The following is a 46,547-nucleotide window of genomic DNA, read 5'->3' on the forward strand; positions in this document are numbered from 1 at the left end:
GACAGCGTTCTGCCTGTAGTCGAGGGCGACACGGGAGTAGAGCTTGCCGTCCTTCTTGATGCTGTCCCGGTAGCTCTGGCCGGCCTTCAACTGCCGGGCGTCCAGGCTGGTGGCGGCGCCCTTGATCGGTGTGGCCCCGCCGTCGAAGCCGTACGCTCCCCCGTCGGCCGCCCACGCCGTACCCGGCAGCGCCGCCGCCGTGAACACCGCCGCGGCCGTGAACACCGCCGCCGTCGCACCCGCCACACCCGTGGCCGTCGCGACCAGCGATCCGGCGGTCCGCTTCGACCCCCGCCGCCTCGTCCTCACGCGCTGCGTCCTCACGCGCCTCTCCTCGTGTCCGTCGCTGTCCCGCCCCGTACCCGCTTCGCGAGGAACACCGCCCCTGCGATCAGTACGACGGCTCCGCCGCCCGCCGGGGCGGCCCCGGTGACGGTCCATCCTGCCCCGCCCGTCCCTCCGCTGTCTGCGCGCACCGAGGCTTCGCCCCGCTTGTCCCGCTATTCCACCGGTCCCGCCCCGTGCTCCGGGCTCGCGCGTTCCTCGCCGAGGACGGTGACCCGCAGGACCACGGCGATCCGCGGGTTCTCGGCGGTCCCGGCCGTCCGCGGGCCGAGGGTGACGGCGATGGAGGAGCCGCCTTGGTGTGGACGGGCACGACGTCGGAGCTGCTCCCGTGCCGGTTGGTCCAGGCGACCGGGACGGTCCCCGTGCCCAGCGCCGCGGGCTGCCCGTCGTAGCGCGTAAGGGAGCTGAACTCGCCCGTGCCGCCGTCCACCGGGTGCCGGGCGGGGGTGTACACCTGCGTACCGCCGTACGAGGTCACCGTCGAAGTCCCCTCGACCGTCGGCTCGTTGGCGTACTCGACGCCGTAGCGCAGCTGCCGTCCCCAGCCGACCGGCACCTTGTCCAGAGGGTCTGGGAGGACAGCAGGCGGTCCCGCCAGGCACCACGCCCGAGCGTCCGCGCGCCGTCGAAGCCAGTCCCACCACGGACGTCCCGGGGATCGCCGGTGGGCAGGACGACGTCCCTCCCGCCGGAGCCGTACGCGGGCCCCGACCGTGCCGGGACCGTCCCGGCGGGCAGCGGTGTCTCGACGCCCAGGACCAGCTCCAGCGGCCAGCGCGCCGCGCCGGAGGCGTCCTTGCTCCCGCGCTCCTCCGGATCGGCCGCGTAGTACCGAGTCCAGCACCATCACCAGGCTCCCGGCTCCGGACGTCTCCCGGGACGTCTCCGCGGGCGTCTCCGCGGGCGGCTCCTGGGACGTCTTCCGGGACGTCTCCCCGGGCGTCCCCCTGAGACGTCCGGGACGCTCCCGGGACGTCTCCGAAGGCGACTCCTGGGCGTCTCCCCGGGCGTCTCCTTGGGACCTCTCCCCGTCCGCCGCGACCGCTCCCGGTACCGGCAGCGACAGCGACAGCGACAGCAGAGCGAGCGACGCCCCCGCCACCGCGCCGACCGCTGTCCGGCGCGCTCTCACCTCATCGCCCCTTGACCGCGATCACTCAGCTTTGCTCTCGCAACTCAGTGATTTGCCGAGGTGAACCCAAAGGGCGAGGCGTCACGGTCCAGAAACAGCGCGAAGCCCCGGCCGCGGGAACGCGGCCGGGGCTTCACCCTCAGACAATCTGCGACTCAGACACCCGAACCTGCGGGCACGGAGTCGGTCGCCTCCGTCCACAGATCCTGCTCGGCGCGATCCGCCTGGATCTGGCGGTACACGAGGAGCCCGCCGATGGCGGCCAGTGCGACCAGGAGAAGCTTCTTCACCGCGCGACCTCGTCTTTCGTTGACGTAGGAGACTTCTGACGCCCACTCTACACACCGACCGATACCGATCGGTGACCTAGGCAGGGCCGGTCGCGCGAAAAGCAATCGGCCCGAACGGGTGAACCGTCCGGGCCGATCAAACTGTGGGGCTAACAGGATTTGAACCTGTGGCCTCATCCTTATCAGGGATGCGCTCTAACCAACTGAGCTATAGCCCCGCCGCGCTCTGCGGAGTGTGTCCCGCGCGCTGACTCCTGAAGATTAGCGCACGTGGGGGCCAGTCCCAAAATCGCCCGGGGCGGAGCCCCTGATGAGCACGGCCGAGGCCCCCACGCGGCTCATTCGTCCTCGGCCAGCGTCAGCTCCACACCGCCCACGAAACCGGCCGACAGGTTGTAGATGAACGCGCCCAGCGTCGCGAGCGCGGTCATCAGGACCACGTCGATCACGGCGATCACCGAGGTGAACATCAGCACCCTCGGCAGCGACAGGAACGACTGCAGGTCGAAGCCGTTGGACTCGTTCGAGCCCGTCGCCTCACTGATCGTGCCGCCGACGGTCGAGAAGACGCCCATGGCGTCCATGACCATCCACAGCACCGAGGCGGCCACGACCGTGCAGACGCCCAGCGCGATGGAGAGCAGGAAGCTCACCTTCATCACCGACCACGGGTCGGCCTTGGCCACCCGCAGCCGCGCCTTGCGCGTACGGGGCGTGGTGCGGGCCCCCGTACGCGGGCGGCGCACCGCGCCGGTGTTCTGACCGCCGGCGGCCGGCGCCTGAGCGCCGTACGCCTGCGGCGGATGGTACGGCCCGCTCGGCTGCTGCGCGCCGGCGCGCTCGCCGGGCAGCGGCCCGTTGTACGTCTCGTACGAGGGCCCCTGCCCTCGGGTGTCCGTCACCGCAACCCCCTGGGAGTCCGTGGCGGAGCCACGGGCACCGTTCGCTCCGGCACCAGCAGAAGCTCCGGCAGCCGCCGAACCTGCGCCCGTGGCTCCACTCACGCTCTACTCCTCGTGCTCCCCGGCCGAGGGCTCGGTGCCCTCGGCTGCCTCGACCGCGGTCGCGGCCTCGACGCCTTCGCCGATCTCGGCGCCGGCCGCGTCGACCTCTTCGGCCTCGCTGCCCGCCTCGGCGTTCCGCGCGATGCCCACGACGGCATCCCGCTTGCCCAGGTTGATCAGCTGGACGCCCATGGTGTCACGGCCGGTCTCCCTGACTTCGTTGACTCGCGTACGAATCACACCGCCGGACAGCGTGATGGCGAGGATCTCATCCGTCTCCTCGACCACCAGCGCGCCCACCAGCGAACCACGGTCCTCCACGATCTTGGCGGCCTTGATACCGAGGCCACCGCGACCCTGGACGCGGTACTCGTCGACGTTGGTCCGCTTCGCGTACCCACCGTCGGTGGCGGTGAACACGAACGTACCGGGCCGGACGACATTCATCGAGAGCAGTTCGTCGCCCTCGCGGAAACTCATCCCCTTGACACCCGACGTGGCGCGTCCCATCGGACGCAGCGCGTCGTCCGTCGCGGTGAACCGGATCGACTGCGCCTTCTTGCTGATGAGCAGCAGATCGTCCTCCGCCGAGACCAGCTCGGCGCCGATCAGCTCGTCGGCAGTGCCTTCGGCGCCGTTGTCCGTCTCCCGGAGGTTGATCGCGATGACACCGCCCGCCCGCGGCGAGTCGTAGTCCTTCAGAGCGGTCTTCTTCACCAGACCGGCCTTCGTGGCGAGCACCAGGTAGGGCGCGGCCTCGTAGTCGCGGATCGCCAGGATCTCGGCGATCTGCTCGTCCGGCTGGAAGGCCAGCAGGTTGGCGACGTGCTGGCCGCGGGCGTCCCGGCCGGCGTCCGGGAGCTCGTACGCCTTGGCCCGGTAGACCCGGCCCTTGTTGGTGAAGAACAGCAGCCAGTGGTGGGTCGTGGAGACGAAGAAGTGGTCGACGATGTCGTCCTGCTTCAGCTTCGTCCCGCGCACGCCCTTGCCACCGCGCTTCTGCGAGCGGTAGTCCTCGGTCTTGGTCCGCTTCACATAGCCGCCACGCGTGATGGTGACGACGATGTCCTCCTCGGCGATCAGGTCCTCGATGGACATGTCACCGTCGAAGGGCACCAGCTTGGAGCGGCGGTCGTCGCCGAACTTCTCGACGAGCAGCGCCAGCTCCTCGCTGACGATCTGCCGCTGACGCTCCTCGGAGGCGAGGATCGCGTTGTACTCGTTGATCTTCGCCTGCAGCTCGTCGTGCTCGGCGACGATCTTCTGGCGCTCCAGCGCGGCGAGCCGGCGCAGCTGCATCTCGAGGATGGCGTTGGCCTGGATCTCGTCGATCTGCAGCAGGCCCATCAGGCCCTCGCGCGCGACCTCGACCGTGTCGCTGCGCCGGATGAGCGCGATGACCTCGTCGATCGCGTCCAGCGCCTTGAGCAGACCGCGCAGGATGTGGGCGCGCTCCTCGGCCTTGCGCAGCCGGAAGCGGGTCCGGCGCACGATGACCTCGATCTGGTGCGTCACCCAGTGACGGATGAACGCGTCCAGCGAGAGGGTGCGCGGCACGCCGTCGACGAGCGCCAGCATGTTCGCGCCGAAGTTCGTCTGCAGGTCGGTGTGCTTGTACAGGTTGTTGAGCACGACCTTGGCGACGGCGTCGCGCTTGAGCACGATGACGAGGCGCTGGCCGGTACGGGACGAGGTCTCGTCGCGGACGTCGGCGATGCCGCCGATCTTGCCGTCCTTCACCAGGTCGGCGATCTTCTGCGCGAGGTTGTCCGGGTTGGTCTGGTACGGAAGCTCCGTGACCACCAGGCACTGGCGGTTCTGGATCTCCTCGACCTCGACGACCGCACGCATCGTGATGGAGCCGCGACCGGTGCGGTACGCCTCCTCGATGCCCTTGCGGCCCACGACGAGCGCGCCGGTGGGGAAGTCGGGGCCCTTGATGCGCTCGATGAGCGCGTCGAGCAGCTCCTCGTGCGTGGCCTCCGGGTGCTCCAGCGCCCACTGGGCACCGGCCGCGACCTCGCGCAGGTTGTGCGGCGGGATGTTGGTCGCCATACCGACCGCGATGCCGGCCGAGCCGTTGACCAGCAGGTTCGGGAAGCGCGCCGGCAGGACCGTCGGCTCCTGGTTGCGGCCGTCGTAGTTGTCCTGGAAGTCGACGGTCTCCTCGTCGATGTCCCGGAGCATCTCCATGGCCAGCGGCATCATCTTGCACTCGGTGTACCGCATGGCGGCAGCCGGGTCGTTGCCCGGAGAACCGAAGTTGCCGTTGGAGTCCACCAGCGGCAGCCGCATCGACCAGGGCTGGGCGAGGCGGACGAGCGCGTCGTAGATGGAGGAGTCGCCGTGCGGGTGGTACGTGCCCATGACGTCGCCGACGACGCGGGCGCACTTGTAGAAGCCCTTCTCGGGCCGGTAGCCGCCGTCGTACATCGCGTACAGCACGCGCCGGTGGACGGGCTTGAGGCCGTCACGGACGTCGGGCAGCGCACGCGACACGATGACGGACATCGCGTAGTCGAGGTACGAGCGCTGCATCTCGGTCTCGAGCCCGACGGGCTCGATCCGCAGTACCGGCTCTTCTTCTTCGGTGGTCACGGGGGGGTTCTCGTCGGCCATTGCTGGTCGTCAGTCCTTTCGTACGGTCAGCTGAGACCGACTCAGATGTCGAGGAAGCGAACGTCCTTGGCGTTGCGCTGGATGAACGAACGCCGGGCCTCGACGTCCTCACCCATCAGCACCGAGAACAGGTCGTCCGCCTGGGCCGCGTCGTCCAGCGTCACCTGGCCGAGGACACGGTGGTCCACGTCCATCGTGGTGACCCGCAGCTCCTCGGCGTTCATCTCGCCCAGACCCTTGAAGCGCTGGATCGAGTCTTCCTTGATCCGCTTGCCGTTCCGCTTGCCCAGCTCGACCAGCGCGTCGCGCTCACGGTCCGAGTACGCGTACTCGAAGTCGTCCCGGCCCCACTTGATCTTGTAGAGCGGCGGGCGGGAGAGGTAGACGTGCCCGGCCTCGACCAGCGGACGCATGAAGCGGAAGAGGAAGGTCAGCAGCAGGGTGTTGATGTGCTGACCGTCGACGTCGGCGTCCGCCATCAGAATGATCTTGTGATAGCGGAGCTTCTCGATGTCGAAGTCCTCGTGGACTCCGGTGCCGAAGGCCGAGATCAGCGCCTGGACCTCGGTGTTCTGCAGGATCTTGTCGATCCGCGCCTTCTCGACGTTCAGGATCTTGCCGCGGATCGGCAGGATGGCCTGGTACATCGGGTTACGGCCGGACTTGGCCGAGCCGCCGGCGGAGTCACCCTCGACGATGAAGATCTCGCACTGGGTGGGGTCGTTCGACTGGCAGTCGCTCAGCTTGCCCGGGAGGGACGCCGACTCCAGCAGACCCTTACGGCGGGTCAGGTCGCGCGCCTTGCGGGCCGCCACGCGCGCGGTGGCCGCCTGGATCGACTTGCGGATGATGTCCGCGGCCTCGACCGGGTTGCGGTCGAACCAGTCGTTGAGGTGCTCGTGGACGATCTTCTGGACGAAGGTCTTGGCCTCCGTGTTGCCCAGCTTCGTCTTCGTCTGGCCCTCGAACTGCGGCTCGCCCAGCTTGACCGAGATGATCGCCGTCAGACCCTCGCGGATGTCCTCACCCGTGAGGTTGTCGTCCTTCTCCCGCAGCAGCTTCTTGTCCCGCGCGTAGCGGTTCACCAGACCCGTCAGCGCGGCCCGGAAGCCCTCCTCGTGCGTACCGCCCTCGTGCGTGTGGATCGTGTTCGCGAAGGAGTACACACCCTCGCTGTACTGCGAGTTCCACTGCATCGCGATCTCGACCGAGAGCGTGCGCTCCTTGTCCTCGGCCTCGACGTCGATGACGGTCGGGTGGATCAGCTCGCCCTTGCGCGAGTTGAGGTACTTCACGAAGTCGACGATGCCGCCCTCGTAGTGGTACTTCACCGTGCGCGCGGTGGGCTCGGCGGCCGCCTCGGCGTCCGGGTCGTCGGCGCCGACGGTCGCCTTCGCGGACTCGCGCTCGTCGGTGAGGGCGATGGTGAGGCCCTTGTTGAGGAAGGCCATCTCCTGGAAGCGGCGCGAGAGCGTCTCGAAGGAGTACTCGGTCGTCTCGAAGATGTCCGGGTCGGACCAGAACGTGACCGTGGTGCCGGTCTCGTCGGTCTCCTCGTGCTTCGCGAGGGGCGCGGTCGGGACGCCCATCTTGTAGTCCTGCGTCCAGCGGTGGCCGTCGGTCTTGATCTCCACCGAGACCTTGGTGGAGAGGGCGTTGACGACGGAGACGCCGACGCCGTGCAGACCGCCGGAGACCGCGTAGCCGCCGCCGCCGAACTTGCCGCCCGCGTGGAGGACCGTCAGCACGACCTCGACGGCCGGCTTGCCCTCGGAGGGGACGATGCCAACGGGGATACCGCGGCCGTTGTCGACGACGCGGACGCCGCCGTCGGCCAGGATCGTCACGTCGATGGTGTCCGCATGCCCGGCCAGGGCTTCGTCGACGGAGTTGTCGACGACCTCCTGCACCATGTGGTGCAGGCCGCGCTCACCGGTCGAGCCGATGTACATGCCGGGTCGCTTGCGGACCGCGTCCAGACCCTCGAGGACGGTGATCGCGCTGGCGTCGTACGACGCAGCGTTGGCGGACGGAATGTTCTCGTTGGGGTTGCCGGAATCGGCCACGAAGCGCCCTTTCTGGCACAGCACAGGCCGTTCTCCGGGCATACGGGAGCGGCTGCGTCGTTCGACTTGTTCCGCGGGGTGGCGGGATTGTCTACCAGTCTACCGGTAGCGCTGACACGAATGGGGGTTTGCCGGTACCTGAGTCCGCATGTGCCGCCCTGGGCGGGAGCGAGACGACTCCCCATATCCGGGGAGGGGCTCCAGAAGCCCCTGACGGCCACCCAGCGCTTCGAGTCGTAGCGCGTTGTGGGCACCGCCGCGACAGCCGCTGCGGGCATACGCTCCGCATGGGGGTCCCCCGCCGGAGGCAGGGGGAGGGCAAGGGTGGGCACGACGTCACGAACGCACTGCCCACGCCTGCCCCGCACCCCGGGACCCCGGGACCCCCGGCACCCGGGGTACCCCCGGGTGCCCCGCGTCTGGGCCTCGCGCCTGGGCCTGGGCCTCGTACCTGGGCCCCGCGTCCCGCGCCTGGACCCCGCGCCCCACGCCTGGGCCTCGTACCTGGACCCCGCGCCTGGACCCCGCGCCTCGCGCCTGGACCCCGCGTCCCGCGCCTGGGCCTCGTACCTGGGCCCCGCGTCCCGCGCCTGGACCCCGCGCCCAGGCGACGTCAGCCGTACGTGTCCCCCGGCCCCACGGACCCCGGCGCCCGCAACGGCCCGTACCCCTTGCGCGGAGCCCCCGGCCCCAGAACCCTGATCACCCGCACCGTCCCGTGCCCCAGGTCCTCGTTCAGCCGCGCCACCAGCCGCGGCGCCAGCAGCCGCAGCTGTGTCGCCCACGCCGTCGAGTCGCACTGCACGGTGAGCACCCGCTCCTCGGGATCCTCGTCGTACTTCAGCGGCACACAGTGCTTCGCCAGGTCCTCGCCCACGATCTGCGGCCAGCGCCCCATGACCCCGCCCACCGCCGCGGGCGTCTCCCAGCCTCGCTCGGTGATGAGCCGGTTGATCGCGGCTCCCAGACCGATCGGGTCCCGCCCGTCGGCGTGCGCGCCCGAGCGCAGCCCGCCGCCCCGCCGCGCCTGCTTCTTCTGCTGGGCCGCCGCGCCCCGCGCCTTCGCCTGCTCCTTGGCGGCGCGCAGCGCCACCCGGGCGAGGTCCACACCGGAGGGCTCGGGCGTCTTGGGAGCGGAATCGACCTGGCCGGCCTCGGGACTCCGGTTCTCGCTCACAGCCTCGCGCCCCTCACGTGCCTCACGTGCCTCACGTGCCTCACGTGCCTCACGTGCCTCACAGCCTCTCCACCGCCCCGCCCGCGACCCCGTACCGCGCCCCGGCGAGCACCCCCGGCACGTCGTCGTCCACCGCCGCCGTCACCAGCACCTGCTCGCCCGGGGCCACCAGCTCCGCGAGCCGCTCCCGGCGCCGGGCGTCCAGTTCGGCGAAGACGTCGTCGAGGACGAGCACCGGCTCGTTCCCCTCCGCCCGCAGCAGGTCGTACGAGGCGAGCCGGAGCGCCAGCGCGTACGACCAGGACTCGCCGTGACTCGCGTACCCCTTGGCCGGCAGGTCGCCCAGCTTGAGCGCCAGCTCGTCGCGGTGCGGGCCGACGAGCGTCACACCCCGCTCGATCTCCTGCTTGCGCACCTCCGCGAGCGCGGCGATCAGCTGCTCGTACAGCTCCTCCCGTGTGTGCCCGAACCCCGGCGCGGACGGCCGGTACTCCAGCAGGATCGGTCCGCCGCCGGGCGCCAGCTGCTCGTAGGCCTTGTCGGCCAGCGGCTGCAGCACACCGATCAGATCCAGCCGCTGCGTGAGCAGCTCGGCCCCCGCCCTCGCCAGATGCTGGTCCCACACGTCCAGCGTCGACAGGTCCATGCCGCGGCCGCCGTGCCGCCGCGCCATGGCCGCGGACTTCAGCAGGGTGTTGCGCTGCTTGAGGACCCGGTCGTAGTCGGAGCGCACGCCCGCCATGCGCGGCGCGCGCGCCGTGATCAGGTCGTCGAGGAAGCGCCGACGCTCGCCGGGGTCGCCCTTGACCAGGGCCAGGTCCTCCGGAGCGAACAGCACGGTCCTCACGATCCCCAGCACGTCACGGGGCTTGACCTGCGAGGACCTGTTGATACGGGCGCGGTTCGCCCGGCCCGGGTTCAGTTCGAGCTCGACCAGCTGGGAGCGCTCGCCCTGGGTGACCGCGGCGCGGATGATCGCCCGCTCCGCCCCCATCCGTACGAGCGGGGCGTCCGATGCGACGCGATGGCTGCCGAGGGTGGCGAGATAGCCGACGGCCTCGACCAGATTGGTCTTGCCCTGGCCGTTGGCGCCCACGAAAGCGGTGACGCCCGGGTCGAGCGGGACCTCGACCCGGGCGTAGGAGCGAAAGTCGGCCAGCGACAGATGCGTGACGTGCATGGTGTGCGCCGACCTTCCCCCGGCTGCTGTGCCCCGGGAGGTGCACAGCCTGTGGACTACTTCTTGGACTCGACCGCGTGGCCACCGAACTGGTTGCGCAGCGCGGCGATCATCTTCATCTGCGGGGAGTCGTCCTGCCGCGAGGCGAACCGCGCGAACAGCGAGGCGGTGATCGCCGGCAGCGGCACCGCGTTGTCGATGGCGGCCTCCACGGTCCAGCGGCCCTCGCCGGAGTCCTGTGCGTAACCGCGGAGCTGGTCCAGGTGCTCGTCCTCGTCCAGCGCGTTGACCGCCAGGTCGAGCAGCCAGGAACGGATGACCGTGCCCTCCTGCCAGGAGCGGAAGACCTCGCGCACGTCGGTGACGGAGTCGACCTTCTCCAGGAGCTCCCAGCCCTCGGCGTACGCCTGCATCATCGCGTACTCGATGCCGTTGTGGACCATCTTCGCGAAGTGGCCCGCACCGACCTTGCCCGCGTGGACCGAGCCGAACTCGCCGGCGGGCTTGAGCGCGTCGAAGACCGGCTGGACCCGCGCCACGTGCTCGGCGTCGCCGCCGTACATCAGCGCGTAGCCGTTCTCCAGGCCCCACACACCGCCGGAGACACCGCAGTCGACGAAGCCGATGCCCTTGGCGGCGAGCTCCTCGGCATGCTTCTCGTCGTCGGTCCAGCGGGAGTTCCCGCCGTCCACCACGATGTCGCCGGGGGAGAGCAGGTTCGCCAGCTCGTCGATGGTGGACTGGGTCGCGGCACCGGCGGGGACCATGACCCACACGACCCGCGGACCCTTCAGCTTGCCCACAAGCTCTTCCAGGCTGTGGACATCGGCGAGGTCCGGATTGCGGTCGTATCCGATGACGGTGTGGCCTGCGCGGCGGATGCGCTCACGCATGTTGCCGCCCATCTTGCCGAGACCGACGAGACCGAGCTCCATCAGAGATTCCTTAAGCGTCGTGTGCGGTGTACCCGGGTCCGAGCCTACGCCCGGACCCCCGTGCACACCTGTGGGGTCAGCCGCTCAGTCGACGGCCGCCCGAGCACACTCAGCCGCTGAGACGCACCGGCATGATCAGGTACTTGTAGGCCTCGTCGGCCTCCGCGTCCACGGCCGGCTTGCCGCTCAGCAGCGCCGGCTTGGTGGACGTCGTGAAGGAGAGCTGGGCGACCGGGGAGTCGATCGCGCTCAGGCCGTCCAGCAGGAACGTCGGGTTGAAGGCGATCGAGATGTCGTCGCCGTCCAGCTGCGCGTCCACACGCTCCACAGCCTGTGCGTCGTCGCTGGAGCCGGCCTCCAGGATCAGCACGCCCTGCTCGAAGCTGAGCCGGACCGGGGTGTTGCGCTCGGCCACCAGGGCCACACGCTTGACGGCCTCGACGAACGGCGCGGTCTCGATCACCGCGATCGAGTTGAACTCGGTGGGGAAGAGCGTCCGGTACTTCGGCAGGTCGCCTTCGAGCAGCCGGGTGGTGGTCCGGCGGCCGGCGCCCTCGAAACCGATCAGGCCCTCGCCCTTGCCGGAGCCCGAGAGCGCGAGGGTGACGGTGTCACCGCTGGTGAGCGCCTTGGCAGTGTCCAGGAGGGTCTTCGCGGGCACCAGGGCCACCGCGGAGGCGTCGGGGGCCTCCGGCTTCCACAGGAACTCGCGGACCGCGAAGCGGTAGCGGTCGGTGGAGGCCAGGGTGACCGTGTCGCCCTCGATCTCGATGCGCACACCGGTGAGCACCGGCAGCGTGTCGTCACGGCCGGCGGCGATGGCGACCTGGGCGGCGGCGGAGGCGAAGACCTCACCGGGCACGGTGCCGGTCGCGGTGGGCATCTCCGGCAGGGCCGGGTACTCCTCCACAGGCAGGGTGTGGAGGGTGAAGCGGGAGGAGCCACAGACCACGGTCGCCCGTACACCGTCTGTGGAAATCTCCACGGGGCGGTTGGGGAGGGCGCGGCAGATGTCGGCGAGCAGACGGCCGGAGACCAGGACGGTGCCGTCCTCCTCGATCTCCGCCTCGACGGAGACGCGGGCCGAGACCTCGTAGTCGAAGCTCGAGAAGCTCAGCGCGCCGTCCTCGGCCTTCAGCAGAAGGCCCGCGAGCACGGGCGCCGGCGGACGGGCCGGAAGGCTACGGGCCACCCAGGCCACCGCCTCCGCGAGTACATCGCGCTCCACCCGGATCTTCACCGGAACCGCCTCCTGCTGTTGCTGGCTCTTCGTCGACTGCGGGAACCAGTCTGACGTACGCCGCCGACACTCGGTGCGGCTCGGGGTCAAGTCGCGACAAGAGGTCGGGGAGGCTCCGGCGTCGAGTTGTGCACAGGTCCCACTTCGAAGCGGATTCCGGGCTAACTCTAGGTGGGAGTAGTAGTAGGGCCTGTGGAAACCGTGGATAACGTCGTATGCGCAGGTCAACCACGGTTTTTTGTCCACTGCCCCTGTGGGTGGCACCGGTGGACAACAGGGGTTCTCTGTGGACACCCGAAAGTTCTGCACACCCGGTACACAGGCCATGGGGACTTCTCCCCAGCGCTGTCCCCAGCTTTACCCACGTTCCCCACAGCCCAATCGTCTTCCTTGGTGTGACCGCTTTCACTCGACGCGGTGACCCCGGGCGTTTCGTTGCCGAACAGTGGACAGGGGTGTGGAGAACTTGTGGGCAACGGAGCCACCCCTGTGGGTTGCCAGTGGACAACCAACGGGACCCCCTGTGGGCGAAAGATTTGTCCACAGCCTGTGGATCAAGGTTGCCAACAAATCCACACCCTTCTGACCTGGGGTCTTGATCCCCAGCCCGCCCAGCCTGTGGAGAGGATCCGGATAACTCCGGAGTCCCCACCCTGTGGACGGAAGATCATCCCGCAATCTGTGGAGAACGCGCTACCGCCACGGAGAAATCGAACAGGCCGGCCTGTGCACAGACGTGTGGACCACGCCGGAGACCGCCCCAGGGCACGCGGAAGGGCGCCCCGGGAGGGTGTCTCCCGGAGCGCCCTGGAAGGTGCGGAGCGGCTCTCTCAGCCGTTCTTGATGCGGTTGGTGAGCTCGGTGACCTGGTTGTAGATGGAGCGTCGCTCGGCCATGAGCGCGCGGATCTTGCGGTCCGCGTGCATCACGGTCGTATGGTCGCGGCCGCCGAACTGCGCGCCGATCTTCGGCAGCGACAGATCGGTGAGCTCACGGCACAGGTACATGGCGATCTGCCGAGCCGTCACCAGGACGCGGCTGCGGGAGGATCCGCAGAGGTCCTCCACCGTCAGGCCGAAGTAGTCCGCCGTGGCCGCCATGATCGCCGGCGCGGTGATCTCCGGCGACGAGTCCTCGCCGCCGGGAATCAGGTCCTTGAGGACGATCTCGGTCAGCCCCAGGTCCACCGGCTGCCGGTTGAGGCTCGCGAAGGCCGTCACACGGATCAGTGCGCCCTCCAGCTCACGGATGTTCCGCGAGATGCGGGAGGCGATGAACTCCAGCACCTCCGGCGGGGCGTTGAGCTGGTCCTGGACCGCCTTCTTGCGGAGGATCGCGATACGCGTCTCCAGCTCCGGCGGCTGCACATCGGTGGTCAGGCCCCACTCGAAGCGGTTGCGGAGCCGGTCCTCCAGGGTCACCAGCTGCCTGGGCGGCCGGTCCGAGGAGAGCACGATCTGCTTGTTCGCGTTGTGGAGGGTGTTGAAGGTGTGGAAGAACTCCTCCTGAGTCGACTCCTTGCTCGCGAGGAACTGGATGTCGTCGACCAGCAGGATGTCCACGTCGCGGTAGCGCTTGCGGAAGGTGTCGCCCTTGCCGTCGCGGATCGAGTTGATGAACTCGTTGGTGAACTCCTCGGAGCTCACGTACCGCACGCGCGTGCCGGGGTACAGGCTGCGCGCGTAGTGCCCGATCGCGTGGAGCAGGTGGGTCTTGCCGAGGCCCGACTCCCCGTAGATGAAGAGCGGGTTGTACGCCTTCGCCGGCGCTTCGGCCACCGCGACGGCGGCGGCGTGCGCGAACCGGTTCGAGGAACCGATGACGAAGGTGTCGAAGAGGTACTTGGGGTTCAGACGCGCGTGCTGCTCGCCCGGTGCGCCGGACCCGGAACCCTGCCCGGATGCCATGCCGGTGCTTCCTCCGCCGTGACCCGACACAGGGCCGCCGTGTCCGCCGGGCCCACCGTGTCCGCCGGGACCACCAGGGCCGCCGGGCCCGCCGTGTCCGCCGGGACCACCAGGGCCGCCGGGGCGCGGGCCGGTTCCGGCGCGAGGCGGGTCGGGCAACTCGGCCCGCTCCGGCCGCTGCGGCTGGTCGTAGGCGGACGGCCGCTCGTCGTAGCGGGGCTGCTGGGACTGCTGCGGGCGCGGGCCGGTGTACGGGTCGCGCTCCTGGAAGGACCCGGGGCGCGGCTGCTGCCAGCCGAGGTCGTCCTGGCTGCGCGGCCAGGAGCCCGGCTCGGGCCGCTGCTGCTGGTAGTCCGGGTACGCGGGGCGCGCGGTGGGCAGGCCGTCGTCCGGCAGTGGCCGGTGGCCGTAGCCGTCGTACTTCTCGTACGTCTCCGCCGGCGGCCGCTCGTCGTACCGGGGCGGCTGCTGCTGGACCGGGGGCGCGAGCGGGGACGGCTCGCCGACGGAGTCGTCGACAGTGATCGCGATCCGGATCGGGCGGCCGCACTCATGGCTGAGGGTCTCGCTGATGAGCGGCGCGAGGCGTCCTTCGAGGACGCGCTTGCCCCATTCGTTCGGGACGGCGAGAAGCGCCGTGTCGGCCACGAGTGCGAGAGGCTGGCAGCGCTCGATCCACTGCTTGTCCTTGGGCTCGATGCCCTGCTGGCCTTCTCCGAGGAGCTGCTCCAGCACGCGTGGCCACACTGCGGCAAGATCGGCAGGTACGTCAGCCACAGGGCACGCTTCCTCGTTGGTCCCACGAACGTGTGGTTCTCGGGACGGTGGGTCGATGTCCGCCAGGACAGGAAGGACAGAACGGAAAAAAGATTGAGAAGGGTCCAGCCACGGTAGTCGCGGCGGATGACCTGGTTCAAGTTGTTGTCCACAGCCTGTGCACAATGGACCCCGGCGATCGGTCGGTTTGACCGGATGGCGTAGCCGCGCGTACCGTAACCAGGTCGAGTTGTCGATGGCTGCTGCCGCCTGCCTCCGATGGGCAAAGATCACGGTCTGTGATCGTGAAGCGGTGCACTCGGGCGTATTGCGAGCTACTCGTGGGCGCACGGTGACAGCCAGGCGATGTCCCGCCATCTACGAATCATTTCTGGAGCCCCCGAGTGAGCAAGCGCACCTTCCAGCCGAACAACCGTCGTCGCGCGAAGACCCACGGCTTCCGCCTGCGCATGCGTACGCGTGCCGGTCGCGCCATCCTGGCGAACCGCCGTTCCAAGGGTCGCGCGAGCCTGTCCGCCTGATCCGCTTAAACAGGTCATGACGTGCTGCCTACCGAGAATCGGCTGAGGCGGCGCGAGGACTTCGCAACCGCGGTACGCCGAGGGCGCCGGGCCGGTCGCCCGCTCCTCGTCGTCCACCTACGCAGCGGTGCAACGGACCCGCACGCGCCTGGGGAGAGCGCTCCCCCGACGCGTGCGGGTTTCGTCGTGAGCAAGGCCGTGGGCGGTGCCGTCGTACGCAACCAGGTGAAGCGACGCCTGCGCCATCTCGTCCGCGAACGACTGTCCGAGCTGCCCCCCGGTAGCCTGGTGGTCGTACGGGCGTTGCCCGGAGCCGGCGACGCCGATCACGCACAGCTGGCCCGAGACCTCGACGCCGCGCTTCAGCGGCTCCTCGGAGGGGGCGCGCGATGAAGTACCCGCTGCTGGCTCTCATCAAGCTGTACCAGTGGACGATCAGCCCCCTTCTGGGGCCCGTCTGCCGGTACTACCCGTCGTGTTCCCACTACGGATTCACGGCCATCGACCGGCATGGCGCGATCAAGGGCACTGCCCTGACCGCCTGGCGCATTCTGCGGTGCAACCCGTGGTCGCCCGGCGGCGTGGACCACGTACCCCCGCGCAAGCGTCCTCGCTGGCACGAACTGCTGCGGAACGCCCTGCGTGGCGACAAGGGCGGGTCCCCCGCCGAGACGAGCCCGGCCGCAGAGACTTCGCCCAATGCTCAAGGAGCCTGATTAGTGGACACGATTGCCAATTTTTTCAGCTTCATCACCACACCTGTCTCATGGGTGATCGTCCAGTTCCACAAGCTGTACGGGGCGATCTTCGGCCCTGACACGGGCTGGGCCTGGGGCCTGTCGATCGTGTCCCTCGTGGTGCTGATCCGTATCTGTCTGATCCCGCTCTTCGTGAAGCAGATCAAGTCGACGCGGAACATGCAGGCGCTCCAGCCGAAGATGAAGGCGATCCAGGAGCGCTACAAGAGCGACAAGCAGCGTCAGTCCGAAGAGATGATGAAGCTGTACAAGGAGACGGGCACCAACCCGCTCTCCTCGTGCCTTCCCATCCTGGCGCAGTCGCCGTTCTTCTTCGCCCTGTACGCGGTGCTCTCCCACATCGCCGACGGCAAGGAGATCGGTGTCATCAACCAGTCGCTGCTCGACAGCGCGCGGCAGGCACACATCTTCGGCGCTCCGCTGGCGTCCACCTTCACGGACAGCGCCGCCGAGGTCGCCGCTCTCGACGCGACGCTGACCTCGGTCCGCATCGTCACGGCGGTCATGATCGTCCTGATGTCGGCCTCGCAGTTCTACACGCAGCGCCAGCTGATGATGAAGAACGTCGACCTCTCCGTGAAGACCCCGTACATGCAGCAGCAGAAGATGCTCATGTACATCTTCCCGGTGATCTTCGCCGTCATGGGCATCAACTTCCCCGTCGGTGTCCTCGTCTACTGGCTGACCACGAACGTGTGGACCATGGGCCAGCAGATGTACGTGATCAACCAGAACCCGACGCCGGGCAGCAAGGCCCAGGACGCCTACCTCCAGCGCCTGCTCAAGAGCGTCACGGCGCACAGTGAGGTCCGCGGCCGTCGCCGGAAGAGCGTGGTCAAGGCGATCGTGGCCAAGGGCGCCGACCGCAACGAGAACGAGCGCCGCTTCTTCGCGGGCCTGGCCAGGGCCGGCTTCGCCGCCCAGGCCGACGGCACCGTGATCAAGGGCGACACTGTCACCGCCGAAGCCGAGGGTGGTGCCGCGGCCAAGCGTCAGCAGCCCAAGCGGCAGACCAAGGCGAAGCGGCAGGCCGCAGCGCAGCACGCCCCGGCCAAGGGCGTCGAGGAGACCGCCGAGTCCGGCGATGTCGCCAAGGAGCCCACCACCTCGCTGGAGAAGAAGCCGCAGGACGCGGCCGAGGGCTCGGCGCAGGGCGACAAGCCCGCGCGGCCGAGCCGGGCCAACTCCGGCGGCTCCCGCCAGGGCAAGTCCGGTCAGCGCAAGGGCCAGCAGCGCCCGAAGCACCCGTCGTCCAAGAAGTAGAAGGAGACCATCCGTGACGGAAGGCACCACCTCCGCCGCCGCCGAGGGTGGCGACACCCTGACCCGCCTGGAGCAGGAGGGTGAGATCGCGGCCGACTACCTCGAAGGTCTGCTCGACATCGCCGACCTGGACGGCGACATCGACATGGACGTCGAGGCGGACCGGGCCGCGGTCTCGATCATCAGTGACTCAAGCGGCCGTGACCTGCAGAAGCTCGTGGGCCGTGACGGCGAGGTGCTGGAGGCGCTCCAGGAGCTGACCCGCCTGGCCGTGCACCGGGAGACCGGTGACCGGAGCCGGCTGATGCTCGACATCGCCGGGTTCCGCGCCAAGAAGCGTGCCGAGCTCGCCGAGATCGGTGCCAAGGCCGCGTCCGAGGTGAAGTCGACCGGTGCGCCGGTCAAGCTGGACCCGATGACCCCGTTCGAGCGCAAGGTCGTGCACGACGCGGTCGCCGCCGCCGGTCTGCGCAGCGAGTCCGAGGGCGAGGAGCCGCAGCGCTTCGTCGTCGTACTCCCTGCCTGACCCCCCTCGCAGTGTCGGCCCCGTCTGCTCGCAGGCGGGGCCGATCTTGTCAGCCTGATAGTCAGCCACCACAGTGCGCTCGCACCCACGGGTGCGGTGCGGAAGGACGGTTCCCGTGACGGAGGCAGCGGAGCTCCCCCCTGCGCCCGAACAGGCGCGGACGGTATTCGGCGAGTACTTCCCGGAGGCCGTCCGGTACGCGGAGCTCCTCGCGGACGCGGGCGTCAAGCGGGGGCTGATCGGCCCACGTGAGGTTCCCCGTCTCTGGGAGCGGCACCTGTTGAACTGCGCCGTGCTCTCCGAGGTGGTGCCCGAGGGCGTCACCGTGTGCGATGTCGGCTCGGGGGCCGGGCTGCCGGGCATTCCGCTGGCGCTGGTGCGCCCGGACCTGAAGATCACGCTCCTGGAGCCGCTGCTCCGTCGGACGAACTTCCTCCAGGAGGTCGTCGAGCTGTTGGGTCTGGACCATGTGACGGTGATGAGGGGCCGTGCCGAGGAGGTACTCGGCGACTTCTCTCCGGTGCATGTCGTGACGGCGCGTGCCGTGGCGCCTCTGGACCGGCTGGCTGGCTGGGGCGTTCCGCTGCTGCGTCCGTACGGCGAGATGCTGGCCCTCAAGGGCGACACCGCGGAGGAGGAGATCGACGGTGCCAGAGCCGCGCTCTCCAAGCTCGGTGTGGTGGGTACCTCCGTGCTTCAGGTCGGCGAGGGGATTGTGGACCCGCTGTCGACCGTCGTACGGGTGGAGGTCGGCGAGAGCCCGGGCGGTGTGAGATTCGCCGCGAAGCGGGCCAAGGCCGCTCGCCCGAGCAGGACCCGGCGCCGCCGCTGAGCCGCCAACGCGACGCATATGAGCCGTCAGCACTGCGCAACTGGTCCGTACAAGCTGCCATACGTACGTATTTCGGAGTGTCGAACGGTCCTGGGTCGGCTGCGCGTGCATCGTGTTTCACGTGAAACGTCGCTCACTGCTGCAGGGGATCATCAGCCGCGGCCGCGCGGCTGCCACGCCCCGGGACCGGAAACCCCTCGCGAAACCACTCGCGAGGGGGACGGGATTGTCCACAGAGGTGGATTCATCCACAGAACCACGGGCCTCGCTGGTTCACGACCCCGAAAGCATGGCAGGCTCTGTTCATCGCGAGCCTGAAGCCGAGGAGAGTGAATCCTTGCGGTCCGACGCCAACATCGCGGGACCGATGACCGATCCGGTCCCCGGTCCCCGAACCGAATCGGCGGGGGAGGATGTTTCACGTGAAACACCGCCCCCGATGGACGACACCCCCATCGGTCGTGCTGCCCAACTGGCAGTAGAGGCACTGGGTCGTGCCGGCGAGGGTCTTCCCCGGCCTGCCCAGACCCGCGTGATGGTAGTGGCCAACCAGAAGGGCGGAGTGGGCAAGACGACCACGACGGTCAATCTTGCTGCTTCCCTGGCGCTGCACGGCGCCCGTGTGCTGGTCATCGACCTCGACCCCCAGGGCAATGCCTCTACGGCTCTCGGTATCGATCACCACGCCGAGGTTCCTTCGATCTACGACGTCCTCGTGGAGAGCAAGCCGCTCTCCGACGTGGTGCAGCCGGTGCGGGATGTCGAGGGCCTCTTCTGCGCCCCTGCCACCATCGATCTCGCCGGTGCGGAGATCGAGCTCGTGTCGCTGGTGGCACGGGAGAGCCGGCTGCAGCGGGCCATCCAGGCGTACGAGCAGCCACTGGACTACATCCTCATCGACTGCCCACCGTCGCTCGGTCTGCTCACGGTCAACGCCATGGTGGCCGGCGCCGAAGTGTTGATCCCGATCCAGTGCGAGTACTACGCACTGGAGGGCCTGGGCCAGCTCCTGCGGAACGTGGACCTGGTGCGTGGACACCTCAACCCCACGCTGCACGTCTCGACGATTCTTCTCACCATGTACGACGGCCGGACGAGGCTTGCCTCGCAGGTCGCCGACGAGGTGCGCAGCCACTTCGGCGAGGAGGTGCTGCGGACCAGTATCCCGAGGTCTGTCCGCATCTCGGAGGCGCCGAGCTACGGACAGACCGTCCTCACGTACGACCCGGGCTCCAGCGGCTCTCTGTCGTATCTCGAGGCGGCCCGTGAGATCGCGCTGCGAGGTGTCGGTATTCACTACGATCCGCAGCACGGCCACACGGGTCACCAGAACAGCCAGCACAGCATGTCGGAGGGGATCCAGTGAGTGAGCGACGTAGAGGGTTGGGGCGTGGGCTCGGTGCGCTGATCCCCGCTGCTCCCCAGGAGCGGCAGGTGCCGACAGCCGGTGGGGCGGCGGGATCCGCTTCTCCTGTGGCCGTTCCGGCGCTCTCCTCGGACCGAGGGGTGGCAGCCGCGAAGGTGGCGACCCTGCCGCAGAGCCCGCAGTCCCCGGACAGTGTGGTCCCGGCCGTCGAGGCGCCGGTGGTGGCGGAGCCGGAGTCTCCCGCCGGGGCACACTTCGCCGAGCTGCCGTTGGACTTCATCACGCCCAACCCGAAGCAGCCGCGTGAGGTGTTCGACGAGGACGCTCTCGCGGAGCTGGTCACCTCCATCAAGGAGGTCGGCCTGCTGCAGCCCGTCGTCGTACGGCAGCTGGGTTCCGAGCGCTATGAACTGATCATGGGTGAGCGCCGATGGAGGGCGTGCCGTGAGGCAGGCCTGGAGCGCATCCCCGCGATCGTCCGGGCGACGGAGGACGAGAAGCTTCTCCTGGACGCGCTCCTGGAGAACCTTCACCGGGCGCAGTTGAACCCGCTGGAAGAGGCCGCTGCCTACGACCAGCTGCTGAAGGACTTCAACTGCACCCATGATCAGCTGGCCGACCGGATCGGGCGTTCGCGTCCGCAGGTCTCCAACACGCTGCGTCTGCTGCGGCTTTCCCCTCCGGTCCAGCGACGTGTTGCTGCGGGTGTGCTCTCCGCGGGCCACGCGCGCGCTCTGCTCTCCGTGGAGGACCCGGAGACGCAGGACAAGCTGGCGTACCGGATCGTGGCCGAGGGGCTCTCGGTGCGTGCGGTCGAGGAGATCGTGACACTGATGGGCTCCGAGCCCACGGCCACGACCAAGCCCAAGGGGCCCCGGGCCGGGGCGCGTGTCTCTCCGGCGCTGACGGATCTGGCCTCGCGGCTCTCGGATCGCTTCGAGACCCGGGTGAAGGTCGATCTTGGCCAGAAGAAGGGCAAGATCGTCGTCGAGTTCGCCTCGATGGAGGATCTGGAGCGAATCCTCTCGACCCTGGCCCCCGGCGAGGGACGAGTCATGGATCAGGGGAACTCCGAGCAGAGCGACCAGGACGGAGAGGGCTGACCGCAGCGAACTCCTCCGCGACCCAGGGCGGGCCGTGATCCGGTGAGAGCCGGAACACGGCCCGCCCTTTGCCTGCGAGCGGTATCGCCCTGATCGCCCCATCGATACGATTCTGGGAGGGCGTATCCGTACTGCGAAGGCCGTGGGAAGCGAGGGAACAGCCGTGGGGCGTCGGCTCGTACCGCTCACTCTGGACAACCTCCCTGACCTCCCCAAGCGATGTCGCTCCTGTGTCTTCTGGGAGCTGGACCCGGTGAGCGGGGAAGCGGCGGTGAAGGCGGGCCGGCCGGAGCTGGAGAAGGAGGCCTGGATCTCGGCGGTGCTCCTGGAGTGGGGGTCCTGCGGTCGCGTGGTCTATGTCGACGAGGTGCCCGTCGGCTTCGTTCTGTACGCGCCTCCCGCGTACGTGCCGCGTTCCATGGCCTTCCCCACAAGCCCGGTCTCCGCAGATGCCGTCCAGTTGATGACTGCCTGGATCATGCCGGGGTATCAGGGGCAGGGGCTCGGCCGGATGATGGTGCAGACCGTCGCCAAGGATCTGCTGCGACGAGGCTTCAAGGCGATCGAGGCCTTCGGGGACGCGCGGTGGAAGGAGCCGGCCTGTGTGCTCCCGACCGACCACCTCACGGCGGTGGGCTTCAAGACCGTACGGCCCCACCCGACGTATCCGCGCCTGAGGCTGGAGCTGAGGACGACGCTGTCGTGGAAGGAAGACGTGGAGCTGGCGCTGGACCGGCTTCTGGGCGCCGTCCAGAAGGAACCGGCGCTACGGCCGCTCTGACCGTGCCCCTGCGACTCTCACGACGACGGCCCGCCTCCCTGAGGAGGCGGGCCGTCGGTGTTTCACGTGAAACAGGGGTGTCAGGCAGTGGCCTCGACGAAGCCCTCGAGGTCGCGGAGGAGCGCGGCCTTCGGCTTGGCGCCGACGATCGTCTTCACGACCTCGCCGCCCTGGTACACATTGAGCGTCGGGATGGACATGACGCCGTACTTGGCGGCCGTAGCCGGGTTCTGGTCGATGTTGAGCTTCACGATCTCGATCTCGCCGTGCTCAGCGGCGATGGCCTCCAGCGACGGGGCGATCTGGCGGCACGGGCCGCACCACTCGGCCCAGAAGTCCACCAGGACAGGCTTGTCGCTCTTGAGGACGACCTCGTCGAAGTCGGCGTCGGTCACGTTCTTCAGGGTGCCGGCCACGGCAACCTCCCTTAACTTTGCGGGGTGTGAGTGGTGAGGATGGGAGTCAGACCGCGGGGGTCTCGGCGAGCTTCTCGCTCTTCTCGCTGTCGGCGAGAGCGGCGAGGAAGCGCTCGGCGTCGAGTGCGGCGGAGCAGCCGGTGCCCGCAGCGGTGATCGCCTGGCGGTACGTGTGGTCGACGACGTCACCGGCTCCGAAGACACCGGCGAGGTTGGTCCGGGTCGAAGGGGCGTCGACCTTGAGGTAGCCCTCCTCGTCAAGCTCCAGCTGGCCCTTGAAGAGTTCGGTGCGCGGGTCGTGGCCCACGGCGATGAACAGACCGGTCGCCGCCAGCTCGGTGGTCTCGCCCGTCTTGGTGTTGCGGAGCGTCAGACCGGAGAGCTTCTGGTCTCCGTGGATCTCGGCGACCTCACTGTCCCAGGCGAACTTGATCTTCGGGTCGGCGAAGGCACGCTCCTGCATGGCCTTGGAGGCGCGCAGGGAGTCACGGCGGTGGACGATCGTCACGGACCTGGCGAAGCGCGAGAGGAAGGTGGCCTCCTCCATCGCGGTGTCACCGCCGCCGACGACGGCGATGTCCTGGTCCCTGAAGAAGAACCCGTCACAGGTGGCGCACCAGGAGACTCCGCGACCGGAGAGTTCGTCCTCCTTGGGAAGACCGAGCTTGCGGTGCTGGGAGCCAGTGGTGACGATGACGGCCTTGGCGCGGTGCACGGTGCCTGCGGTGTCCGTGACGGTCTTGATCTCGCCCGTCAGGTCCACGGCCACGATGTCGTCGGGCACCAGCTCGGCGCCGAAGCGCTCGGCCTGGGCGCGCATGTTGTCCATCAGGTCCGGGCCCATGATGCCGTCACGGAAGCCGGGGAAGTTCTCCACGTCGGTCGTGTTCATCAGAGCGCCACCAGCGGTGACAGCACCCTCGAAGACCAGCGGCTTCAGCGACGCACGCGCTGTGTAGAGCGCAGCGGTGTAACCCGCGGGCCCGGAGCCGATGATGATCACGTTACGGACGTCGCTCACGGGTTTCTTCCTCGTCTCTGCAGACTGCCTACTGCCTACGGGGCGGTCGTTTCGGTGACTCTCACCCCACCCAACGGATCCTACGGGGCCAGCATTCCCGAGAATGCCGCACGGCACGGCAGGAGTCAGGAACGGGGGTAGGTCTGCGTAAACAGAATCTCGGCCTTGGCCTGTCCCGCGCTATCGGCGCAGGAGGCATCCAGGACGTACGCCTGCACATGGGTGCCCGTGGCACCCTCGGGCAGGACGAGGAGATAGGCGGGTGTTCCCTGATAGTCGCCCCTCTGGAAGGCGAGCACGCTGTCGGTGCGGCCGGTGCCGGCCTTGACGCAGTCGGGCAGGGGCTCGGCCGTCCCCCGCTTGGGGGTGTTGCCGCCCTCGGCGCTGAGCGATTCCGGGCTGGTCTGGGGGGCCCTGAGGCTGTCCCCTTGAAGCAGCTCCTGGACCTGGGCTTCCACCGGCCGGTCGTTGAAACGCTCGTCGCCGACATCGCTCGCGGCGGTGTTGGTGTCGGCCGATTCACCGCCGGTCAGCGACTGCATGCCGCCCTGGGTGAGGAAGAGCGTCATGCCGAGCGCCGCTGCGCCGAAGACCGCCCCGAGAGCGGCGACGCGGCGGCGACGGGGCTTGGAGCGACCCGGACCGGTGGTGGCGCGAGAGTGGCCGGCCGGGCGGTCCGGGACGATGGCAGACGCCGTGGAGGGACGCACGCCGGGGTGATCGCTCGCTGTTTCACGTGAAACATGCGTGCCGACGTCGGGGGTGGTGGCGTTGAGCAGTGCTTCGGCGGCCAGGGCGGCGTCGATACGGCCGGCGATGTCGGCGGGCATGCGGGGCGGGCCGGGCAGGGTGCCGAGCAGACCTCGGATCTCCTCCAGGGAGGTCTGTACGTCCGCGCAGAGGGAGCAGCCCTCGATATGGCGACGTACGTCTGCCGCGCGGGACGGCGAGAGCAGCCCCTCGGTCAGGTCGGAGATCTCCGAGACGTCCGGGTGCTGCGCTGTGTCGGCCTTGCCGGTCGTGGAAGTCACGCGCGCCCACCTCCGCCCTTCACAGCAGCCGGCCCGCTCGGTCCGGTATCCGATGGCCCCGACACCGGTGGGACGGATGTCCCCGGCGTCCGGTTCCTTCCCCGGTCGGGGCCTTCGTTACTCACGGTGTCGGCGCGCAGATGGCTGAGCATGGGCAGCAGTCGGGCGCGCCCGCGCGAACAGCGGCTCTTCACCGTTCCGGCGGGGACGTCCAGGATGCGGGCGGCTTCCGCCACCGGGTAGCCCTGCATGTCCACGAGGACGAGGGCAGCTCGCTGGTCCGCGGGGAGCGTGGCGAGCGCCGCCACCAGTTCACGGTGGAGGTCCTGGCGTTCGGCGGGGGCCTCGGCCGACTCCGCGGGTTCGAGGAGCTGCTCGAACCGTGCGGTGTCGTCCATGGGTGAGGTCTTGCGGGACGCGGCCTTGCGGACTCGGTCGAGACAGGCGTTCACCGTGATGCGGTGGAGCCAGGTCGTGACGGCCGACTGACCGCGGAAGGTGTGGGCGCCCCGGAAGGCGGAGACCAGGGCGTCCTGGAGGGCGTCAGCGGCCTCCTCACGGTCCCCCAGCGTCCGCAGGGCCACAGCCCACAAGCGATCGCGGTGGCGCCGCACAAGCTCACCGAAGGCGTCGGGGTCGCCGGCGACATGGCGCGCCAGGAGTTCACTGTCAGGACAATCGGCCGCGCGGGGCTCGCCTGGCACAGTCCCCTCCTTCGGTAGAGCCGCTGTTCGCCATTCAATGCCAGAGTATGGCCCGGTGTAAATGATGCTTCCCTGCGACCTCGCCAATCCACGGTGATCGAACTCACTTCGCTCTGGGGATACTTCATCTCTCTCCTGATATCTGTCATGATCAAATAGGTGCTGCGGGGAAACAGAAAACCCAGACAGAAAAGGTGATGGGGGATAATGAAGTTGATACGTAGCGCGGCGATGGGTGCGGTTATGGCCGTGATTGCAGGGGTCAGTGTCTTCGCGGGGGCCAGCACAGCACAGGCGGCAACGGGTTGCTCTGGGAAGAGAATCGATCGGATTGCCTTCGACACGGGCTGGGTCGACCTGTACTACAGCAACGGCAGCAACTGTGTGATTACCACGTCACGCACACCCGGGGTCAAGCTGTGGATGGAGGCCTGGATTCAGGTCCTCGGGGGAACTGAAGTCGGCGACGCCGGGTACTTCTCTTACTATGCTGGTCCCAAGAGCATCTACGCGTCCGGAAACTGCGTGCGATTCGGTGGACGTGTAGGCAACGCTGGAGACTATTCGGGCTGGGGGCACTGCGGCTAGTGCAAATTTTCGGACGGTCGGTGGGTGAAGGGGCGTCTTCTCCCCACCGACCGTCCGTTTGAGCCCCCGGAACCTGGGCCACGTGCCTAGCCGCTGATGCCTGGAGTCTGATCAGTTGCCGAATGCCTTGATCTCGGAGATCCCTCCGCGATAAAGATTGGGCGAACCATCCGTAGGCAGCTCAGTGATGCGAACAAGAACGTAGCGAGTGCGGATCGGTTCCTTGGCCTGCATGGTGATCTCGCTTCCAGTCTTTTCGAGCGAGCTCAGCCGGTGGGGGAAGTCGGTGAGGCTCCCAGGTTTCCCTGATGCGCCATCAGCGGCGAGGACCTCGACCGTATGCCCAGTCCTGTAAAGAGACACGCGTAGACCTGTAAGGCTCTTCACCGCACCCAGATCCACAATTACGCCGCTTCCCTCTTGCCTGTTGGGAAGGTTGCCGAAGTTTGCGTAATTCTTATATTGAGGGGTTATCCAGGAGGTGCTTGGTTTGTTGTCGATCGCATTTCCCACCTGGTCTTCCTGGATTCCCGGCCCGTGGGGCGAAAATTCGAATGCCTGGAGAATCTCCAGAGAGGGCGCGGGTTCCTGTGGCGTCGGCTTGTCGTTGGATTCGGGCTGCTGATTGTCGGGCGTGCTCGCGGTCTTCTGGTCGAGGAGCCGGTCCGCGATCTGCCAGCTGCCGAGGCCGAGGGCGGCGATGAGCAGCGCCGACACGGCCCACTTCAGGACCCTGCCGGTGCGGCTCTCGAGCGGGGCGGGGGGCGCGACCACGGGCTGGGTGACCGCGACGCCCGGGCGGGGCTGCGGGCGTCCGTAGGTGCCCTGCTGGTAGGTCGTGCGCTGGTAGTCGGGCGGGGAGGGGAACTCGGGCTCCGGCGGGCGGATGCGGGGCATCGCCGCGACTGCCTTGGCGAGCTCGTCCGGAGTGGTGCAGGGCGGCTCCTGGCGCGAGGCGGTGGCCCCGTCGTTGGCCAGGGCGCGCATCGCGATCTCGGAGAGACCGCGGTGGACCCCGGCCCGCACCTGGTCGGGGGGGAGCAGGCCGACACCCTTGGGCAGCCCGGAGAGACCGTAGGCGTCACTGTCGTACGGCCAGCGCTGGGTCAGCGCCGCGTAGAGCAGGGCGCCGATGGCCTCGGTGTCGGTGCGCTGGGGGCGATCGGCGCTGATGCCCCGCAGCGCGGCGTTCACCGCCAGGCCGCGGATCCGGTACTGGCCCGTGGAGCTGCGCAGTACCGCGCTGGGGGTGAGACGGAGGTGCGCCAGGCCTTCGCGGTGCGCGGCGGCCATGGCCTGGGAGACCTGGCTGACGAGCTGATAGGCGTCGTGCGGCTCCAGCGGACCGGCGGCGAGCAGCGCCGTCAGCTCGGTGGAGTCCGGAAGCCACTCGTGCACGACGTACACGAGGTCGTTCTCCTCGACGGCGTCGAGGACCTGGACGAATCGGGGGTCACCGAGCAGCGCCGAGGAACGGGCCGCCGCGAGGACCGAACGGGCCCGTGGGTGGTCGGCCGGCAGCAGATGGACCCCGACCGCACGTCGAAGTTTCTCGTCGACGGCACGCCAACTGCTGAAACCGTCCAGACGAGTGACGCACTCCTCCAGGCGGTAGCGCTTGGCCAACTTGTGGCCGCTGTGCAGCTCGGGAGTCTCGATGGAGGGCTGTTCGCCGTTCTGCCGCTGAGCGGCGTCGTCCTCTACGACCTCGGCGGACTTCTCCACCGTGTCCTGCGCTTCCGCCACCCCGTCGGTCGCGGCCTTCTCCGCCTTGGCGGTCAGCGGGTCGTCACCGCTGTTGTCGGCCACGTCGACGGCAGCCGTGCTACGTTCCGCCACCGTCGTTCCTGCCTCCCCATCCGTTGCGCCACATCCAACAGCCATGCCAATTGTGCCCACAGTCGGCCGCTATGCACGACACGCGGCAGCCGACGATGGTTGCGCGGCAGCTGCTTCCTATCGTCCCAGGCGTCCACGGACCATACCGACCATGGAGTTCAGCTCCGCGATCCGCATGCGCTTGGCGGCCACGAAGAAGACGCCGAGCAGGACAGCGCCGCCGACCAGCAGGGCCACGAGCGAGCCGAGAGCACCCTCGCCGAGAAGCTTCAACAGGCCGAAGCCGACGGCGCCTGCCACGATCGCGGCGGGTAGCGAGGCCAGGCAGAGGCGGGCGTAGGTCCGCATGATGTGAGCGCCGTCCAGGTCGCCGCCCAGCCGGTTGCGCAGGCGCCGCCAGGCGACGCCGACACCGACGGCGTAGGCGAGCCCGTAGGAGGCGGCCATGCCGACGACGGCCCACTGGGCGGGGAGCACGAAGTAACAGGCTGCCGAGGCAGCCGCGTTGACGGCGGCGACGATGACCGTGTTGTAGAACGGCGTCCGGGTGTCCTCGTAGGCGTAGAAGCCGCGCAGGACGACGTACTGGACCGAGTACGGGATGAGGCCGAGGCCGAAGGCCATCAGGATGAATCCCATGCCCTGGGCGGCCTGGACGCCGCTGGAGGCGTAGAGCAGGGTGCACATCGGGACGCCGAGCGCCAGGAAGGCGAAGGCGACCGGGACGATCGCGACGGCGGAGTTCCGCAGGCCCTGCGAGATGTCGTCGCGGACGGCGCCGGGATCGTCGTCGTGTGCGGCGCGGGAGATGCGGGGCAGCAGGGCGGCCATGACCGAGACGGTGATGATGGCCTGCGGCATGCCCCAGATCAGCTGGGCGTTGGAGTACGCGAGGAAGCCCGCGCCGTTCTTGCCGGACTCCTCGCCCGCCGCGGTGGCGAGTTGGGTCACGACGAGCACACCGGCCTGGTTGGCGAGGACGAACAGCACGGTCCACTTGGCGAGTTTGACCGTCTTGCCGAGGCCGTGGCCCTTCCAGTCGAAGCGGGGGCGGAAGCGGAAGCCCGTCTCCCGGAGGTACGGGATCATCGCCAGCGCCTGGACGACCAGGCCGAGGAGGGTGCCGATGCCGAGCAGCCGGATCCCGTCGTCGGGGATGGTCTGCACGCCCATCTGGGATTCGGCGGAGGTGCCGTAGACCCAGATGAACAGGCCGAACGTGACGATCATGACGATGTTGTTGAGGACCGGGGTCCACATCATCGCGCCGAACTTGCCCCGGGCGTTGAGGATCTGACCCATCACCACATGCACACCCATGAAGAAGATCGTGGGCAGGCAGTAGCGGGCGAAGGTCACGGCGACGCTGTTGGCCGCGGCGTCGTCGGCGATGGTGTTCGACATCAGCCGGATCAGCAGCGGGGCGGCGAAGACGGCGATGACCACGATGGCACCGAGCGCCACCATGACCAGGGTCAGCAGCCGGTTGGCGTAGGCCTCGCCGCCGTCCTCGTCGTTCTTCATCGAGCGGACGAGCTGTGGCACGAAGACCGAGTTGAGGCCGCCGCCGACGGTGAGGATGTAGATCATCGTCGGCAGGGTGTACGCGATGGTGAAGGTGTCACCGAGCAGGGCGGCGCCAAGCGCTCCGGTGATCACCAGGCTGCGGACGAAACCGGTGAGGCGGGAGACCAGGGTTCCGGCCGCCATCACCGCGCTGGACTTCAGGAGGCCGGAGGCGCGGCCGGACTTCTTCGGTGCGGGAGCGGGCATCGGATTCGGCTCCGGGGCGGGCGGGGGCACCTGGCCGGGCGTCTGCTGGTCCCGGTAGAGATGGGCGAAGGCGTCCGGCTCGGGCTGCTCGTCGCCGGCCCGGGTCACGAGGTCGTCCACCCCGGTGAACTGGACGGTACGGGCGTCGTCGCCGTACGGCAGATGACGCGAGGGGCCGTCGGGCTCGGGGGCCGGGGTCTGCGCCCACACCCGGGGGTCAGGAGCGTGCTGCGGCGCCGCGGGCTGCTGGTAGAGCGGCTGAGGTTCCTGGTAGGTACCCGGTGGGGGCGGGGGGTGCGCGGCGCGGTCGTAGAGCGCCTCGGTCACCGGGTCCTGCGCGGACAGGTCCCGTGCCTGGTAGGGGTCGTGGGTGTAGGCGTCCTGGACGTAGGGGTCCTGGGCGTACTGGTTCTGGGCGTACGGGTCCGAGGCGGGCTGCTGCTGCGACGGAGGGCCCGGCGGTCGGCCGGATCCCGGGGTCGCCGCGGGCGTTCCGCCGGACGGCTCGGTGCCGCCCACGCCCTGGCCGCGGTCACCGTCGTACGGCGCGTTCATGGTTACCCCACCTCATCGTCCCCGGCCGACCGGCCACGACATCGCTCAACGGTCCACTTTCTCACCCGCGTCGGACGGGTCGCCGCTTTCGGGACCGGTGTCCGGCGTAGGGTCACTCGGCTGCTCCGGATCGTCGCCCTCCGCAGTCTCCGCTTCGGCGTTTCGGGCCGCCGCGCGCTTGCGCTGGGTGTACATCCGGGCTCCGGCGAGGACGAGGAGCAGCACGCCGCCGGCGATGACGAGCATCACGGTTGGAGTGATCTCGGAGACCTTCACGGTGAAGGTCATCTCCTGTCCGTACGGTGTGCCGTCCTTGGTGAACAGCTGGGCCGTCATCGGCACCGGACCGTTGGCGTTGGCCGAGGCGGTGAACTTCACCGACTGGCTGTGCCCGGCGGCGATCTTGACCGGGAGTTCGGCGACGGCGTCGCCGCCGTTGAGCTTCAGTCGCGTCCTGTTGCCGGAGGTCAGCCTCAGGACGAGGTCGTCCACGCCCTGCAGCAGCTTGTTCTGGACGGTCACCGGGATGGTGGCGCTGCGTCCGGAGAGCGTGAGATCCGACTTGTCGACGAGCTGGACCTCGCGCGTGAGGCTCTCGAGGTACTGGTGCACCGTGATCCGGTACAGCGCAGCGGAGGGGGCCTGGCCGCGCCAGGAGGTCGACATCTCGCGGCTGATGGCGTTGCCGAACGGCGTCACCACGCGGTCGGGCAGGGTGAGGATGACCTTGAAGTCGTCCAGGTCCGCGCGGGTGCTCTTCATGTCGCGGAAGGCCTCGACCGGAAGCTCCTGCTTGCGCAGTGCACGGGGGTAGCGGGAGGCGCCCGGCACCTTGGTGGCGGCGTCGGGGTCCGGTTTCACGGCGGAGGCCGCGATGAGGTCGAGCGGCTGCGTCCAGCGCTGGGCTGTCAGACCGCGCAGTGCGGTCGCCATGGTCTGTGCCTGCGACGTGGTCGGCATCCGCTGGGGGGCGACCACGATGCTGCGCTGCTGCTCGGGCTGTTCCAGGGTGACTGCGAGTGTGTGGGCGAGGAACTCCTGGACGGCGAGGATCGAGTTCCCGGCGGGAAGCATGTCGTCCTCGAAGGCCGTCGAGAGATAGGCGTCGCTGACGACGGCGGTGGTACCGCCTCCGATGGGGCGGGCCGCCGTCGGCGTGTACGAGAGGTCGTCCTGGAAGCTGTCGCTGCGGGCGATCACCTTGTGGGCGCCCGCCGAGGTCGCCACGTCCATGATCGAGGGGTCGACGGCTCCGTTCACGGGCCAGGAGAAGTCGGTGGACGGCTTCACGTGGAGGATGGTCTCCACGGTCGTCCCGGCCAGCTCCGTCGCCGGCCGGAGGTGGCTCAGTGAGCCGGGGACGTCCTTGCCGCGGTGGGCGAGGGAGGCGATGTCCGGGTCCGCGAACGGCAGGGCGACGACCTTGCGGCCCACCACGGCCTTCTGCAGCGCGTCCAGCCACCGCTCGGCGACTGCCTGCTTCGCGCCCGGCACCGTGCCCGTGCCGTCCTTGACCTGATAGCTCCGCGTCATGGCGTCGACGGTGGCCAGCAGGTCCGGGTCGATGACCCAGGTGACGGGAAGCTCCTTGCCCAGCGTGACCATCTGGTCCAGGCGCCCACCTGGGGCGAGCTCGGCGGCCAGATCGTCGTTCTCGAAGACCGGCGTCTGCTGATCGTCGGTGCCGGTCTGGGCGGAGACGTGAGCCGAGGAGATCAGCGGCCAGAGGTAGGTGAGCTGGGTCTTCTTCTCCGTCGCCTCCGGCTGGTACGGGAGGAAGGTCCGCTCGATGCCGAGGACGCGCTTTCCGGGCTGGGAGGCGGTCTGGCCCGAGAGGGAGACGCCTAGCTGGTAGACGCCCTCGTCGTCGAGTCCGAGCTTGTCCACCGGGACGGAGAGCGTGAAGTCCTTGCTGAGTCCGGCCGCGAGGCGGGGGATCTTGACCGTGTAGCGGCCGCCGAGAGGGGAGGGGTCGCTTCCGGCCCGGAAACCGGTACGGCCCGAGATCTGCTCGATCTCGCTCCGGCTCGTCATCCGCGGGCCGACCCTGACGTCCACCGTGGCGTCGGTCACGGTCTGCTTGCCCTTGTTGGTCACCGTCCCGGAGACCGTGACCGTGTCGCCCTCCACCGGGGCGGTCGGTTTGAGCGTGTCGAGAGACACATCGACCGTGCGTGAGCCGGTGGCGTTTTCAGCGGCCACGGCCGACGGTTCCATGGCGGCCGCAGCTACGGCCGGCGGGGCCACCGTGCCCTGCAGAAGCCCGGCGAGGAGGGGCGCCCCGGCGAGGAGGGATGCTGTGCGCCGTAGCCACCGACGGGCAGGTGAGGGAAGGGTCCCCTGGATGTCTGCCGCCTCGGCCACGCGTTCGCCCGTCCTCGTCGTAATCAGTGGTGCAGGTGGTTCCCCGTTGCTGTGTCCACGCATGGTAACGAGGCACGCTGGGAGCAAGTGCCGGGGACTGCTCCAGCCGATGGCGACCGGATCACCGGACCCCAGAGAAAGGGGGGGGCGTCGGCGGGGGCCGGGGCACGTACCCTTTTCTGTTGTGCCGAACGCCAACGAAGACACCCCGACTGCACTGAGCCAGGTGCAACGCCGCGCGGTCAGCGAACTACTGCGCGTGTCCCCTGTCGCCGATGACCTCGCCGTCCGTTTCCAGGAAGCAGGGTTCAGCCTCGCGCTGGTCGGCGGTTCGGTGCGGGACGCGTTGCTCGGGCGGCTCGGCAACGATCTCGACTTCACCACCGATGCACGACCCGAGGACGTCCTGAAGATCGTCCGCCCGTGGGCCGACGCCGTCTGGGAGGTAGGGATCGCCTTCGGTACGGTCGGCTGCCAGAAGAGCGGCTACCAGATCGAGGTGACGACGTACCGCTCCGAGGCGTACGACCGCACCTCGCGCAAGCCCGAGGTCTCCTACGGCGACTCCATCGAGGAGGACCTCGTCCGGCGTGACTTCACCGTCAACGCCATGGCCGTGGCTCTGCCGGAGAAGGAGTTCGTCGACCCGTACGGTGGCCTCGACGACCTGGCCGCGCGGGTGCTGCGCACCCCCAGCACCCCGGAGGAGTCGTTCTCCGACGATCCGCTGCGCATGCTGCGCGCGGCGCGCTTCGCCGCCCAGCTCGACTTCGAGGTCGCCCCCGAGGTCGTCACCGCGATGACCGAGATGGCCGGGCGTCTGGAGATCGTCTCCGCGGAGCGGGTCCGGGAGGAGCTCAACAAGCTGCTGCTCTCCGCTCACCCCCGCAAGGGGCTCGGTCTGCTCGTCGACACGGGTCTGGCGGGCCATGTGCTGCCGGAGCTGCCGGCGCTGCGGCTCGAGAGTGACGAGCACCACCGGCACAAGGACGTCTACGAGCACTCCCTGACCGTTCTCGACCAGGCGATCGACCTGGAGGAGGACGGTCCGGACCTCGTGCTGCGTCTCGCCGCGCTGCTGCACGACATCGGCAAGCCCCGCACCCGCCGCTTCGAGAAGGACGGGCGTGTCTCGTTCCACCACCATGAGGTGGTCGGCGCGAAGATGACCAAGAAGCGCATGACGGCGCTGAAGTACTCGAACGAGATGATCAAGGACGTTTCGCGTCTGGTGGAGCTGCACTTGCGCTTCCACGGCTACGGAACCGGTGAGTGGACCGACTCCGCCGTCCGCCGCTATGTGCGCGACGCGGGCCCTCTCCTCTCGCGGCTGCACAAGCTGACTCGCTCGGACTGCACGACACGGAACAAGCGCAAGGCCGGCGCCCTCTCGCGGGCCTACGACGGACTGGAAGAGCGGATCGCCCAGCTCCAGGAGCAGGAGGAGCTGGACGCGATCCGTCCCGACCTGGACGGCAACCAGATCCAGGAGATCCTCGGCATCCGCCCCGGCCCGGCCGTCGGGCAGGCGTACAAGTTCCTGCTGGAGCTGCGTCTGGAGAACGGGCCGATGGGGCACGAGGCGGCTGTCGCGGCGCTCAAGGAGTGGTGGGCGGCTCAGAACTGAGCCGGGGTGGTCGATGTTTCACGTGAAACATCGACGCGCGGCATCGACGGAGGGGTGATGTTTCACGTGAAACATCACCCCTCCTTCCGTCGGCTCCACAGCATCAAGGTGATCGACGCATAGAGGGCGGCGACCATCACCACGACAGGGGCGGACCGGCCGTCGGGCGGCAGCATCAGCGCCGCGACCGCGGCCGCGCCTACGAAGGCGACGTTGAAGAGCGTGTCGTAGAGCGCGAAGACCCGTCCGCGATAGGCGTCGTCCACGGACGTCTGGACGACCGTGTCCGTCGCGATCTTGGTGCCTTGGGTGACCAGCCCCAGGAGGAAGGCCGCGATCATGAGCGGGGTCTGCGCGAAGGGAAGCCCCAGCGCGGGCTCCAGAACGGCCGCGGAACCTGCGCACACGATCATCCAGCCGAAGGGGCCGAACCGCCCGATGGCCCAGGGTGAGATGACGGCGGCCGCGAAGAACCCCGCCCCGGAGAACGCCACGGCGAGCCCGAGCAGCGCGAGCCCTTCCGACTCCGTGGAGCTCCAGGCATAGCGGCAGAGCATCAGCACGGTCACTGTGAGGGCGCCGTAGCAGAAGCGCATCAGGGTCACCGCGGTCAGTGCGCGGGCCGCGGGCCGCCGCTCGGCCAGATGGCGCAGTCCCGCCACAAGTCCATGGGCCGTCGAGGCCAGTGCGGCGCGAAGCCGGGGCTGGATGAGGTCCGGGTCGGGGCCGAGGAGTTCCCGGGGCATCCGCAGGGAGGCGAGGGCGGAGCAGAGATAGAGGAGGGCGCCGAGCATCACGACGGCGGCGTCGGAGTTCTCGGACAGGATGCGTACTCCGAAGGCCAGACCACCGCCCGCGGTCGCGGCCACGGTGCCGGCCGTCGGGGAGAGGGAGTTGGCGACGACGAGCCGCTCGGGGTCGACGACCCGCGGCAGTGCGGCGGAGAGGCCGGCGAGGACGAAGCGGTTGACCGCCGTCACCGACAGGGCGGAGGCGTAGAAGAGCCAGTCGGGTACAGAGGCCAGCATCAGCACCGCCGTACCGCAGGCGAGGAGGGTCCGCAGGAGGTTTCCGTACAGGAAGACCTGGCGTCGCTGCCAGCGGTCCAGGAGCACGCCCGCGAAAGGGCCGATAAGGGAGTACGGGAGGAGCAGGACGGCCATGGCGGAGGCGATGGCCGCGGGAGAGGTCTCCTTCTCGGGGGAGAACACGACGTACGTGGCCAGCGCCACCTGGTAGACCCCGTCGGCGCACTGGGAGAGCAGACGGACGGCGAGGAGGCGGCGGAAGTTCGTCAGGCGCAGGAGTACGCGCAGATCACGTACGACGGGCATGGGAGCAAGACTCACATACGACGAGGGCCCCCGGGTGAAACACCGGGGACCCTCGATCGACGAAGTGGATCAGCGCCTTAGCGCTCGACCTCGCCCTTGATGAACTTCTCGACGTTGGCGAACGCCTCGTCGTCGAAGTACTGCACCGGCGGGGACTTCATGAAGTACGAAGAAGCGGAGAGGATCGGGCCACCGATGCCCCGGTCCTTCGCGATCTTCGCGGCACGCAGCGCGTCGATGATGACACCGGCCGAGTTCGGGGAGTCCCACACCTCGAGCTTGTACTCCAGGTTCAGCGGAACGTCACCGAAGGCGCGGCCCTCAAGGCGGACGTACGCCCACTTGCGGTCGTCCAGCCACGCCACGTAGTCCGACGGGCCGATGTGGACGTTCTTCTCGCCCAGCTCGCGGTCGGGGATCTGCGAGGTGACGGCCTGGGTCTTCGAGATCTTCTTCGACTCGAGGCGGTCGCGCTCGAGCATGTTCTTGAAGTCCATGTTGCCGCCGACGTTGAGCTGCATGGTGCGCTCAAGACGGACACCGCGGTCCTCGAACAGCTTCGCCATCACGCGGTGCGTGATGGTGGCGCCGACCTGGGACTTGATGTCGTCACCGACGATCGGGACACCGGCCTCGGTGAACTTGTCAGCCCACTCCTTGGTGCCGGCGATGAAGACCGGGAGAGCGTTGACGAAGGCGACCTTGGCGTCGATGGCGCACTGCGCGTAGAACTTCGCGGCTTCCTCGGAGCCCACGGGCAGGTAGCAGACGAGTACGTCGACCTGCTTGTCCTTGAGGACCTGGACGACGTCCACAGGAGTCTCGGCGGACTCCTCGATCGTCATGCGGTAGTACTTGCCGAGGCCGTCGAGGGTGTGGCCGCGCTGGACCGTGACGCCCGAGTTCGGGACGTCGCAGATCTTGATGGTGTTGTTCTCGCTGGCGCCGATGGCGTCGGAGAGGTCGAGGCCGACCTTCTTCGCGTCGACGTCGAAGGCGGCGACGAACTCCACGTCACCGACGTGGTAGTCGCCGAACTGGACGTGCATCAGGCCGGGCACCTTGGACGCCGGGTCGGCGTCCTTGTAGTACTCGACGCCCTGTACCAGCGAGGCGGCGCAGTTGCCCACGCCGACGATGGCTACGCGAACCGAACCCATTCCGGTTGCTCCCTGTGTGATCGTGGAAGCCCTGCGGGATGCAGGGATTCACTTGGCGGTGTCGTCGGACGGATCCGGCCGGGTACTGCCCCCGTGCCGGGGCAGGCCGCCCGTTTCTCCAGAATCGTTGTCGTGCTGAGCGGGGGCGTCGGGACCGGATCGCTGATCCCGTCCCGCCCGCTCGCTCTCGATGAGCTCGTTCAGCCAGCGCACTTCGCGCTCCACGGACTCCATTCCGTGGCGCTGCAGCTCAAGTGTGTAGTCGTCGAGGCGCTCGCGTGTGCGGGCCAGAGAGGCGCGCATCTTCTCCAGACGCTCCTCCAGCCGGCTGCGGCGGCCTTCCAGTACGCGCATCCGCACCTCGCGCTCCGTCTGACCGAAGAAGGCGAAGCGGGCGGCGAAGTGCTCGTCCTCCCAGGTGTCCGGGCCGGTGTGGGAGAGGAGCTCTTCGAAGTGCTCCTTACCTTCGGCCGTCAACCGGTAGACGATCTTGGCGCGGCGTCCTGCGAGTGACGCGGCGAGGGCATCTTCGGGGGCGCTGCCCGGCTCCTCGATCAACCAGCCGTTGGCGACCAGCGTCTTGAGGCAGGGATAGAGGGTCCCGTAACTGAAGGCCCGGAAGATGCCCAGCGAGGTGTTGAGCCGCTTCCGCAGCTCGTACCCGTGCATGGGCGCCTCGCGGAGAAGGCCGAGAACGGCGAACTCGAGGATTCCCGAGCGTCTGCTCATCCGTCCCCTCCTCCGCTGTCGTGTGCCCTTATGCCGTACTGATGTATCGACTCGATACATCACGACGATAGAACGGCCATCCTGCTGCGACAAGTGGGGCCACGGTGACCGGCGTCACATCATCAATTCACAGCAACTGACTTGCCCGATTTGGGGTGAACTTCGCCTCTAGGTGGGTTTTGGCCGTGCGTAGTCTGTGCGGCATGCAGACCACCGGGAACCGAGAGACGCCGCAGTGCGTCAGTGATCGGGGTGACCGGCTGCGGTACGGGAGGGCTTCTGGTGAGGCTCGGCCGTGCGCATTTCGGGGGGACCGGAACTCAACTGCCGCTTCCAGGCGTACGCGCCTGCCCGAGGAGTAGTCGTTCGATGAGCGAGCATCGTCGCAAAATGCCGCAGTCGCAGCCGCCGAGTGGCGGCCGCGTGGCGGCCCGGCGCGCCGCCCAGCAGCCCCATGGCAGCCGGTCGGCCCAGGGACGGGATGTCAGCACCGGCTCCCCTTCGTCTGGGTACGGAGAGGAGCCCACCTACGGTGGACGGGCCGAGGCTCGTCGTGCCGCGCAGCGCGGAGGCCGGCGGCGTGCGCCCGACGGCGGCGCGGGCGGCGGTCACGGCGGTGGCCGGCGTGGTGGTGGAGGCGGCGGACAGGGCGGTGGCCCGGGTCGCGGCCGTGGAGGCGGCCGCCCTCCGGGCAGGAAGCGCCTGATCGACTACCCGCGGTACGACAAGTACGGCTGGCGCCGCTGGGTGCCTTCCTGGAAGCTCGTCTCAGGCCTCTGCCTGGCGTTCCTCGGCCTGGTGATGGGCGCGGCGACCATCGCGTACTCCCAGGTGGGGATCCCCAAGGAGGCTCTGGCCGCCAAGGCGCAGAACAACGTCTACTACTGGTCCGACGGCTCGCAGATGGCTGCCACCGGAGGTGAGGTCAACCGGCAGATCATCGGGATCGACCAGATTCCGAAGGACATGCAGAACGCGGTGATCTCGGCCGAGAACAAGACGTTTCGCGACGACTCCGGCATCGACCCGATGGGCATCGGCCGCGCCGTCTGGAACATGGCCAAGGGCGGCGAGACGCAGGGCGGCTCGACCATCACCCAGCAGTATGTGAAGAACAACCTGCTCAACGACCAGTCGCAGACCCTGTCTCGCAAGGTCAAGGAGCTCTTCATCTCCATCAAGGTCGGTGCCGAGATGGAGAAGCCCGAGATCATGGCGGGCTACCTGAACACCGCGTACTACGGGCGCGGCGCCTACGGCATCCAGGCGGCGGCCCGGACGTACTTCGGGAAGGACGCCAAGCACCTCAACACGAGTGAGTGCGCGTTCCTCGCCTCGCTCCTCAAGGGCGCGACCTACTACGACCCGGCCGGCTCCACCGAGATCGACCCCCGGGCGACGCCGCAGGCGAACCTGAAGCGAGCCACGGACCGCTGGTCGTGGATCCTCGACGAAATGGTCAAGGACCAGCACATCACCGCGGCGGACCGGGCGAAGTACCCGGCCTTCCCCAGGGTGCAGCCGCCGAAGAAGAACGCCCAGCTGACCGGTCAGGTCGGTTACCTGGTGAGCACGGCCAAGGCCAACTTCATCAACAACCATCCGGGGATGGACGACAAGCAGCTCTCCCAGGGCGGCTACGAGATCTACACGACCTTCGACAAAAAGAAGGTCAAGGCTCTCGAGGACTCCATCAAGAAGGTCTACGACGAGCACATCGACCCGAAGAAGCGGCCGAAGACGGACACGCACGTCCAGTTCGGCGGCGCCTCGATCAATCCGAAGACCGGTGAGATCGTCGCCATCTACGGCGGCACCGACGCCACCAAGCACTTCACGAACAACGCCGACCAGACCGGTGCTCAGGTCGGATCGACGTTCAAGCCATTCGTGCTGGCCGCGGCCATGGAGTACGGCGTCCGCGACCCCGACGAGGGCAAGGTCCAGGACTCCACGACCCGCACGATCGTCGACCCGAACAAGAGCCGCTACTCCGGCAAGAACAAGCTGCGGATCAAGAACTACGACGGCACGGTCTGGCACAACGAGAAGGGCGAGGAGTGGCTCCAGGTCAACGACGATGACGCGAGCTACGGCCCGATGAGCCTGCGCGAGGCGATGATCCGCTCCGCCAACTCGCCCTACGTCCAGCTCGGCATGGACATCGGCATCGACGAGGTCCGCCAGACGGCCGTCAAGGCCGGTCTGCGGGAGAGCTCGCTGGTCAAGGCCAACGTGCCGTCGTTCTCCCTCGGCATCTCCGACCCGAGCGCCATCCGCATGGCCGGCGCGTACGCGACCTTCGCGAACAACGGTGAGCGCAACGAACCGTTCTCCGTGAAGGAGGTGAAGGAGAAGGGTCAGGTCATCTACAAGCACGAGCCTAAGACCGAGCGGGCCTTCTCCTCGGCGATCGCCAGCAATGTGACCGACGTCCTGCGTGATGTCGTCGAGCACCCGAAGGGCACCGGCCGCAAGGCCGCGATCCCGGGCCGGGACGTGGCCGGCAAGACCGGTACCACCGACGGCAACAACTCGGCCTGGTTCGTCGGGTACACGCCGAACCTCTCGACCGCGATCGACATGTACCGCTTCGACGACGACGAGACGAAGCAGGGTCGCAAGTTCGAGTCGATGTTCGGCACCGGCGCCCAGCCCAAGATCCACGGTTCGTCCTTCCCCTCGCAGATCTGGAAGGACTACATGACCGACGCGCTGAAGGGCATGAAGGTCGAGTCGTTCCCGGAGCCGGAGGACCTGGACGCGGAGCCCGTCTTCGGCGGCGGTGCTCCCAGTCCCACGCCGACGCCGACGGAGACCCCGTCGGAGTCTCCGTCCGCGACCGTGACCCCCTCGCAGACGCCGTCGCGGACGCCCAGCAAGTCGCCGGGCCCGGACAAGACCTGTGACGTGTGGGACTGGCCCTGCAACGACAGCGGTGGTCAGAACGGCGGCCAGGACGGCGGCCAGGACGGCGGCGTGACGGGAACACCGACGGCTCCGACGACTCCGACGTCACCGACGCCGACAGACACCGAGACCGGCAGGCCCAACGGCGGTGGAAGCGGCTGGCTGGGCGGCTGACGGCCCGCTCACCGGGACCCGTCCGGTAACGCCCTGAGGGCCGCGGTACCCGGCACGTACGCATACGTACGTCGCCCGGTACGGCGGCCCTCACCGTTTCCCTGGGACGTACGGCAGGATGTCCCCATGCCGAGCCTCCACAAGACGAGTCCGCAGCGGGACCGGTCGCAGAACCCGGCGACGGTGTGCCCCACCCGTCGCGACGAGGTCGCCGCGGCGGGCAGCGAACTGATCGGCGGGCCGGTCGGCCGCCGGGCCCTCCTCGGCACCGGGCAGCTCACCCCTGTGCGGGTGATCGCGCTGGTGGCCATCGGGATGTTCGCGCTCGGCATGGTGCAGAAGATCCCGTGTTACGACTGGGCATGGTTCCGGGGCACCACCTCGCAGTACACCCACGCCTGTTACTCCGACATTCCCCATCTCTTCGTCGGACGCGGGTTCGCCGAGGGGCTGGTCCCGTACTTCGACCGGCTGAGCGGCGACATAGAGTTCCTGGAGTACCCGGTCCTCACCGGTCTGTTCATGCAGGTCGCGGCCTGGCTCACGCCCGGTGGCAGCGACCTCGTGCACCGCGAGCAGATCTACTGGATGGTCAACGCGGGCATGCTGATGGTCTGCGCCGTCGTCATGGCCGTCTGCGTGGCCCGTACGCACCGCCGCCGTCCCTGGGACGCCCTCCTGGTCGCCCTGGCCCCCGCGTTCGCGCTCACGGCGACCATCAACTGGGACCTGCTGGCCGTGGCGCTGACCTCGGCCGCCGTACTGATGTGGTCGCGCGGCCGGCCGCTTGCGTTCGGCGCCCTGCTCGGCCTGGCGATCGCGGCGAAGTTCTACCCGTTCCTGATCCTGGGGCCGCTGTTCCTGCTGTGCTGGCGGGCCGGCCGCTGGCGGGAGTTCGGCGCGGCGCTGATCGGGGCGGCCGGTGTGTGGCTCGCCGTGAACCTGCCGGTGATGCTGCTCGCGCCCGAGGGGTGGAAGCAGTTCTACGCCTTCAACGAGGAGCGGAACGTCGACTTCGGGTCCGTCTGGCTGCTGATCAGCCAGCGCACCGGCGAGCAGATCTCCCCCGGCAGCGCCAACACGTACACCATGGTGCTGATGGCGCTCGTCGCCGCGGGCCTCGCCGTCCTGGCGCTGACGGCGCCCCGACGGCCCCGGTTCGTACAGCTGGCGTTCCTGATCGTGGCCGCGTTCGTGCTGACGAACAAGGTGTACTCGCCGCAGTACGTGCTCTGGCTCATCCCCCTCGCCGCGCTGGCCCGGCCGCGCTGGCGGGACTTCCTGATCTGGCAGGCGTGCGAGGTCATGTACTTCCTGGGCATCTGGATGTACCTGGCCTTCACCACCAGCGGCAACAAGCAGGGGTTGCCGACGGACGGCTACCACTTCGCGATCGTGCTGCACCTGGTCGGCACGCTGTACCTGTGCGCGGTGGTAGTGCGCGACATCCTGGCGCCCGAGCGGGACGTGGTGCGGCAGGACGGCTCGGACGACCCCTCCGGGGGCGTCCTGGACGGTGCTGAGGACGTTTTCGTACGGGGCAGGGCGGCCCACCCCGCCCGGCACGCGGCCCCGGCCGTGGAGGGGCCGCGTGTGGAGTGGGGTGTCCCCGCGGACGGGGCTCCCCGGGACTCGCGGGCAGGCTAGCGACCCGCGGGCGAGCTAGCCTTTGGGCTATCCCTCGACGAGCCGGTCGTACTGCGTCGTGGTGTGCCGCAGATGCGCCACGAGTTCGTCGCCGACCTTCGGCTCCTGCGCGTCGGCCGGCACGAACAGGATCGACACCTGCATGTGCGGCGGCTCGGCGAACCATCGCTGCTTGCCGGCCCAGACGAACGGCGAAAGGTTCCGGTTGACGGTCGCGAGGCCGGCGCGGGCCACGCCCTTGGCGCGCGGCATCACACCGTGCATCGCCTTGGGGGCCTCCAGGCCCACCCCGTGGGAGGTACCGCCGGCGACGACCACCAGCCAGCCGTCGGAGGCGGCCTTCTGCTGGCGGTAGCCGAAACGGTCACCCTTGGCGACGCGCGTGACGTCCAGGACCGCCCCGCGGTACTCGGTGGCCTCGTGGTCGCCCAGCCAGAGCCGGGTGCCGATCCGGGCGCGGAACCGCGTCTGCGGGAACTGCTGCCGGAGTCGGGCCTGCTCCTCGGCCCGCAGATGGCTGACGAACATGGTGTGCAGCGGCAGCCGTGCGGCCCGCAGCCGGTCCATCCAGCCGATGACCTCCTCGACCGCGTCGGTGCCGTCCGTGCGGTCCAGGGGCAGGTGGAGGGCGAAGCCCTCGAGTCGTACGTCCTCGATGGCCGCGTGCAGCCGTCCCAGCTCCTCTTCGAGGATGCCGTGGCGCTTCATCGAGCTCATGCACTCGATGACCACACGGGCGCCCACGAGGGCGTGCACGCCGTCCACGGAGGACACGGAGCGGACCACCCGGTCCGGCAGCGGCACCGGCTCCTCGCCCCGCCGGAACGGGGTGAGGACCAGCAGGTCGCCGCCGAACCAGTCCTTGATCTTCGCGGCCTCGTACGTGGTGCCCACGGCGAGCATGTCCGAGCCGAACCGGGAGGCCTCGTCGGCCAGCCGCTCGTGGCCGAAGCCGTAGCCGTTGCCCTTGCAGACGGGGATCAGGCCTGGGAACTGGTCGATCACGGACTTCTGGTGCGCCCGCCAGCGAGCGGTGTCGACGTAGAGGGAGAGCGCCATGGCCGGCCCGGAACCTTTCTGTGGCTGCGGTGTATCAAAGGTGTGTACGAGGCTTACGAGATTACGTACGAGATTACGGGCGCGACGGCCGGGCCGTCAGCGACGCGACATGTAGATGTCCAGCGCCTTGTGCAGGAGCTTGTTCAGAGGGAAGTCCCACTCGCCGACGTACTCCACCGCCTCGCCGCCCGTTCCCACCTTGAACTGGATGAGACCGAAGAGGTGGTCGGTCTCGTCGAGTGAGTCCGAGATGCCCCGCAGGTCGTAGACGGTCGCGCCCATCGCATAGGCGTCGCGCAGCATCCGCCACTGCATCGCGTTGGAGGGCCGGACCTCGCGGCCGATGTTGTCGGAGGCGCCGTAGGAGTACCAGACGTGCCCCCCGACCACGAGCATCGTGGCCGCCGAGAGGTTCACACCGTTGTGACGGGCGAAGTACAGCCGCATGCGGTTGGGGTCCTCGTTGTTGAGGACGGTCCACATGCGCTGGAAGTACGAGAGCGGGCGCGGGCGGAAGTGGTCGCGCACGGCCGTGATCTCGTACAGGCGCTGCCACTCGGCCAGGTCCTCGTAGCCGCCCTGGACGACCTCGACACCGGCCTTCTCGGCCTTCTTGATGTTGCGGCGCCACAGCTGGTTGAAGCCCTTGAGGACGTCGTCGAGTGAGCGGTTGGCGAGCGGTACCTGGAAGACGTAGCGCGGCTGGACGTCACCGAAGCCGGCACCGCCGTCCTCGCCCTGCTGCCAGCCCATCTTCCGCAGCCGGTCGGCGACTTCGAAGGCACGCGGCTCGATGTGCGAGGCCTCGACGTCCTTCAGGCGCTTCACGTCCGGGTCCTGGATGCCGGATTTGATCGCGGCGGAGTCCCAGCGGCGGATGACGACCGGCGGGCCCATCTTCACGGAGAACGCGCCCTGCTGCTTGAGATGCGCGAGCATCGGCTGCAGCCAGTCGTCGAGGTTCGGGGCGTACCAGTTGATGACCGGGCCCTCGGGCAGATAGGCCAGGTAGCGCTTGATCTTCGGCAGCTGACGGTAGAGCACGAGGCCCGCGCCGACGAGTTCGCCGGACTTGTCGAACCAACCCAGGCTCTCCGACCGCCACTCGGTCTTCACATCAGCCCACGCCGGGACCTGGCAGTGGCTCGCCGAGGGCCGGCTCTGGATGAATGCCAGATGCTGCTCACGGCTGATGGTCCTCAGGGTCAGGCTCACGGGGCGCTCCTCGGCAGGTGTGTCCCCATCGGTTCAGGGGCTCCGGCTCTCGCGCCGAAGCCTACTGTGACCGGGGAGCGCCCCGACGGGACGTGTGTCCCTGGTTCCGTGGCCGACCCGGATGCCTCAGGCGAGGCCCCCGTAGAACATGCCGAGATAGAAGCCCACCGCCGAGGCGCCGAGCCCGACGATCAAGGCGAAGCGCTCCCTCGTGGTCACGGAGATGAACTGGCCGAACGCGCCAGCCATGATGCCGATCAGTCCGGACCAGGAAGCCAGTACGTGCAGGCTGTGGAACTGCGCGGTGATGAAGGAGAGGACTCCGAGGAAGAGTGTCACCGCCACCATGGTGTCCTGGAGCGGGTGGGACCTGCCGTCGGTGGCGAGGAGGGAATGTCCGGGGTCGGGTCGCATTGCCTGTGCCATGGGGCACCTCCTGGCGTGGCTGCGGGAAGGCGGCGCATCGTAGCGCCGCCGACATCCGTTGTGTACAGATTGCGTCCCCCCACCACCGGATTTCAACCGGAAGCGGATGTGCGGGTACTCTGTACGGTCTGCACCGGTGTCTGCCCTGGTCCGTCCCGGACCGCGACGGTCTCCTCGCTCGCCGAGGGGCATTGTCAGTGGCGGCCGATACCGTTGCTTACGCATCACGACCCTCCTGCCACGGAACGACCGTGGCCGCTGAGTCCAAAGGAGGTGGGTTCCACATGCGTCACTACGAGGTGATGGTCATCCTCGACCCCGATCTCGAGGAGCGCGCTGTCTCCCCGCTGATCGAGAACTTCCTCTCCGTCGTCCGTGAGGGCAACGGAAAGGTTGAGAAGGTCGACACCTGGGGCCGTCGTCGTCTCGCCTACGAGATCAAGAAGAAGCCCGAGGGCATCTACTCGGTCATCGACCTGCAGGCCGAGCCTGCGGTCGTCAAGGAGCTCGACCGCCAGATGAACCTGAACGAGTCGGTCCTCCGGACCAAGGTCCTCCGCCCCGAGACCCACTGAGCATCTAGCTCAGAGGTCATCGGGTTCGAGTAGCAGTAAGCAGCCAGAAGCAATCCCGCCGAGAGGTTCATCCAATGGCAGGCGAGACCGTCATCACGGTCGTCGGCAATCTTGTCGACGACCCCGAGCTGCGCTTCACCCCGTCCGGTGCGGCGGTCGCGAAGTTCCGTATCGCGTCCACCCCCCGCACCTTCGACCGTCAGACCAATGAGTGGAAGGACGGCGAGAGCCTGTTCCTGACCTGCTCGGTCTGGCGTCAGGCGGCGGAGAACGTCGCCGAGTCGCTCCAGCGAGGCATGCGCGTCGTCGTGCAGGGCCGGCTGAAGCAGCGGTCGTACGAGGACCGCGAGGGCGTCAAGCGCACGGTCTACGAGCTGGACGTCGAGGAAGTCGGCCCCAGCCTCAAGAACGCCACGGCCAAGGTCACCAAGACCACCGGTCGAGGTGGCCAGGGTGGCTACGGCGGCGGTGGCGGCCAGCAGGGCGGCGGCAGCTGGGGTGGAAACTCCGGCGGTGGCCAGCAGGGCGGTGGCGGTGCTCCCGCCGACGACCCGTGGGCGACCAGCGCGCCGGCCGGCGGCGGCCAGCAGCAGGGCGGCGGAGGCGGCTGGGGTGGAAACTCCAGCGGCGGCGGCTACTCGGACGAGCCCCCCTTCTAGGGCACTCCCCTCGAAGGCAGCTCGTACCCAAACTTCTTGATCACACAGGAGAAACACCATGGCGAAGCCGCCTGTGCGCAAGCCTAAGAAGAAGGTCTGCGCGTTCTGCAAGGACAAGACCGCGTACGTGGACTACAAGGACACGAACATGCTGCGGAAGTTCATTTCCGACCGTGGCAAGATCCGTGCCCGCCGCGTGACCGGCAACTGCACGCAGCACCAGCGTGACGTCGCCACGGCCGTGAAGAACAGCCGTGAGATGGCGCTGCTGCCCTACACGTCCACCGCGCGATAAGGGAAGGGTGACCGAAAAATGAAGATCATCCTGACCCACGAGGTCTCTGGCCTCGGTGCCGCCGGCGATGTCGTCGACGTCAAGGACGGTTACGCTCGCAACTACCTGGTCCCGCGTGGTTTCGCGATCCGCTGGACCAAGGGTGGCGAGAAGGACGTGGCGCAGATCCGCCGCGCCCGTAAGATCCACGAGATCGCGACCATCGAGCAGGCCAACGAGATCAAGGCCCAGCTCGAGGGCGTGAAGGTGCGTCTGGCTGTTCGCTCCGGCGACGCCGGCCGCCTCTTCGGCTCCGTGACCCCGGCCGACATCGCCACGGCGATCAAGTCCGCGGGTGGCCCCGACGTCGACAAGCGTCGCGTCGAGCTCGGTTCGCCGATCAAGACCCTGGGCTCGCACCAGGTGTCCGTGCGTCTGCACCCCGAGGTTGCCGCGAAGCTCGGCGTCGAGGTCGTCGCCGCGTAACGCTGCTCTCAGCAGTACGGAAGGGGCGCCCCCCCCAGGGTGTGGCCCCTCCCCCCTTTCCTTGGTTTCCTCTCCCCAGGAACATCGTTTCCCCTGGAAACCGGCGCCTCCCCCTCATCCCCCATTTCCCGTGAAAAACTCAGCGTGTTGTGGCCG

40 protein-coding genes, 1 tRNA gene and 1 pseudogene are annotated in these 46,547 nt (G+C 68.5%); 18 read left to right on the forward strand and 24 right to left on the reverse strand.

Annotated elements, in window-relative coordinates; all coding sequences use genetic code 11:
* Positions 1 to 324 (reverse strand): annotated as a pseudogene (locus ACFUJR_RS25205) (hypothetical protein); the annotation flags it as partial.
* 688 nt (positions 325 to 1,012) lie between these two features.
* Between ACFUJR_RS25205 and ACFUJR_RS25210 the strand changes: the two are divergent.
* Complete coding sequence (locus tag ACFUJR_RS25210) at positions 1,013 to 1,177, forward strand: hypothetical protein (RefSeq protein ID WP_383166722.1); 165 nt, start codon at positions 1,013 to 1,015, stop codon at positions 1,175 to 1,177.
* A 458-nt stretch (positions 1,178 to 1,635) separates the two neighbouring features.
* On the opposite strand, the gene ACFUJR_RS25215 is transcribed toward ACFUJR_RS25210, so the two are convergent.
* From ACFUJR_RS25215 to dnaA, 10 genes are all read right to left on the reverse strand, one after another.
* The gene (locus tag ACFUJR_RS25215) at positions 1,636 to 1,770 is read right to left on the reverse strand and encodes a DLW-39 family protein (protein ID WP_003958712.1); all 135 of its coding nucleotides are present in this window, start codon (positions 1,768 to 1,770) and stop codon (positions 1,636 to 1,638) included.
* A 144-nt stretch (positions 1,771 to 1,914) separates the two neighbouring features.
* Positions 1,915 to 1,988: transfer RNA gene (locus tag ACFUJR_RS25220), tRNA-Ile, on the reverse strand.
* 120 nt (positions 1,989 to 2,108) lie between these two features.
* Positions 2,109 to 2,774, reverse strand: coding sequence for a DUF3566 domain-containing protein (locus ACFUJR_RS25225; protein ID WP_383166719.1), 666 nt, complete (start codon positions 2,772 to 2,774; stop codon positions 2,109 to 2,111).
* A 3-nt stretch (positions 2,775 to 2,777) separates the two neighbouring features.
* Complete coding sequence (gene gyrA, locus ACFUJR_RS25230; protein WP_383166716.1) at positions 2,778 to 5,393, reverse strand: DNA gyrase subunit A; 2,616 nt, start codon at positions 5,391 to 5,393, stop codon at positions 2,778 to 2,780.
* Between the two features lie 41 nt (positions 5,394 to 5,434).
* Positions 5,435 to 7,483 (reverse strand): DNA topoisomerase (ATP-hydrolyzing) subunit B, encoded by a 2,049-nt coding sequence (gyrB, locus tag ACFUJR_RS25235; protein WP_383166713.1) that lies wholly within the window; start codon positions 7,481 to 7,483, stop codon positions 5,435 to 5,437.
* A 589-nt stretch (positions 7,484 to 8,072) separates the two neighbouring features.
* Entirely contained in the window at positions 8,073 to 8,636 is a 564-nt protein-coding gene (locus ACFUJR_RS25240) for a DUF721 domain-containing protein (protein WP_383166710.1), read from the reverse strand.
* A 58-nt stretch (positions 8,637 to 8,694) separates the two neighbouring features.
* The gene (recF, locus tag ACFUJR_RS25245) at positions 8,695 to 9,816 is read right to left on the reverse strand and encodes a DNA replication/repair protein RecF (protein ID WP_383166707.1); all 1,122 of its coding nucleotides are present in this window, start codon (positions 9,814 to 9,816) and stop codon (positions 8,695 to 8,697) included.
* Positions 9,817 to 9,872: 56 nt separating this feature from the next.
* Positions 9,873 to 10,751 carry a phosphogluconate dehydrogenase (NAD(+)-dependent, decarboxylating) gene (gene gnd, locus ACFUJR_RS25250; protein ID WP_383166704.1) on the reverse strand — a complete coding sequence of 293 codons (879 nt, stop codon included), beginning with the start codon at positions 10,749 to 10,751 and terminating at the stop codon, positions 9,873 to 9,875.
* Positions 10,752 to 10,860: 109 nt separating this feature from the next.
* Positions 10,861 to 11,991, reverse strand: coding sequence for a DNA polymerase III subunit beta (dnaN, locus tag ACFUJR_RS25255; RefSeq protein ID WP_383166701.1), 1,131 nt, complete (start codon positions 11,989 to 11,991; stop codon positions 10,861 to 10,863).
* An 830-nt stretch (positions 11,992 to 12,821) separates the two neighbouring features.
* Positions 12,822 to 14,675, reverse strand: coding sequence for a chromosomal replication initiator protein DnaA (dnaA, locus tag ACFUJR_RS25260; protein WP_383166698.1), 1,854 nt, complete (start codon positions 14,673 to 14,675; stop codon positions 12,822 to 12,824).
* Between the two features lie 383 nt (positions 14,676 to 15,058).
* On the opposite strand from dnaA, the gene rpmH reads away from it, so the two are divergent.
* The 9 genes from rpmH (at position 15,059) to ACFUJR_RS25305 (ending at position 21,825) form a co-directional block, all read left to right on the forward strand.
* Complete coding sequence (rpmH, locus tag ACFUJR_RS25265; RefSeq protein ID WP_005482975.1) at positions 15,059 to 15,196, forward strand: 50S ribosomal protein L34; 138 nt, start codon at positions 15,059 to 15,061, stop codon at positions 15,194 to 15,196.
* Between the two features lie 21 nt (positions 15,197 to 15,217).
* Positions 15,218 to 15,589, forward strand: coding sequence for a ribonuclease P protein component (gene rnpA / locus ACFUJR_RS25270; RefSeq protein WP_361670128.1), 372 nt, complete (start codon positions 15,218 to 15,220; stop codon positions 15,587 to 15,589).
* Positions 15,586 to 15,912, forward strand: a complete 327-nt coding sequence (gene yidD / locus ACFUJR_RS25275; protein ID WP_352187225.1) for a membrane protein insertion efficiency factor YidD — start codon at positions 15,586 to 15,588, stop codon at positions 15,910 to 15,912. Before rnpA ends, yidD begins: the two co-directional genes overlap by 4 nt.
* Positions 15,913 to 15,915: 3 nt before the next feature.
* Positions 15,916 to 17,217, forward strand: a complete 1,302-nt coding sequence (gene yidC, locus ACFUJR_RS25280; protein WP_383166694.1) for a membrane protein insertase YidC — start codon at positions 15,916 to 15,918, stop codon at positions 17,215 to 17,217.
* Positions 17,218 to 17,230: 13 nt separating this feature from the next.
* Positions 17,231 to 17,743, forward strand: coding sequence for a protein jag (locus tag ACFUJR_RS25285; RefSeq protein ID WP_383166691.1), 513 nt, complete (start codon positions 17,231 to 17,233; stop codon positions 17,741 to 17,743).
* Positions 17,744 to 17,858: 115 nt separating this feature from the next.
* On the forward strand, positions 17,859 to 18,575 hold the full coding sequence (gene rsmG, locus ACFUJR_RS25290) for a 16S rRNA (guanine(527)-N(7))-methyltransferase RsmG (protein ID WP_383166688.1): 717 nt from the start codon (positions 17,859 to 17,861) through the stop codon (positions 18,573 to 18,575).
* A 289-nt stretch (positions 18,576 to 18,864) separates the two neighbouring features.
* On the forward strand, positions 18,865 to 19,941 hold the full coding sequence (locus ACFUJR_RS25295) for a ParA family protein (RefSeq protein WP_383166817.1): 1,077 nt from the start codon (positions 18,865 to 18,867) through the stop codon (positions 19,939 to 19,941).
* Positions 19,938 to 21,044, forward strand: coding sequence for a ParB/RepB/Spo0J family partition protein (locus ACFUJR_RS25300; RefSeq protein WP_383166685.1), 1,107 nt, complete (start codon positions 19,938 to 19,940; stop codon positions 21,042 to 21,044). Before ACFUJR_RS25295 ends, ACFUJR_RS25300 begins: the two co-directional genes overlap by 4 nt.
* A gap of 163 nt (positions 21,045 to 21,207) precedes the next feature.
* Positions 21,208 to 21,825 carry a GNAT family N-acetyltransferase gene (locus tag ACFUJR_RS25305; protein WP_361670145.1) on the forward strand — a complete coding sequence of 206 codons (618 nt, stop codon included), beginning with the start codon at positions 21,208 to 21,210 and terminating at the stop codon, positions 21,823 to 21,825.
* Positions 21,826 to 21,905: 80 nt separating this feature from the next.
* Here the strand turns inward: ACFUJR_RS25305 and trxA are convergent, their stop codons facing one another.
* From trxA to ACFUJR_RS25340, 7 genes are all read right to left on the reverse strand, one after another.
* Entirely contained in the window at positions 21,906 to 22,241 is a 336-nt protein-coding gene (trxA, locus tag ACFUJR_RS25310) for a thioredoxin (RefSeq protein ID WP_352187218.1), read from the reverse strand.
* 46 nt (positions 22,242 to 22,287) lie between these two features.
* Positions 22,288 to 23,262: a thioredoxin-disulfide reductase gene (trxB, locus tag ACFUJR_RS25315; protein ID WP_383174070.1), complete on the reverse strand. Its 975-nt coding sequence runs from the start codon at positions 23,260 to 23,262 to the stop codon at positions 22,288 to 22,290.
* A 125-nt stretch (positions 23,263 to 23,387) separates the two neighbouring features.
* Complete coding sequence (locus ACFUJR_RS25320) at positions 23,388 to 24,293, reverse strand: zf-HC2 domain-containing protein (RefSeq protein WP_383174068.1); 906 nt, start codon at positions 24,291 to 24,293, stop codon at positions 23,388 to 23,390.
* On the reverse strand, positions 24,290 to 24,997 hold the full coding sequence (gene sigM / locus ACFUJR_RS25325; protein ID WP_383174065.1) for an RNA polymerase sigma factor SigM: 708 nt from the start codon (positions 24,995 to 24,997) through the stop codon (positions 24,290 to 24,292). Before sigM ends, ACFUJR_RS25320 begins: the two co-directional genes overlap by 4 nt.
* Before the next feature lie 699 nt (positions 24,998 to 25,696).
* Positions 25,697 to 27,424 carry a protein kinase family protein gene (locus ACFUJR_RS25330; RefSeq protein WP_383174062.1) on the reverse strand — a complete coding sequence of 576 codons (1,728 nt, stop codon included), beginning with the start codon at positions 27,422 to 27,424 and terminating at the stop codon, positions 25,697 to 25,699.
* Positions 27,425 to 27,541: 117 nt separating this feature from the next.
* Complete coding sequence (gene murJ, locus ACFUJR_RS25335) at positions 27,542 to 29,752, reverse strand: murein biosynthesis integral membrane protein MurJ (RefSeq protein WP_383174059.1); 2,211 nt, start codon at positions 29,750 to 29,752, stop codon at positions 27,542 to 27,544.
* A 45-nt stretch (positions 29,753 to 29,797) separates the two neighbouring features.
* On the reverse strand, positions 29,798 to 32,116 hold the full coding sequence (locus tag ACFUJR_RS25340) for a DUF6049 family protein (protein ID WP_383174056.1): 2,319 nt from the start codon (positions 32,114 to 32,116) through the stop codon (positions 29,798 to 29,800).
* A 184-nt stretch (positions 32,117 to 32,300) separates the two neighbouring features.
* Here ACFUJR_RS25340 and ACFUJR_RS25345 point away from each other — a divergent pair, with 184 nt between their 5' ends.
* Entirely contained in the window at positions 32,301 to 33,743 is a 1,443-nt protein-coding gene (locus tag ACFUJR_RS25345; protein WP_383174053.1) for a CCA tRNA nucleotidyltransferase, read from the forward strand.
* 74 nt (positions 33,744 to 33,817) lie between these two features.
* Here ACFUJR_RS25345 and ACFUJR_RS25350 read toward each other — a convergent pair whose 3' ends face one another.
* The 3 genes from ACFUJR_RS25350 to ACFUJR_RS25360 form a co-directional block, all read right to left on the reverse strand.
* Entirely contained in the window at positions 33,818 to 35,077 is a 1,260-nt protein-coding gene (locus ACFUJR_RS25350; RefSeq protein WP_383174050.1) for an MFS transporter, read from the reverse strand.
* Between the two features lie 77 nt (positions 35,078 to 35,154).
* Positions 35,155 to 36,237 (reverse strand): inositol-3-phosphate synthase, encoded by a 1,083-nt coding sequence (locus ACFUJR_RS25355; RefSeq protein WP_383174047.1) that lies wholly within the window; start codon positions 36,235 to 36,237, stop codon positions 35,155 to 35,157.
* A 48-nt stretch (positions 36,238 to 36,285) separates the two neighbouring features.
* Positions 36,286 to 36,966, reverse strand: coding sequence for a helix-turn-helix transcriptional regulator (locus ACFUJR_RS25360; RefSeq protein WP_383174044.1), 681 nt, complete (start codon positions 36,964 to 36,966; stop codon positions 36,286 to 36,288).
* Between the two features lie 532 nt (positions 36,967 to 37,498).
* Here ACFUJR_RS25360 and ACFUJR_RS25365 point away from each other — a divergent pair.
* The 3 genes from ACFUJR_RS25365 (at position 37,499) to ACFUJR_RS25375 (ending at position 41,697) form a co-directional block, all read left to right on the forward strand.
* On the forward strand, positions 37,499 to 37,672 hold the full coding sequence (locus ACFUJR_RS25365; RefSeq protein WP_383174076.1) for a hypothetical protein: 174 nt from the start codon (positions 37,499 to 37,501) through the stop codon (positions 37,670 to 37,672).
* On the forward strand, positions 37,669 to 40,050 hold the full coding sequence (locus ACFUJR_RS25370) for a transglycosylase domain-containing protein (protein WP_383174073.1): 2,382 nt from the start codon (positions 37,669 to 37,671) through the stop codon (positions 40,048 to 40,050). The genes ACFUJR_RS25365 and ACFUJR_RS25370 overlap by 4 nt, the downstream gene beginning before the upstream one ends.
* Positions 40,051 to 40,176: 126 nt before the next feature.
* A complete protein-coding gene (locus ACFUJR_RS25375) occupies positions 40,177 to 41,697 on the forward strand; it encodes a glycosyltransferase family 87 protein (RefSeq protein ID WP_383174041.1) in 1,521 nt (506 codons plus the stop codon).
* 27 nt (positions 41,698 to 41,724) lie between these two features.
* On the opposite strand, the gene ACFUJR_RS25380 is transcribed toward ACFUJR_RS25375, so the two are convergent.
* The 3 genes from ACFUJR_RS25380 to ACFUJR_RS25390 form a co-directional block, all read right to left on the reverse strand.
* Positions 41,725 to 42,756 (reverse strand): alanine racemase, encoded by a 1,032-nt coding sequence (locus ACFUJR_RS25380; RefSeq protein ID WP_383174038.1) that lies wholly within the window; start codon positions 42,754 to 42,756, stop codon positions 41,725 to 41,727.
* Between the two features lie 96 nt (positions 42,757 to 42,852).
* A complete protein-coding gene (locus tag ACFUJR_RS25385; RefSeq protein WP_383174035.1) occupies positions 42,853 to 43,971 on the reverse strand; it encodes a lipid II:glycine glycyltransferase FemX in 1,119 nt (372 codons plus the stop codon).
* 126 nt (positions 43,972 to 44,097) lie between these two features.
* Complete coding sequence (locus ACFUJR_RS25390) at positions 44,098 to 44,397, reverse strand: hypothetical protein (protein WP_383174032.1); 300 nt, start codon at positions 44,395 to 44,397, stop codon at positions 44,098 to 44,100.
* A 284-nt stretch (positions 44,398 to 44,681) separates the two neighbouring features.
* Here ACFUJR_RS25390 and rpsF point away from each other — a divergent pair, with 284 nt between their 5' ends.
* From rpsF to rplI, 4 genes are all read left to right on the forward strand, one after another.
* Positions 44,682 to 44,972: a 30S ribosomal protein S6 gene (rpsF, locus tag ACFUJR_RS25395; protein WP_004950685.1), complete on the forward strand. Its 291-nt coding sequence runs from the start codon at positions 44,682 to 44,684 to the stop codon at positions 44,970 to 44,972.
* Between the two features lie 74 nt (positions 44,973 to 45,046).
* Positions 45,047 to 45,631 (forward strand): single-stranded DNA-binding protein, encoded by a 585-nt coding sequence (locus tag ACFUJR_RS25400; RefSeq protein ID WP_383174029.1) that lies wholly within the window; start codon positions 45,047 to 45,049, stop codon positions 45,629 to 45,631.
* Positions 45,632 to 45,689: 58 nt separating this feature from the next.
* A complete protein-coding gene (rpsR, locus tag ACFUJR_RS25405; protein WP_005315025.1) occupies positions 45,690 to 45,926 on the forward strand; it encodes a 30S ribosomal protein S18 in 237 nt (78 codons plus the stop codon).
* An 18-nt stretch (positions 45,927 to 45,944) separates the two neighbouring features.
* The gene (gene rplI / locus ACFUJR_RS25410; protein WP_315894947.1) at positions 45,945 to 46,391 is read left to right on the forward strand and encodes a 50S ribosomal protein L9; all 447 of its coding nucleotides are present in this window, start codon (positions 45,945 to 45,947) and stop codon (positions 46,389 to 46,391) included.
* The last annotated feature ends 156 nt before the right edge of the window (positions 46,392 to 46,547 follow it).

Origin of the sequence: Streptomyces sp. NPDC057271 (genome assembly GCF_042668715.1) — a bacterium.
GTDB lineage: Bacteria > Actinomycetota > Actinomycetes > Streptomycetales > Streptomycetaceae > Streptomyces.

Coding starts and splice junctions, on each gene's coding strand:
- ACFUJR_RS25355 (WP_383174047.1), bottom strand. CDS start 36,237: ATGGGTTCGGTTCGCGTAGCCATCGTCGGCGTGGGCAACTGCGCCGCC.
- ACFUJR_RS25295 (WP_383166817.1), top strand. CDS start 18,865: ATGGCAGGCTCTGTTCATCGCGAGCCTGAAGCCGAGGAGAGTGAATCC.
- yidD (WP_352187225.1), top strand. CDS start 15,586: ATGAAGTACCCGCTGCTGGCTCTCATCAAGCTGTACCAGTGGACGATC.
- rplI (WP_315894947.1), top strand. CDS start 45,945: ATGAAGATCATCCTGACCCACGAGGTCTCTGGCCTCGGTGCCGCCGGC.
- rpsR (WP_005315025.1), top strand. CDS start 45,690: ATGGCGAAGCCGCCTGTGCGCAAGCCTAAGAAGAAGGTCTGCGCGTTC.
- ACFUJR_RS25350 (WP_383174050.1), bottom strand. CDS start 35,077: ATGCCCGTCGTACGTGATCTGCGCGTACTCCTGCGCCTGACGAACTTC.
- gyrA (WP_383166716.1), bottom strand. CDS start 5,393: ATGGCCGACGAGAACCCCCCCGTGACCACCGAAGAAGAAGAGCCGGTA.
- ACFUJR_RS25400 (WP_383174029.1), top strand. CDS start 45,047: ATGGCAGGCGAGACCGTCATCACGGTCGTCGGCAATCTTGTCGACGAC.
- ACFUJR_RS25360 (WP_383174044.1), bottom strand. CDS start 36,966: ATGAGCAGACGCTCGGGAATCCTCGAGTTCGCCGTTCTCGGCCTTCTC.
- ACFUJR_RS25380 (WP_383174038.1), bottom strand. CDS start 42,756: ATGGCGCTCTCCCTCTACGTCGACACCGCTCGCTGGCGGGCGCACCAG.
- rpsF (WP_004950685.1), top strand. CDS start 44,682: ATGCGTCACTACGAGGTGATGGTCATCCTCGACCCCGATCTCGAGGAG.
- ACFUJR_RS25375 (WP_383174041.1), top strand. CDS start 40,177: ATGCCGAGCCTCCACAAGACGAGTCCGCAGCGGGACCGGTCGCAGAAC.
- gnd (WP_383166704.1), bottom strand. CDS start 10,751: ATGGAGCTCGGTCTCGTCGGTCTCGGCAAGATGGGCGGCAACATGCGT.
- recF (WP_383166707.1), bottom strand. CDS start 9,816: ATGCACGTCACGCATCTGTCGCTGGCCGACTTTCGCTCCTACGCCCGG.
- murJ (WP_383174059.1), bottom strand. CDS start 29,752: ATGAACGCGCCGTACGACGGTGACCGCGGCCAGGGCGTGGGCGGCACC.
- ACFUJR_RS25390 (WP_383174032.1), bottom strand. CDS start 44,397: ATGGCACAGGCAATGCGACCCGACCCCGGACATTCCCTCCTCGCCACC.